The 57,671-nt window shown below is 49.0% G+C and carries 53 protein-coding genes (1 of these 53 running past the window's edge); 50 read left to right on the top strand and 3 right to left on the bottom strand.

Annotation, left to right across the window (positions count from 1 at the left end; translation table 11 throughout):
* The 11 genes from BMX58_RS08575 to BMX58_RS08525 form a co-directional block, all read left to right on the top strand.
* A protein-coding gene (locus tag BMX58_RS08575; protein ID WP_068623781.1) for a V-type ATP synthase subunit D crosses the window boundary here: on the top strand, positions 1–308 show its final stretch. It extends 328 nt beyond the left edge of the window; 308 of the gene's 636 nt are visible here — the last part of the coding sequence; the start codon falls outside the window, past its left edge; the stop codon is at positions 306–308.
* A gap of 347 nt (positions 309–655) precedes the next feature.
* The gene (gene gmk, locus BMX58_RS08570) at positions 656–1,267 is read left to right on the top strand and encodes a guanylate kinase (RefSeq protein WP_068623783.1); all 612 of its coding nucleotides are present in this window, start codon (positions 656–658) and stop codon (positions 1,265–1,267) included.
* Between the two features lie 6 nt (positions 1,268–1,273).
* A complete protein-coding gene (gene rpoZ / locus BMX58_RS08565) occupies positions 1,274–1,489 on the top strand; it encodes a DNA-directed RNA polymerase subunit omega (RefSeq protein ID WP_068623785.1) in 216 nt (71 codons plus the stop codon).
* 123 nt (positions 1,490–1,612) lie between these two features.
* Positions 1,613–4,033 carry a primosomal protein N' gene (gene priA, locus BMX58_RS08560; protein WP_068623787.1) on the top strand — a complete coding sequence of 807 codons (2,421 nt, stop codon included), beginning with the start codon at positions 1,613–1,615 and terminating at the stop codon, positions 4,031–4,033.
* A 14-nt stretch (positions 4,034–4,047) separates the two neighbouring features.
* On the top strand, positions 4,048–5,001 hold the full coding sequence (gene fmt, locus BMX58_RS08555; protein ID WP_068623788.1) for a methionyl-tRNA formyltransferase: 954 nt from the start codon (positions 4,048–4,050) through the stop codon (positions 4,999–5,001).
* On the top strand, positions 4,991–6,349 hold the full coding sequence (gene rsmB, locus BMX58_RS08550; protein ID WP_068623790.1) for a 16S rRNA (cytosine(967)-C(5))-methyltransferase RsmB: 1,359 nt from the start codon (positions 4,991–4,993) through the stop codon (positions 6,347–6,349). The genes fmt and rsmB overlap by 11 nt, the downstream gene beginning before the upstream one ends.
* Before the next feature lie 27 nt (positions 6,350–6,376).
* Positions 6,377–7,144, top strand: a complete 768-nt coding sequence (locus tag BMX58_RS08545; RefSeq protein WP_068623793.1) for a Stp1/IreP family PP2C-type Ser/Thr phosphatase — start codon at positions 6,377–6,379, stop codon at positions 7,142–7,144.
* Positions 7,123–9,153: a Stk1 family PASTA domain-containing Ser/Thr kinase gene (gene pknB, locus BMX58_RS08540; protein ID WP_068623795.1), complete on the top strand. Its 2,031-nt coding sequence runs from the start codon at positions 7,123–7,125 to the stop codon at positions 9,151–9,153. Before BMX58_RS08545 ends, pknB begins: the two co-directional genes overlap by 22 nt.
* A 106-nt stretch (positions 9,154–9,259) precedes the next feature.
* Positions 9,260–10,165 carry a ribosome small subunit-dependent GTPase A gene (rsgA, locus tag BMX58_RS08535; protein WP_068623797.1) on the top strand — a complete coding sequence of 302 codons (906 nt, stop codon included), beginning with the start codon at positions 9,260–9,262 and terminating at the stop codon, positions 10,163–10,165.
* Positions 10,166–10,178: 13 nt separating this feature from the next.
* Entirely contained in the window at positions 10,179–10,838 is a 660-nt protein-coding gene (gene rpe / locus BMX58_RS08530; protein ID WP_068623880.1) for a ribulose-phosphate 3-epimerase, read from the top strand.
* A complete protein-coding gene (locus BMX58_RS08525) occupies positions 10,828–11,490 on the top strand; it encodes a thiamine diphosphokinase (protein WP_068623799.1) in 663 nt (220 codons plus the stop codon). Before rpe ends, BMX58_RS08525 begins: the two co-directional genes overlap by 11 nt.
* A gap of 111 nt (positions 11,491–11,601) precedes the next feature.
* Here the strand turns inward: BMX58_RS08525 and rpmB are convergent, their stop codons facing one another.
* Complete coding sequence (rpmB, locus tag BMX58_RS08520) at positions 11,602–11,790, bottom strand: 50S ribosomal protein L28 (protein WP_068562155.1); 189 nt, start codon at positions 11,788–11,790, stop codon at positions 11,602–11,604.
* Positions 11,791–12,133: 343 nt separating this feature from the next.
* On the opposite strand from rpmB, the gene BMX58_RS08515 reads away from it, so the two are divergent.
* The 38 genes from BMX58_RS08515 (at position 12,134) to BMX58_RS08325 (ending at position 53,112) form a co-directional block, all read left to right on the top strand.
* Positions 12,134–12,496 (top strand): Asp23/Gls24 family envelope stress response protein, encoded by a 363-nt coding sequence (locus BMX58_RS08515; RefSeq protein ID WP_068623801.1) that lies wholly within the window; start codon positions 12,134–12,136, stop codon positions 12,494–12,496.
* Positions 12,497–12,540: 44 nt separating this feature from the next.
* The gene (locus BMX58_RS08510) at positions 12,541–14,211 is read left to right on the top strand and encodes a DAK2 domain-containing protein (RefSeq protein ID WP_068623803.1); all 1,671 of its coding nucleotides are present in this window, start codon (positions 12,541–12,543) and stop codon (positions 14,209–14,211) included.
* Between the two features lie 71 nt (positions 14,212–14,282).
* Positions 14,283–16,403 (top strand): ATP-dependent DNA helicase RecG, encoded by a 2,121-nt coding sequence (gene recG, locus BMX58_RS08505; RefSeq protein ID WP_275425226.1) that lies wholly within the window; start codon positions 14,283–14,285, stop codon positions 16,401–16,403.
* 27 nt (positions 16,404–16,430) lie between these two features.
* A complete protein-coding gene (gene plsX, locus BMX58_RS08500; RefSeq protein WP_068623807.1) occupies positions 16,431–17,471 on the top strand; it encodes a phosphate acyltransferase PlsX in 1,041 nt (346 codons plus the stop codon).
* 111 nt (positions 17,472–17,582) lie between these two features.
* Positions 17,583–17,822, top strand: a complete 240-nt coding sequence (acpP, locus tag BMX58_RS08495) for an acyl carrier protein (RefSeq protein ID WP_068623810.1) — start codon at positions 17,583–17,585, stop codon at positions 17,820–17,822.
* 209 nt (positions 17,823–18,031) lie between these two features.
* Positions 18,032–19,045 carry an ABC transporter ATP-binding protein gene (locus BMX58_RS08490; RefSeq protein ID WP_068623812.1) on the top strand — a complete coding sequence of 338 codons (1,014 nt, stop codon included), beginning with the start codon at positions 18,032–18,034 and terminating at the stop codon, positions 19,043–19,045.
* Position 19,046: 1 nt separating this feature from the next.
* A complete protein-coding gene (locus tag BMX58_RS08485; protein WP_068623813.1) occupies positions 19,047–19,988 on the top strand; it encodes an ATP-binding cassette domain-containing protein in 942 nt (313 codons plus the stop codon).
* Between the two features lie 2 nt (positions 19,989–19,990).
* On the top strand, positions 19,991–20,908 hold the full coding sequence (locus BMX58_RS08480; RefSeq protein WP_068623816.1) for an ABC transporter permease: 918 nt from the start codon (positions 19,991–19,993) through the stop codon (positions 20,906–20,908).
* Between the two features lie 116 nt (positions 20,909–21,024).
* On the top strand, positions 21,025–21,900 hold the full coding sequence (locus BMX58_RS08475) for an ABC transporter permease (RefSeq protein ID WP_420855203.1): 876 nt from the start codon (positions 21,025–21,027) through the stop codon (positions 21,898–21,900).
* Positions 21,901–21,915: 15 nt separating this feature from the next.
* Positions 21,916–23,688: an oligopeptide ABC transporter substrate-binding protein gene (locus BMX58_RS08470; protein WP_068623818.1), complete on the top strand. Its 1,773-nt coding sequence runs from the start codon at positions 21,916–21,918 to the stop codon at positions 23,686–23,688.
* 201 nt (positions 23,689–23,889) lie between these two features.
* Positions 23,890–24,579 (top strand): ribonuclease III, encoded by a 690-nt coding sequence (gene rnc, locus BMX58_RS08465; RefSeq protein ID WP_068623819.1) that lies wholly within the window; start codon positions 23,890–23,892, stop codon positions 24,577–24,579.
* Between the two features lie 31 nt (positions 24,580–24,610).
* The gene (smc, locus tag BMX58_RS08460) at positions 24,611–28,171 is read left to right on the top strand and encodes a chromosome segregation protein SMC (protein WP_068623822.1); all 3,561 of its coding nucleotides are present in this window, start codon (positions 24,611–24,613) and stop codon (positions 28,169–28,171) included.
* A gap of 14 nt (positions 28,172–28,185) precedes the next feature.
* Complete coding sequence (gene yidA, locus BMX58_RS08455) at positions 28,186–28,998, top strand: sugar-phosphatase (RefSeq protein ID WP_068623825.1); 813 nt, start codon at positions 28,186–28,188, stop codon at positions 28,996–28,998.
* A 32-nt stretch (positions 28,999–29,030) separates the two neighbouring features.
* Positions 29,031–30,044, top strand: a complete 1,014-nt coding sequence (gene ftsY, locus BMX58_RS08450) for a signal recognition particle-docking protein FtsY (RefSeq protein ID WP_068623827.1) — start codon at positions 29,031–29,033, stop codon at positions 30,042–30,044.
* 222 nt (positions 30,045–30,266) lie between these two features.
* Positions 30,267–30,614: a putative DNA-binding protein gene (locus tag BMX58_RS08445; protein WP_068623829.1), complete on the top strand. Its 348-nt coding sequence runs from the start codon at positions 30,267–30,269 to the stop codon at positions 30,612–30,614.
* 20 nt (positions 30,615–30,634) lie between these two features.
* The gene (gene ffh, locus BMX58_RS08440) at positions 30,635–32,047 is read left to right on the top strand and encodes a signal recognition particle protein (protein WP_068623831.1); all 1,413 of its coding nucleotides are present in this window, start codon (positions 30,635–30,637) and stop codon (positions 32,045–32,047) included.
* 93 nt (positions 32,048–32,140) lie between these two features.
* Positions 32,141–32,413, top strand: coding sequence for a 30S ribosomal protein S16 (rpsP, locus tag BMX58_RS08435; protein WP_068623833.1), 273 nt, complete (start codon positions 32,141–32,143; stop codon positions 32,411–32,413).
* 12 nt (positions 32,414–32,425) lie between these two features.
* A complete protein-coding gene (locus BMX58_RS08430) occupies positions 32,426–32,671 on the top strand; it encodes a KH domain-containing protein (protein WP_068623835.1) in 246 nt (81 codons plus the stop codon).
* 159 nt (positions 32,672–32,830) lie between these two features.
* Positions 32,831–33,346 carry a ribosome maturation factor RimM gene (gene rimM, locus BMX58_RS08425; protein ID WP_068623836.1) on the top strand — a complete coding sequence of 172 codons (516 nt, stop codon included), beginning with the start codon at positions 32,831–32,833 and terminating at the stop codon, positions 33,344–33,346.
* On the top strand, positions 33,346–34,098 hold the full coding sequence (gene trmD / locus BMX58_RS08420) for a tRNA (guanosine(37)-N1)-methyltransferase TrmD (RefSeq protein ID WP_068623838.1): 753 nt from the start codon (positions 33,346–33,348) through the stop codon (positions 34,096–34,098). The genes rimM and trmD overlap by 1 nt, the downstream gene beginning before the upstream one ends.
* Before the next feature lie 160 nt (positions 34,099–34,258).
* Positions 34,259–34,612: a 50S ribosomal protein L19 gene (rplS, locus tag BMX58_RS08415; RefSeq protein ID WP_068623840.1), complete on the top strand. Its 354-nt coding sequence runs from the start codon at positions 34,259–34,261 to the stop codon at positions 34,610–34,612.
* Between the two features lie 125 nt (positions 34,613–34,737).
* Positions 34,738–35,172 carry a hypothetical protein gene (locus tag BMX58_RS08410; RefSeq protein WP_239420582.1) on the top strand — a complete coding sequence of 145 codons (435 nt, stop codon included), beginning with the start codon at positions 34,738–34,740 and terminating at the stop codon, positions 35,170–35,172.
* Between the two features lie 40 nt (positions 35,173–35,212).
* A complete protein-coding gene (locus tag BMX58_RS08405; RefSeq protein WP_068623845.1) occupies positions 35,213–36,031 on the top strand; it encodes a Cof-type HAD-IIB family hydrolase in 819 nt (272 codons plus the stop codon).
* A gap of 89 nt (positions 36,032–36,120) precedes the next feature.
* Positions 36,121–36,879 carry a prolyl oligopeptidase family serine peptidase gene (locus BMX58_RS08400; protein ID WP_068623847.1) on the top strand — a complete coding sequence of 253 codons (759 nt, stop codon included), beginning with the start codon at positions 36,121–36,123 and terminating at the stop codon, positions 36,877–36,879.
* Positions 36,880–36,943: 64 nt separating this feature from the next.
* On the top strand, positions 36,944–37,288 hold the full coding sequence (locus BMX58_RS08395; protein ID WP_068623849.1) for a metal-sulfur cluster assembly factor: 345 nt from the start codon (positions 36,944–36,946) through the stop codon (positions 37,286–37,288).
* A 129-nt stretch (positions 37,289–37,417) separates the two neighbouring features.
* Positions 37,418–40,039, top strand: coding sequence for an ATP-dependent chaperone ClpB (gene clpB / locus BMX58_RS08390; protein WP_068623851.1), 2,622 nt, complete (start codon positions 37,418–37,420; stop codon positions 40,037–40,039).
* 142 nt (positions 40,040–40,181) lie between these two features.
* Complete coding sequence (locus BMX58_RS08385) at positions 40,182–40,784, top strand: NfeD family protein (RefSeq protein ID WP_084253978.1); 603 nt, start codon at positions 40,182–40,184, stop codon at positions 40,782–40,784.
* On the top strand, positions 40,781–41,767 hold the full coding sequence (gene floA, locus BMX58_RS08380) for a flotillin-like protein FloA (protein WP_068623852.1): 987 nt from the start codon (positions 40,781–40,783) through the stop codon (positions 41,765–41,767). The genes BMX58_RS08385 and floA overlap by 4 nt, the downstream gene beginning before the upstream one ends.
* Positions 41,764–42,417, top strand: coding sequence for a hypothetical protein (locus BMX58_RS08375; RefSeq protein ID WP_068623854.1), 654 nt, complete (start codon positions 41,764–41,766; stop codon positions 42,415–42,417). The genes floA and BMX58_RS08375 overlap by 4 nt, the downstream gene beginning before the upstream one ends.
* Before the next feature lie 154 nt (positions 42,418–42,571).
* Complete coding sequence (gene tgt, locus BMX58_RS08370; RefSeq protein ID WP_068623886.1) at positions 42,572–43,717, top strand: tRNA guanosine(34) transglycosylase Tgt; 1,146 nt, start codon at positions 42,572–42,574, stop codon at positions 43,715–43,717.
* Positions 43,718–43,792: 75 nt separating this feature from the next.
* Positions 43,793–44,137: a preprotein translocase subunit YajC gene (gene yajC / locus BMX58_RS08365; protein ID WP_068623856.1), complete on the top strand. Its 345-nt coding sequence runs from the start codon at positions 43,793–43,795 to the stop codon at positions 44,135–44,137.
* A 37-nt stretch (positions 44,138–44,174) separates the two neighbouring features.
* On the top strand, positions 44,175–44,456 hold the full coding sequence (locus BMX58_RS08360) for a post-transcriptional regulator (protein ID WP_239420583.1): 282 nt from the start codon (positions 44,175–44,177) through the stop codon (positions 44,454–44,456).
* 543 nt (positions 44,457–44,999) lie between these two features.
* Positions 45,000–47,603: a bifunctional acetaldehyde-CoA/alcohol dehydrogenase gene (adhE, locus tag BMX58_RS08355; protein ID WP_068623861.1), complete on the top strand. Its 2,604-nt coding sequence runs from the start codon at positions 45,000–45,002 to the stop codon at positions 47,601–47,603.
* A gap of 246 nt (positions 47,604–47,849) precedes the next feature.
* A complete protein-coding gene (locus BMX58_RS08350) occupies positions 47,850–48,494 on the top strand; it encodes a metal-dependent transcriptional regulator (RefSeq protein WP_068623863.1) in 645 nt (214 codons plus the stop codon).
* A gap of 25 nt (positions 48,495–48,519) precedes the next feature.
* Positions 48,520–49,650 (top strand): DNA polymerase IV, encoded by a 1,131-nt coding sequence (gene dinB, locus BMX58_RS08345; protein WP_068623866.1) that lies wholly within the window; start codon positions 48,520–48,522, stop codon positions 49,648–49,650.
* A gap of 44 nt (positions 49,651–49,694) precedes the next feature.
* Complete coding sequence (locus tag BMX58_RS08340) at positions 49,695–50,516, top strand: ZIP family metal transporter (RefSeq protein ID WP_068623868.1); 822 nt, start codon at positions 49,695–49,697, stop codon at positions 50,514–50,516.
* Positions 50,517–50,815: 299 nt separating this feature from the next.
* Positions 50,816–52,138 (top strand): DRTGG domain-containing protein, encoded by a 1,323-nt coding sequence (locus BMX58_RS08330; protein ID WP_068623872.1) that lies wholly within the window; start codon positions 50,816–50,818, stop codon positions 52,136–52,138.
* Positions 52,139–52,149: 11 nt separating this feature from the next.
* Positions 52,150–53,112: a DHH family phosphoesterase gene (locus BMX58_RS08325; RefSeq protein ID WP_093088826.1), complete on the top strand. Its 963-nt coding sequence runs from the start codon at positions 52,150–52,152 to the stop codon at positions 53,110–53,112.
* A gap of 172 nt (positions 53,113–53,284) precedes the next feature.
* Here BMX58_RS08325 and zwf read toward each other — a convergent pair whose 3' ends face one another.
* On the bottom strand, positions 53,285–54,805 hold the full coding sequence (zwf, locus tag BMX58_RS08320) for a glucose-6-phosphate dehydrogenase (RefSeq protein WP_068623874.1): 1,521 nt from the start codon (positions 54,803–54,805) through the stop codon (positions 53,285–53,287).
* Positions 54,806–55,069: 264 nt separating this feature from the next.
* Here zwf and BMX58_RS08315 point away from each other — a divergent pair, with 264 nt between their 5' ends.
* Positions 55,070–56,386, top strand: a complete 1,317-nt coding sequence (locus BMX58_RS08315) for a DEAD/DEAH box helicase (protein ID WP_239420584.1) — start codon at positions 55,070–55,072, stop codon at positions 56,384–56,386.
* Positions 56,387–56,491: 105 nt separating this feature from the next.
* Here the strand turns inward: BMX58_RS08315 and BMX58_RS08310 are convergent, their stop codons facing one another.
* The gene (locus tag BMX58_RS08310) at positions 56,492–57,262 is read right to left on the bottom strand and encodes a DUF1189 family protein (protein ID WP_068623878.1); all 771 of its coding nucleotides are present in this window, start codon (positions 57,260–57,262) and stop codon (positions 56,492–56,494) included.
* Positions 57,263–57,671: the final 409 nt, after the last annotated feature.

The raw sequence follows: 57,671 nt of genomic DNA, 5'->3' as shown, positions 1-57,671 counted from the left end.
TTGTTGACCAGGACGAAAAATCCTCGGACTTGCAGTACGGCTATGTGAACTCCAACGGTGAATTGGATGATGCAATCAAAAAGATTGAAGACATCCTTCCGAAACTGCTCAAGCTATCGGAAATCGAAAAAACCTGCCAACTGCTTGCCGATGAGATCGAAAAGACCAGAAGGCGTGTGAATGCCTTGGAGTACAATATGATTCCGCAGCTGCAGGAGACGATCCGTTATATTCAGATGAAACTCGAAGAAAACGAGCGTTCCAGCATTGTCCGGATGATGAAAGTCAAAGACATGGGCGTTTCATGATGCAGGAAAGAGGCCGGGACAAAATCCCGGCCTCTTTCCTGTATCCGAACATAGTTTACGTAAGCGCGGAACAGAACGCAGCCCTTGGCTCCACTTCACGAACAATGCTCGGATGGCTTACAGCCAGCCTGCGCTTGTCCGCTCCAGTGGTCCGGGGCTAAACGCGTTCTGTTCCGCTCTTTTTCTGTTCATGCGCTTGCTGAAAACGGTAACTAGAAAAATGTTGGCGGAAGACTCCGGTAAAGGTTTAATCCTTGCTGAAATTGTGTTAAACTATGGAATAATAAACAGAAAGCCGCAAGAGGCTGCACGATGCTGTAAAAATATAATTGGATGGTGGGCATTAAATGACAGAAAAAGGATTGTTGATTGTCTTATCCGGACCTTCGGGAGTAGGCAAAGGGACTGTGAGACAAGCAATTTTTTCTCGTGGTGAACGGGAGTTCATATATTCAATTTCCGCAACGACCCGCAAAGCGCGCGAAGGGGAAGTGGATGGCAAAGATTACTTCTTCAAGGAAAGAGAAGAGTTCGAGAGAATGATCGCCAATAATGAACTGTTGGAATATACCGAATATGTTGGGAATTACTACGGGACGCCAATCGACTATGTAAGAAGAACATTGGAAACAGGACAAGATATTTTTTTGGAGATCGAAGTTCAAGGCGCCATGCAAGTGAAGGAACGGATGCCGGAAGGGATTTTCATCTTCCTGACGCCGCCTGATATGACGGAATTGGAGTCGCGGATCGTAAACCGCGGGACGGACGAGTCGCCGATCATCAAGCAAAGAATGGAAAAGGCTATTGAAGAGCTCAGTTTGATGCGGTATTATGATTATGCGGTAGAAAACGACACAGTAGAGAATGCAGTGCAGAAAGTGCTTGGCATCATCCAAAGCGAACACTTGAAAGTTTCACGGATTCTGGACACTATCTGTGCCGATGAAAGGGAGTAAAATGATATGATGTTATATCCTTCGATCGACAAATTGTTGGAGCAAGTGGATTCAAAATATTCGATGGTCATTCTTTCCAGCAAAAGAGCACATGAGCTGCATGAGCGCTCAGAGCCTCTATTGGACACCTACCATTCATTCAAGAATGTCGGGCGTGCGTTGGAAGAAGTAGTTGCGGGCGAATTGGAAATCGATCCGGACTCCATCATCCCTGATAGATAACAGAATAGGAATGAATACGGACTACTGTTTTTGAACTTCAAAATCAGTAGTTTTATTTTTTGATGCCAAAAGTCCGACAAGACATTGCCGGCAACATTTAGTAAAATAGTGGGTAGATTATGAATGGGAGGGGTTTATTTGCAAATTGCCAAAGTTATCGTGGACATACCTGCAATGCAGACCAATCGTCCCTTCGATTATGCGATTCCTCCGGCGATGGAGCATAAGCTGGGAAAAGGGATGCGTGTTGAAGTGCCTTTCAACAATCGCGTCATCCAAGGGTTCATCACGGAAATTTCCGATCATTCCGATTTTGAAGGGGAACTCAAGGAAATTATCCAACCGTTGGACATCGAACCGGCACTGACCGAAGAACTGCTTTTGCTGGGCGAGGAAATGGCAGAGACCGTCTATGCTTACCGGATCCATTGCTACCAGACCATGTTGCCGACTATGCTGAAGGCGAAGTATGAAAAAGAAGTAGAGGTCGTTGACGAGCTGGATGAGGAAACCTTCTACGGGATTTTTCAAGGGAAAAACAAAATGACTTGGGAAACCGCTGTCGACCGCGGTCTTTTGCCGCAGCTGATCGAATTGAAGCAAGCCGGCAAAATAGAGGTCAACTACATCCTGAAAAACCAGGCAAAAGCCAAAACCGTGCAAGTCTATTATTCCGATCTGGATATGGAAAGGCTGGAGGATGCCTACCGCAGTCTGAAAAAAACAGCAAAACAGCAGCAAGCGCTGTTGGCGGCAATCATGGCCATGAACGGAACCCCTTTGACTTCCAAGGAATACAAGGATCAATTCGATGTCGGCTCTGCCGCAATCCGGGCAGGGGTGGAGAAGGGGTGGCTCAAAACGGCGGACAGAGAAATTCTGCGCGACCCCTTCAAAGACCGCCTGTTCAAAAAAACCGAAGCCCTGCCGCTTTCGGCTGAACAGAGGGCAGCCTTCCAGACGATGCATGCAAGCATCCGGGATGAACGGCATGAGGTGTTCCTTTTGCAAGGCGTAACAGGGAGCGGGAAAACGGAAGTCTATCTTCAGCTGATCGCTGAAGTGATCAAAAAAGGCAAGACTGCTTTGATGCTTGTTCCTGAAATCGCGCTGACGCCGCAGATGGTCAACCACTTCAAGAGCCGCTTCGGAAACCGCGTAGCAGTGATGCACAGTGCGCTTTCTTCAGGGGAGAAATACGACGAATGGCGCAAAATCCATCGCGGCGAAGCAGATGTCGTAGTCGGGGCGCGTTCTTCCATTTTTGCGCCGGTGGAAAATCTCGGCATCATCATCATGGATGAAGAACACGAGAGTACCTACAAGCAGGATGAAAATCCGAAGTATCATGCCCGGAATATCGCAATCTGGCGCGGTCAGCACCACCATTGCCCTGTTATCTTGGGGAGCGCGACGCCTTCGCTGGAGTCGCGGGCAAGGGCGCAGAAAAAAGTCTACACTTTGGTCGAACTGAAGGCACGGTTCAATCAACGCGCCTTGCCCCAAGTTCAGATTGTTGACATGCGCGATGAATTCAAAGCGAACAACCGCAGCAGCTTTTCCATGGCGCTGCAGGAAAAGATTACCGATCGGTTGCAGAAAAAACAGCAGATAGTGCTGATGTTGAACAAAAGAGGCTATTCCTCTTTCATCATGTGCCGGGATTGCGGCTTTGTCCTTGAATGCCCGAATTGCGACATCAGTCTGACTTTGCATATGGACAGCAAAACGATGAAGTGCCATTACTGCGGCCATGAGGAAGCGATCCCGAATATTTGCCCGAAATGCAAAGGGCATAATTTCCGCTATTACGGGACCGGAACCCAAAAAATCGAAGAAGAGCTGCAGTCGCTCTTTCCGGAAGCGCGCATTTTGCGCATGGATGTGGACACCACCCGCAAAAAAGGCGGCCATGAGGCAATCCTGTCGGCATTCGGCAGGAGCGAGGCCGATATCTTGCTTGGCACGCAGATGATCGCGAAAGGCTTGGATTTTCCCAACATCACCTTGGTCGGCGTCATCAACGCGGACACTTCCTTGGGCCTGCCGGATTTCCGGTCATCGGAAAGGACATTCCAGCTGCTGACGCAAGTCAGCGGCCGTGCCGGCCGCGCCGAATTACCCGGGGAAGTGGTCGTGCAATCCTACAATCCGGATCACTATGCCATCCTTTTCGCCCAGCAACACAATTACGAAGGTTTTTACCGGACCGAGATGTCGCTTCGGCATAAAGCTGGTTATCCCCCCTATTTCTATACGGCGCTCATCACCGTCAGCAACCCTGATGAAAAAAAGGCGCAGAAGAAAATTTATGAGATCCATGAGATCCTCAAGCATAAGCTTGAGCCCAGCACCATACTGCTGGGGCCATCGAAAGGTTCCATCGCAAGGGTGAACAATCGTTATTATTTCCAGATATTGGTCAAATACAAACAAGAAACAAAACTACATCCGACTTTAAAACAAATATTGGATGAGTCACAAAAAGAAAATGCACGGGGTCTCTACATTTCGATCGATTCGGAGCCCGTCAATTTCTTCTAGGAGGTAAGCAGACGATGAAAAAAATCATATTTATGGGGACACCTGACTTTTCGGTGCCCATTTTGGAAGCCTTATTGCTGCATCACTATGAGGTGATTGCTGTCGTGACACAACCGGATCGCCCGGTGGGCAGAAAAAAAACGTTGACCCCCTCGCCGGTCAAGGAAGCCGCGCTCAAACACGGTTTGCCGATCTATCAGCCGGAAAAGATTGCCGGTTCCACGGAAATGGAGGAACTGATAGCGCTGAAGCCGGATCTGATCATCACAGCAGCCTATGGCCAGTTCTTGCCGAGCAAGCTGCTGAATGCCCCTCGCTTCCGTTCCATCAACGTGCACGCGTCCTTGTTGCCGAAATATCGCGGCGGCGCACCGGTTCATTACGCAATCATCAATGGCGATAAAGAAACCGGCGTCTCGATCATGTACATGGAGAAAAAAATGGATGCCGGAGCTGTCTTGGCCCAGAAATCCATCCCGATCACCGAGGCTGATGATGTCGGGACGATGTTCTCGAAGCTGAGCGAACTGGGCAGAGACCTGCTGATCGAAACGCTGCCTGATTTTTTCCAAGGGAAATTGGTTGCGGAAGAACAAAATGAATCCGAAGCCACCTTTTCGCCGAACATCAAGCGCGAAGAAGAGCGCATCGACTGGAGCAAAACAGCTGCGCAAATAGCCTGGCAAGTCCGCGGCATGCGTCCATGGCCAGTGGCGCATACACTTCTGGATGGCCAAAGGATCAAAGTCTGGGCGGGACAGGCTGTCCAAGCAACCACGGCGGATGAACCCGGGACGGTTATCGCAACGGACAAAGAAGCCCTGTATGTGGCATGCGGGGAAGGGACCGTCTTCAAGATGACGGAACTGCAGCCAGCCGGGAAAAAACGCATGCTTGCGGCGGATTATTTGCGCGGCAGTGCCTGCGATATTCAGGAAGGCACAAGGTTCGAAACGAATGGACAATAAACACAAAATCAGGCATACGGTCCGCTATTTGGCCGTCGATATACTCGAAAGCGTAGAAAATGAAGGCGCCTATTCCAATTTGTTGCTGAACAAAGTCATCCAATCCGAAAAGTTGTCGCCGAAAGATGCCGGCTTGTTGACGGAAATCGTCTATGGCGTCATCCAACGGAAAATGACATTGGATTTTGGCCTTTCCGCGTACGTCAAAGATCCGAAAAAACAGCCATCGTGGGTGACCAATCTCTTGCGGGTCTCCGCTTATCAGCTGGTCCACCTGACCAAGGTTCCAGATCATGCTGTCCTTTTTGAAGCGGCAGAGATCGCCAAGGCCAAAGGCCATGCGGGTGTGGCCAGCTATGTGAACGGCGTGCTGCGCAATGTGCAGCGGAATGGATTGCGCGATTGGAAAACGATCAGCAACGCCAAGAAACGCATCAGCATCGGCGCCAGCATGCCGAAATGGCTTGTCGCCTATTTCATTGAACAGATCGGTATCGATGAAACCGAAAAACTGGCCTTTTCCTTGTTGGAGGATCCTTTCGTGTCGGTGAGGCTGCAGTCCAACGCACTATCAAGGGACGAGGTTATGGGGCTGCTGCAGGAAAGCGGCTATGATGTGATGCCGAGCCCGATTTCAGCGGTGGGCATCCGGGTCCGCGGCGGGAAAATCGTTGACTCACCGCTGTTTCAAAATGGTACTCTGACGATCCAGGACGAATCGAGTCAGTTGGTCGCACCGGTCGGCGGCCTGAAAAAGGACTTCCTGGTTCTGGACAGCTGTGCGGCACCAGGCGGGAAGACGACGCATATGGCCAGTTATCTTTCGGCTGCGGAAAACGGCAAGGTCATTGCTTTGGACATGTACGAGCACAAAATCAGCCTGATCGAGCAAAATGCAGCGCGTCTGCATGTATCCGACCGCATCGAAACGATGGTGATGGATGCGAAAGAAGCAGGCAAGGCTTTTCCGCCGGAATCATTTGATGCCATCTTCGTCGATGCTCCTTGTTCGGGATTGGGCTTGATGCGCCGAAAACCGGAAATCAAATATGTGAAAAATGCGCAGGATTTTCTGGACTTGCATCAAGAACAACTGCTGATTCTCGACTCCGTCAGTCCATTGCTAAAAAAAGGTGGACGTTTGGTATACAGTACATGTACACTTACTAAAGAAGAGAATCAAATGACTGTCCGTACATTCATCGAAAATCATGCCGAATTTGCAATCGTCCCGGTACATTCCGATTCTTTGGATAAAAAATCTTTCACTCCCGAGGGTTTTGTGCAAATTTATCCGCATGATTACGGAACTGATGGCTTCTTCATCAGCTGTATGGAAAAGAGCTAAACGATAAGAAAGAATTGAGGGGAAAGAATGCAGATAGCCTTCAAAAGTGATAGAGGCAAAAACAGATCGATCAATCAAGACTACGTGAGTTATTTCGTGAATGAGGCCCGGCAACCGCTCATGGTCGTATGCGACGGGATGGGTGGCCACAAAGCCGGCGATGTCGCCAGCGAAATGGGGGTATCCCATCTGGGGGCTGCCTGGAAAGGATCCTCTTTCACGAACAGCGAAGAACTCTCCCGTTGGCTGATCGCCAACATTCAGCGCGTCAATGATCTGGTCTTTCAAAAATCGCTGGATTACAGTGACCTGGATGGGATGGGGACGACTTTGGTGGCGGCAGCCGTCGTCGGCAAGGAAGTCGTTTTTGCCAACATCGGCGACAGCCGAGCCTATGTCTACAGGAATTATAAACTCCGCCAAATCACCGAAGATCATTCTTTGGTGAATGAATTCATCAAATCCGGGGAAATAACCCCTGAAGAAGCCCAACATCATCCGCGCAAAAACATCTTGACGCGTTCATTGGGCGTATCCAAGAAACTGGATATCGACATCATGGCCATGCCGCTATTGCAAGGGGATCTGCTTTTGCTCTGCTCCGACGGCTTGACCAATATGATGGTGGATGAAGAAATCGCCCAACTGCTGAAGGAATGGCTGCCATTGGAAGAAAAAGCCGCTGCCTTGGTTGATCGGGCGAATGCGGCTGGCGGTCTCGACAACATTACGGTCCTTTTGGCTGATTTTGCGCATAGAGAGGGGGAACCGCTGTGGAAGCAGGAAAGAAGTTAGGCGGCCGCTACAAAATTGTCCGGCATATCGGAAGCGGCGGCATGGCCAATGTTTATCTGGGCCATGATCTGATTTTGGATCGACCGGTCGCCATCAAGGTGTTGCGTTTTGATTTCCGCGACAACAAGGACGCCTTGCGCCGATTTCAACGGGAAGCCCTCTCAGCCACACAGCTGATCCACCCGAATATCGTGGGTGTGTACGATGTGGATGAAGAAGACGGTTTGCAGTACATCGTGATGGAATTCATCGATGGTACGGATCTGAAAAAATACATCGATCTGCAGGGCAGGGTTTCGCCGGAGAAGACAATCCATATCATGCATCAGGTTTTATCAGCTGTGGCACTGGCCCACAAAAACCGGATCATCCACCGCGACATCAAACCGCAGAACATCCTGATCGATAATCAGGATCGCATCAAAATCACTGATTTCGGTATTGCGGTTGCGCTGTCGGAAACATCGATCACCCAGACGAATACCCTGTTGGGCTCCGTGCATTACTTGTCACCGGAACAAGCCAGGGGCAGCATGGCCACTTCCAAATCGGACATCTATGCTCTAGGTGTCGTGCTTTATGAACTGCTCAGCGGATCCGTTCCTTTTGATGGAGAGTCGGCTGTCAGCGTCGCCCTGAAGCATTTTCAGGAACCGATGCCTTCCATCCGGGCGATCCATCCGGAGATTCCTCAAAGTCTGGAAAACGTCATTCTGAAGGCCACTGCGAAAGAACCGACGGACCGTTACGCCACCTGCGAGGACATGATGGCGGATCTGGATACTTGTTTGAATCCGGAACGCTTGGGGGAAGCGCCGTTTGCACCAGTGTCATTGCTGCAGGAAACCAAAGTGCTCACGCCGCTTTCCGTTGAGGTTGTGGCCAAAGAGGATATCAGCAAAACGATCGTTTCGCCGCCACCGATCGCGGAAACCGAACCGGTCCAGGAATACGAGTCAGGGCGGGAGACTGTCGTTGGCCAAAAAAAACGGAAAAAGTGGGCATTCGTTCTCCTTTTCTTGTTGCTGATCGGTCTGATAGCCAGTTTCTTCCTCTTTTTTTACAATAACCAGGATGCCGATGCGTTGACCGTTCCGGATGTGTCCAATATGGATCAGGCCAGTGCGCTCCGGGCACTGGAAGATGCCGGTCTGGTTTTGGGGGATGTATCGGAAGAATACAGTGATGAAATCGCAGCAGACCTCGTCATTGAAACATCCCCAAAAATCGGTGCTTCCGTAAAAACAGGTGATGAAGTCGACCTCGTCATCAGCCTGGGCGAGGAATTGTTCACGCTCCTCGACTATGAGGGCAAAGAATATGAGAGTGTTCTGGATGAATTGCGCAAAGAAGGATTTACGATCGAGCGGACGCATGAATTCAGCAGCGAAGTCGCGGAGGGCAATATCATCAGCCAGAGCATCGAGCCTGGTGCGCAAGTGAAGCCAAGCGAAACGACGTTGTCCTTTCTGGTGAGCGACGGGAATGAATCCTACACGATGCGCGATCTATCGGGCTATACCCGAAAAAGTGTCGAAGATTATGCGAGCCAATACGGACTAGCGTTGACAGTCACTGAGGCTCACTCGGATGCAATCGCCGAAGGTTTGGTCATAAGCCAAAGCCTTGCCGGAGGATCTGCCTTCGTAGCCGGAGATGCCTTGAATGTCGTGATTTCGATCGGTCCTGAAAAGCCGCAAGTCGTCACCTTCAGCCGCACCATCACGATTCCTTATCTTGCTGCAGCCGCATCGGACTCCGCTTCCGAGGGCAACAACGGTCAAGACAAAGAAACCACGAGCGCCAGCAGTGCATCGAATAAGCCCAACCACATCGTCATTTACATGCAGGACGAAGACCATGCCATGGGAGATGTATTCCGAGAGTTCGACATATCGGCGGATGAAGTTGTGACATTGAATTTTCGCATTCTGGAAGGCGGCTCTGCTTCCTACCGGATCGAAAGGGATGGCGAAGTCATCAGCGAAGCATCTGGACTTACACAATAGAAATGGACAGGCGATAAAAAATGACAAACATCAAATTGGTTTGTCATTTTTTTGTAGAACAGTGTAGAATAGAGGGAAAGAAGAGAACGAGGAGGCGTTGTCGATTTTGCAAAAAGGACAAGTCAGGAAAGCGATAAGCGGATTTTATTATGTATATGCGGATGGCCAAACGTATCAGACCAGAGGAAGAGGGAACTTCCGGGTAAAAAACATGGCTCCGCTTATCGGGGATTTTGTCGATTTCGAGAGTGACAATTTGACGGAAGGCGTTCTGTTGGATATCTATCCCAGAAAAAATGAATTGATTCGCCCGACTGTAGCGAATGTCGATTGGGGCGTCATTGTGATGTCGGCGATCGAACCGGATTTTTCTTCCTATTTGGTGGACCGCTTCCTGGTCTATCTGGAAGCCAAAAACATCAGACCCATCATCTATGTCACGAAAATTGATTTGTTGGATGGAACGGCCAAGGAGGAAATGCTCCATTTCAAAACCTACTACGAATCAATCGGCTATACGATGATTTTGTCGGACTATCCAGAAAGCTCCACTTCCCTGAAAAAGTTGGTTGCATCCATAGGCAAAGGGATGGCTGTGTTCATGGGCCAATCCGGTGCCGGGAAGTCCACTTTGCTGAATCAGCTGATGCCGGAGCTGGGCCTGGAAACGGGAGAAATCTCAACTTCATTGGGAAGAGGCCGCCACACGACCCGCCATGTCGAGCTGCACCCAGTCGGGGAAGCGCTGATTGCGGACACCCCAGGATTCAGCACGATCGACTTGGTCGAAATCGAAGCGGTCGAACTGCCTTCCCTTTTCCCTGATTTTGTGGCGCTGCGTGACCAATGCCGATTCGGCGGGTGCATGCACATCAATGAGCCGAACTGCAGGATAAAAGAAGCGGTCGCCTCCGGAGAAATTGCTCCGTACAGATACGAACATTATCTGCAGTTCCATGATGAAATCGTCGGGCGCAAACCGGTATACCAAAAAAATAAAAATAAGAGATAAGGTGCGTGTGAACATGAAAATTGCTCCATCCATATTGAGTGCTGATTTTGCGAATTTAGAAAGAGACGTCAAGCTAGTTGAGCAAGCGGGTGCCGATTATATCCATATTGATGCCATGGACGGCCAATTCGTCGCCAATCTGACGCTGGGCCCGAACGTTGTGCAAGCAATCCGTCCGCACACCAAGTTGCCGCTGGATTGTCATTTGATGGTGAATACGCCTGAAAAATTGATCCCGGCCTTTGCGAAAGCCGGCGCCGATATCATCACGATCCATGCAGAAGCGACCGCCCACATCCACGGCGCGATCCAGATGATCAAAAACGAGAACATCGCAGCCGGCGTCGTCATCAATCCGGGCACCAGCGTGGAAACCATCAAACCCGTATTGGGCGATGTCGATATGGTGCTCGTCATGACAGTCAACCCCGGTTTCGGCGGCCAGAGCTTCATCGAGAGTACCTTGGTCAAAATCCGGGAATTGGCTACATTGCGCGAAAAGCATGGGTACCGCTACGAAATCGAGGTTGATGGCGGCGTCACCCATGAAACGATCGTGAAATGCCTTGAAGCGGGCGCAGATGTATTTGTTGCCGGTTCTTATATTTATGATGATGAAAATCCGGCAGCGGCCATCAGCCGGCTGAAGGATGCTTGCCGTAATGCCGTCTGAGAAGGTTGTGATCGTGGTGGGCGGCGATCAGACCGGTGTCGCCGCCCTGGTTCGCCGTTATGCAGCCAGCCATCGGTTGGTCGGAGCAGACCGTGGAGCGTTGACGCTTGCCGGCCTGTTCGCAAACTTCGATGCGGCCATCGGCGATTTTGATTCCGTCACCCCGCAAGAAATGGAGAACATCAAAAAGAAATGCCGTGACTGCCGTATCCTCCCGGCCCAAAAAGACGAGACGGACACGGAAGCGGCCATTGCTTATGCGATCGAATCGTTCCAACCGGATGAAATCATTCTTCTGGGCGCCTTCGGAGGCCGATTGGATCATCTGATGAGCAATCTGTGGTTGGCGTTCCATCCGTTGGTGAAAGGGATGGCGGGCAAAATCAGCCTGATGGATCAGCAGAACACCTTGCGTTTCTATTTGCCCGGCAGTTATGTTCTGGAAAAGGAAGCGGAAAAAAAATATTTGTCTTTCATCGGCATGACGCCCGTCAAAAGCCTGACTCTGACGGGAGTTGCCTATCCTTTGGTTGAAAAGGATTACGCTTATCCGATCGCTTTAATCAGCAATGAATTCAACGGTACCGAGATGCATTTCTCTTTTGAGTCAGGCCTACTCGCGGTCATCCAAAGTTCGGATAAGCAAAAATAAGGAAAAAGGAAAGAGGCTGCGATTTTTCGCAGCCTCTTTCCTTATTTCTGGGCAGGCAATAAAAAAAGATGAGCTGGAATCATGGCATGGTCCCTGGGCTCATCTATATTTTTATACTCTTTCAACTTTACCAGATTTCAAAGCTCGAGCCGAAACCCATACTTTTTTAGGTTTTCCATCGACTAAGATACGAACTTTTTGTAAGTTTGGTTTGAAAGTACGTTTTGTGTAGTTCATAGCGTGGGAACGGTTATTACCTGAACGGCTTTTACGTCCTGTTACGAAACATTCTTTTGACATTTTCTTTCCTCCTTTGCTGTTACAGAAGCAAAGCTTCTTTCCAATTCATACACTTGATTAATTTATCATAATTCAAAAGTGAATGCAACTGTTTTAAAGGAAAAATACTTGACAGCCGATTTTTTTATCAGGTCTTCATCAAATATAGGCCTCAGAGCCTGCACAAAGAAAGACGGGAGCAGGAGATGAGAAAACACTGAAAATACTCCGAAAACAGTCAGAAATGCCGCAAATCGACCGGAAATGAGAATTTATGTCGCAAAAAGTTATTTCTTTTGTATAAAATATGCTATCATAATTTATAATTAACGATTGTGTGCACACATTAAGGAGGCTATTATCAATGGCAGTTAAAATCCAAACCCAGTATGGCATGGTTGATTTATCGAACGACGTGATCGCTACAGTGGTGGGCGGTGCCGCAACAGACAACTATGGTGTTGTCGGTATGGCCAGCAAAAATCAAATCAGAGATAACATCAGTGAAATACTGAAAAAAGAGAACTACTCGCGCGGTGTCGTGATTCGCCAGGAAGAAAATGGAGTAGCTGTTGATGTCTATATCATTGTGCTCTACGGAACGAAAATTTCCGAAATCTGCCGAAATGTCCAAACACAAGTCAAATATAATCTTGAAATGATGTTGGGCTTTTCTGCAAATACAGTAAATGTGTTTGTCCAAGGCGTAAGAGTATTAAAGGACTGAAAATTACAGATCACCACGTTTTGTGGTGAAGGAGGATTATAAAGGTGAAGAAAACTGAATTAACAGCGGAAGACTTCAAAGCGATGGTGGAAGTCGGCGCCGAACGTCTGAGCGAGAACGCGGAATATGTGAATTCCTTGAATGTGTTCCCCGTTCCGGACGGAGATACGGGCACGAACATGAATCTTTCGTTCACGTCCGGCGCCGAACGCGTCAGGCTATCGGATGCGACAAAAATTGATCAGTTGGGATCGGACTTGGCTAAAGGATTGTTGATGGGCGCCAGGGGTAATTCCGGCGTTATTTTATCCCAACTGTTCCGCGGCTTTTCAAAGGCGATCGAAGGCAAGACAACCTTGACTACGGCCGATTTTGCTGAAGCCTTTTCCCACGGAGTCGAGACAGCCTACAAGGCGGTTATGAAACCTGTGGAGGGCACCATCCTGACAGTTGCCCGCGAATCCGCCAAAGCGGCCGTTAAAAAGGCAGAACACACGGATGACGTCATCGAATTGATGGGAACGGTGCTCAAAGTGGCGCAGTTGGCACTGGAAAAGACACCAGACTTGCTGCCTGTCCTGAAAGAAGTCGGCGTCGTCGACAGTGGCGGTCAAGGTTTGGTTTATATCTACGAAGGTTTCATGGAATCATTGACCGGAGAGAAAGTCCCATCAGCCCACAAGGCGATCGCACAAGCTGATGTCACCGAAATCGCTCACCATGAAAATTATCATAATGTTTCCCATTCGATTGCGTCGGAAGACATCGAATTCGGATACTGCACAGAAATCATGGTCAAACTGGGCGAAGGCAAAACCGTGACGGACACCTTTGATTACGACACTTTCCGGAATCATCTGAACGCTATCGGGGATTCCTTGCTGGTTGTAGCGGATGACGAAATCGTGAAAGTCCACGTCCATACCGAATACCCGGGTGAAGTGATGAACTACGGCCAAAAATTTGGCTCTTTGATGAAAATCAAGGTTGACAATATGCGCATGCAACATGATGCGGTGCTGGAAAAAGCTGATGCACCTGTCCAAAAGCGCGAAAAGGTCCCTTACGGGGTGATAGCCGTTGCTGCAGGCGAGGGCGTACATGCGCTGTTCAAGAGTATGGGCGTCTCCACGATCATCAATGGCGGACAAACAATGAATCCGAGCACGGAAGACATCCTTAAAGCGATCGAAAGCACAAACGCTGAGAAGACGATCATTTTGCCGAACAACAAAAATATTTTCATGGCGGCAGAACAGGCTGCTGAAGTAGCCGATGCAGAGGTCGCAGTGGTGGCTTCGAAGACGATTTCGCAGGGCCTGACAGCCATGCTTGCGTTCAACGAAGCGGAGGATCTGGAAACGAACAAAGCCAATATGACTGCTGAACTCGAAAATGTGGTCAGCGGACAAATCACGAATGCAGTCCGCGATACTGTCATCGACGGATTGGCCATCACCAAAGACGACTACATGGGAATCGTCGACGGAAAAATCGTAATTGCCGAAAAGGACCGGAAAAGCGCAGCCGTCGAAACCCTTAAAAAAATGATCACGGATGACAGCGAAATTGTCACGATCATCTTCGGCGAAGACAGCGATGAGAAGGAGAGCAAAGAGATCGCCGCAATCATCGAATCCGAATACGATTTCCTGGAAGTGGAAGTTCAAGAAGGAAATCAACCGGTATACAGTTACCTTCTTTCTGTAGAATAATCAAAAAAAGCTGAACGAGCTTCTCTGTTCGGCTTTTCTTGTTCAAAAAGAGACCATGACGCGCGGAAGAAATTCAGGAGGCGGCAAATAAGGGGAAAAGAGCGCACGCTCAGAAGAAAGGAGCAGCAAAGATGGGAGCAACAGAAAACAGGCACTTGGATATCTATGATTCCGTCGAAGTGCTGCCCCATGTAGGGCCCAAAAGGATCGAAGCCCTGCATTCGTTGGGCATTGATACGATCTATGATCTGATCACCCATTTTCCGTTCCGTTACGAGGACATAAAAGTCAAAACGCTGGATGAAATCGAAGATTCGGATAAAGTCACATTGAAGGGACAAGTCGTGACGGCGCCGGTCGTGCATCATTACGGCTACAAAAAAAGCCGGCTATCCTTCAAGTTGGCCATTGAAGACGCCATCATTTCGGTGACCTTCTTCAACCAGCCTTACCTCAAGCAGAAGATTTTGCTCGAGGATGAGGTCGCGATCTTCGGCAAGTGGGAACGCGCCCGCCAAAGTTTGGCAGGGATGAAGATTCTGGGAAGCTCGAACGGCCAAGATGAGTTCGCCGCCATCTATCACGTCAACAAGACCATCAAACAACAGACAATCCTCAATCTGATCCGGCAGGCGATCGAACTGTATGCGCCGGCCATTCCCGAGATTCTCCCGCAGCACTTGACGCAGACCTATCATCTGATGAGCCATAGGGAAGCGATCCGGGCGATGCATTTCCCCAAAAGTGATGAAGAATCGGAGCAAGCCAGACGGCAAATCATCTACCAGGAGTTTTTTCTTTATCAAGTGCGGCTGCAATTGCTACAGCTGAACCGCAAAACGAGCAACAAAGGCATTCCGGTTCTGTATGATGTGGATAAGCTGAAAGGATTCATAGCGACTCTGCCGTTCGAACTTACGGATGGGCAAAAGAAGGTCGTCAACGAAATCTGCCGGGATCTGCGCAAACCTTATGAAATGAACCGTCTTTTGCAAGGGGATGTCGGCAGCGGCAAGACGATCGTTGCGGTCATTGCCTTGGTCGCGACTGTCCTGGGCGGGTATCAAGGCGCGTTCATGGTGCCTACCGAAATCTTGGCGGAACAGCATTACCGCACCCTGAAGAGCCTGTTCGAATACACGGATATTTCGGTTGCGCTGCTTACCGGCAGCACCAAGGCGAAGGAACGCAAAGATTTATTGAAGCAGCTCGCTGAAGGGCGGCTGCATATCCTGATCGGTACGCATGCCCTGATTCAGGAAGACGTCGTTTTTTCCGATTTGGGCTTGGTCATCACCGATGAACAGCACCGGTTCGGTGTGCAGCAAAGACACAAACTGAATGAAAAAGGCAACAATCCGAATGTTCTGTATATGACCGCCACCCCTATCCCAAGGACGCTGGCGATAACCACGATGGGGGAAATGGATGTTTCGGTGCTGGACCAGATGCCGGACGGGAGAAAGCCGATCAAAACCATCTGGAACAAATCGGACAAGCTCGAAAATGTACTTGAGTTCATCCGGAAACAGATGGATAATGGACAACAGGCATACATCATCACCCCGCTGATCGAGAAGTCCGAATCGCTGGACGTCAAGAATGCGGAAGATGTGCATCAAGCTGTTTCGGCCTACTACAAAGGCAAATACCAAGTGGGTCTGTTGCACGGACGCCTCAAATCCGAAGAAAAGGATCAGATCATGCGCCGGTTCCAAGACAATGAGCTGCAGGTTTTGGTATCGACGACAGTCATCGAAGTCGGCCTGAACGTGCCGAATGCAACCGTAATGGTCATCCAAGATGCCGACCGGTTTGGGCTTTCCCAACTCCATCAGCTGCGCGGCCGCGTGGGACGAGGGGACAAAGAATCCTACTGCGTGCTGCTTGCCGATCCGAAAACCGATAACGGCAAGGAACGCATGCGCATCATGGTTGAGTCGACTGACGGGTTTTACCTCAGTCAGCGGGATCTGGAGCTGCGCGGACCGGGTGACCTTTTCGGCAACAAACAATCCGGATTGCCCGACTTCAAGTCCGGGGATATTGTGCGGGATGCCGTCGTTCTGGATATTGCCCACAATGACGCTATCCAGATCACACGCGAAAAGGATTTCGGCAGCAACCCTGCCTACGCAAGTTTGAGGGAGGCCGTCGAACGCGAAAAAGAAAAGATCAAGAGATTGCAGTGAAACCAAAAAAAGTGAGGGATAACATCTATGAAAATCGCTGTAGATGCGATGGGTGGGGATTTTGCTCCCCAAGCAATAGTGGAGGGCATTTTAATGGCCGCCAAGGAGTTCAATGATTTAGAGTTTATGCTTTTCGGAGACGAAGCCAAGATACGCAAAGCCTTAGGGAACCAATATGACGAGGGCGGAAAAATCACTATCGTTCACACGACCGAAAAAATCGAAAGTGATGACGAACCGGTGAAGGCAATCCGCAGGAAAAAACAAGCATCCATGGTGATGGCAGCGCAAGCAGTAAAAAACAAAGAAGCCGATGCCTTGTTTTCCGCAGGCAACACAGGAGCGCTTCTGGCCGCCGGACTATTGATCATCGGCCGGATCAAAGGGATCGACCGGCCCGGATTGATGCCGATCCTTCCCGTCATAGGCAAAGAGAATGAACAGTTTCTATTGATGGATGCGGGCGCAAATGCCGACTGCAAGCCGGAAAACATCCATCAGTTCGGCCTTTTGGGATCCTACTATGCCAAGTTCGTGCAAGGCATCGAGAACCCGAGGGTCGCTTTGCTGAACAACGGTTCTGAAGCGACGAAGGGCAGCGAACTGTCCAAAAAAGCCTATCGATTGCTTGATGAGGATCCGGAGCTCAACTTCACCGGCAACATTGAAGCACGGGAGATCCTGCTCGGAGATGCGGACGTCGTCGTCACCGATGGTTTTACGGGGAATGCCGTCCTGAAGACAATGGAAGGAACAGCCATGTCTTTGCTGAAGCTGATCAAAAATCAATTGGTTTCAGGCGGGCTGAAAACAAAAATTGGCGGCATGCTGATCAAGGATTCCTTTTCGCAAATCAAAGATACGATGGATTATTCGAAGCACGGCGGGGCTGTACTGTTCGGATTGCGGGCACCGGTAGTCAAGACGCACGGATCCGCGGATAAAATCGCTGTCTATCACACGGTGAAGCAAATCCGCAAAATCATCAGCTCCCATGTCATCGATGATGTGGTGAAGCACTTTGATGACATGAATACTCAGTCTGCCGACCAATCAGAGCAAAAATAAAAAAATATAGACAAAAGATTAGGGTATGGGTAAAATAGATGTGAGCCTTTACAAAATATTTCCACTAAATGTGATGTAATTGGTCATGGAACGATAATGGAGGTGTGACGCTTGGCAGATGCAACAACTTTTGAGCGAGTAGCCAAGATGATTATTGAAAGATTCGGTGTCGATGAAGCGAAGGTTACGAGAGAGTTGACATTCCAAAAAGACCTTGGGGCGGACTCATTGGATATTGTTGAACTCGTTATGGAACTGGAAGATGTTTTTGCTGTACAGATTTCCGATGAAGATGCTGAGAAGATAATCACAGTAGGGGATGCAGTCGACTACATCGATTCTCAAAGATAAGAATCGCAATAATTTAACGACAGAAGCAACGTTGACGGTTTTCAAATGCCAATGTTGCTTTTTTTTCAGGCCATCCGACCCGTTTATGGCAGAAATATGAAAAGCATTAGAAATGAATGAAATAGCGGTTGTTTTTGCAGATGCTAAACCGTATAATATTAGGAGATATTTCGTCAAGTTTGTTATATAACATGAGAGGAGGCGACATGATGGGACTTGGAAGACCCTTGCTGGAGATAAACGCATTGCATACTGCTTTCCGGATGCAGGATCGCTATTTTGACGCAGTGGATGATGTTTCGTTCAGCCTGGAAAAAAATGAAATACTGGCCATTGTCGGAGAGTCCGGCTGCGGGAAAAGCACCCTCGCAACAACGATTGTGGGACTCCACAATAAAGCGAACACCCGGATTTCGGGGGAAATCATCTATCAGAACCTGAATCTTATCGACCTGAATGAAACGCTTTATAACCGCATCAGGGGGAATGATATCGGGATGATCTTTCAAGATCCCTTCTCCGCATTGAATCCGCTGATGACGGTAGGCGATCAGATAGAAGAAGTGCTGCTTTACCATTCCAAGATGACAAAAGAGGAACGCGGCCTGCGTGTGCGCGAGTTGCTGCTGCAAGTCAAGGTTGAGGATCCGGAAGGGACAGCCACACGCTACCCGCATGAGCTGACCAGGGAAGTGCTCCAACGGGTCGGAATTGCGGTTGCGATTGCCTGTGATCCGCCGATCATCATTGCGGATGAACCGACGACCTCGTTGGATGCCACTGTCCAAGCCCAAATTTTGGACTTGTTGAGCGAACTGAGGGAGGCCACCGGCGCCGGCATCATTTTGATCACGCATGATTTGGGTGTCGTCGCCGAAGTCGCTGATAGAGTTGCCGTCATGTATGCGGGCCAGATTGTCGAAACGGCCGGTGTTGTGGACCTGTTCACGGATCCCAAGCATCCTTACACCCGTTCCTTGCTGCGTTCTATGCCGCAGGCGAATGGGCCGTTCGAATCGGCTTCCAGAGAACTTTACGTGATTCAAGGGGATGTCCCTTCCCTGCAGCAATTGCCTAAACAGGGCTGTCGTTTTGCCGGACGGATTCCCTGGATCCCCTTTTCCGCGCACGAAGAGTCACCCAAAATGCACGAAATTTCGAAAGGGCATTTTGTCAGGTGCACATGCCATGAGTCTTTCCGTTTCGAAGGGGAGAGTGAATAAGATGGCTTCATTGGAAATTAAAGATTTGAAAGTCCACTATCCGATCGAAGGCGGCTTCTTAGCCGGCAAAAAGAGCCATGCAGCCGTTGACGGCATCAGCCTCTTCCTCGAAGAAGGAAAAAATTACGGTTTGGTGGGCGAATCCGGATCCGGAAAATCTACTGCCGGAAGAGCGATTGTCGGCTTGGAGCGGATCACTGCCGGCCGAATTTTTTATGAAGGCGCTGATGTCACCGCCACGATCGGCAAGCGGAAAGCGGCCCACAAACGCAATGTCCAGATGATTTTCCAGGATTCGAGCGCCAGCCTGAATCCGAAAAAACAAATCGGACAGATCGTTTCCGAACCATTGCATAATTTTGAGAAGCTTTCCCGCCAGGAAGAAAAAAAACGGGTGCTGGAATTGCTGGAAATGGTCGGCTTGCAGGAAGATGCACTGCGGAAGTACCCTCATGAATTCAACGGCGGACAAAGGCAGCGTATCGCTTTGGCCAGGGCGGTTGCGCTGCGTCCGAAATTTGTAGTTGCTGATGAACCGGTTTCGGTGTTGGATCTTTCCGTTCAGGCGCAAGTGCTGAACTATATGAAACGCATCCAGGAAGAGTACAAACTCAGCTATTTGTTCATTTCCCACGACCTCGGCGTCGTGAAACAGATATGCGATGAATTGGCGATTATGTATCGGGGGAGATTCGTGGAGTACGGTGACAGGCAGGACATCTATCTCAATCCGCAGCACATCTACACAAAAAGGCTCCTTTCCGCAATACCGAACGTGGATCCGACGAAGCGGGACTGGCACAAACGCTTGCGGCGGGAAATAGAATCAGAATACAAACAAAGTATGGAAAGTTTTCTGGCAACGGACGGGCGAGTGGGGGATCTGATCCCGCTGTCGGAAACGCACCGAATTGCCGGTGAACCACCGAAAGGAGAGCGGTAGCGATGTGGAATAGGATTTTGAGACGCTTGCTCTATATCGTTCCGCAACTGTTGGCGTTCAGCCTGGTTGTGTTTGCGCTGGCGCAATGGATGCCGGGTGACCCTCTGAAAGGGTCGCTCATGAATCCGGATAGCCCTTGGTACATGCGGTATCTGCAGTGGCTCGCAAATCTGTTCAGAGGCGATTTCGGGCTCAGTTACACTTACCGGATGCCTGTAGCTGTCCTGATTGGTGCCAGGCTCGCAAACACGCTCTGGTTAGCCGGGGCCGCGCTGTTGTTGACCTATCTGATCGCTGTGCCGCTTGGCGTTTATGCAGGGCGTTTTGATGGCTCTTTAGGAGATAGAGTCATTCGGTTTTTGAACAGCATCAGTTCGGCGTTGCCGATATTCATTGGTGCTCTGCTGCTGGTTTGGCTTTTTGGATTTCAGATGGCACTTTTCCCGACGCGCGGGATGCCTCTGTTGCCGGAATCGCAGACTTTGCTTGCCTCCCTTTTGAATAGGCTCCACCACTTGGCTTTGCCTGCTCTGGCCTTTGCTCTTTCGGCATCTGCCAGCACCATCCAGCGCCTGAGGTCCGGCATTATCGAGGCAAAGCGAGAAGATTACGTGCTGACAGCCCGTTCAAAAGGTGTTCCGGAGAGCATGGTGTACCGGAAGCACATCTTCAGGAATTCCAGCCTGCCGATAACGGCTCTGCTGGGCTATGACGTCACCGGCCTGATAGGCGGAAGCATTTTCGTCGAATACGTCTTTTCCTACCCGGGGATCGGCCGCTTGCTCATCAGTTCTTTGGAAACCCGGGATTTCAGTGTCATCATTGCCCTGTTGCTGATCTACGGGCTGGCTGCTTTGATCGGAACAGTAGTATCCGACATCGTTCTGACCATCGTGGATCCACGCGTCAGGATGAGGTAGAAAGAGAAAGGGGGGATAGGTTGAATACGGAGGAAGAAAAGAAAGCAGGGAGAATGGAAGAGCTGAAGACGGAAATTGCCTCCATTGCGGTAAGCGAGAACCGGTTAAGCCATGTTGTGAATGAGGAAACAAAAACAGTCGTCGATTTTCGCGGCATGCTTGAAGAATTCCGGAAAGACAGATTAGCGGTCGTGGCCTTGTTGACGCTCGTTTTTCTCTTGTTGTTCGTCTTTGTCGGGGCCCTTTTTTTTGACGAAACCCAAGTGATGCAGGTAGACTTGCTGAACCGATATGCCTCGCCGGGAAAAAATCATCTGTTGGGAACGGATGAAGCGGGGCGGGATGTGCTGGGCCAGTTGTTGTTGGGAGCCCGCACCTCGCTGGTGGCGGGAACCGCAGTGACGATCCTGACCGGAGCCATAGGAATCGGGTTAGGTGTGCTTTCAGGTTTTTACGGCGGCCTGCTGGATGGCTTGCTTATGCGCTTCAATGAATCCATCATGGTTCTTCCGGTAAGCGTACTGGTCCTTGTGCTCGTGTCCATTGTGTCGGAGTACAATCTTTTTGTGTTCATATTGCTTATGAGCGCATTCAATTGGCCGGGGAAATCGAAAGTATTCCGCAACCGGACGCGTTCAGAAGCCAGTCGCGATTATGTGCGGGCATCCAAAATAGCCGGGACGAACGATATACTGATCATGTTCCGGGAAATCCTGCCCAACCTAAGTTCACTCGTCATCATCAATACGACTATGTCCTTGGCAAGAAATATCGGGATGGAGACGGGGTTGAGTTTTCTGGGTTTTGGACTGCCGCCCACCGTGCCGAGCGTAGGCAATTTACTGCGTTATGCGATTGCTCCCATTGTCTTCGAGAACTATGCATGGGTATGGTTACCAGCGTCCGCGCTTATCTTTCTGCTGTTGTTGTGCATCATTTATGTCGGACAGGCATTACGGCGTGCGGCTGATGCTAGACAAACGCAAGGATAATAAGGAGGATGAGTTATGCTGAATAAACTGATTTTTCCGTTTTTGTTGGCTGCGCTTTTGGCCGGTTGCGGAAACAATGATGTTGTGTCGGAAACCGAAAGGAACTTGCCGGATTCATCCGCCGTCATCCAGAAATTCGACACGGTCATGAACAGCGATGCGCCTGCCATCCGTGGCGGCATGCTGAAATACGCTTTAGTGGCCGAATCTTCCTTCCAGGGCATCTTCAGCCCGGTTTTTTCTGAAGATGCCTATGACGAGGAACTCATGGGCTTTTCGCATGAATCCATTTTTGCGTATGACGAGGAGTTTCAACTTACGCAGGACGGCATGGCTACCTTTGTGCTCAATGAAAATTTAAAAACAATTTCGATCACCTTGCAGGATAATCTGAAGTGGTCGGACGGAGCGGCGCTTACAGCCGACGATATCCTGTATGCCTATGAGGTGATCGGGCATCCGGATTATGCCGGTTCCCTTTATGGAGAGACCTTTGCCAATGTCATAGGCATGGCCGAATACCACGAAGGCATTGCGGATGCGATCGCCGGTATCGATGTCTTGGACGATACGCATCTTACCATTGCATTCAAAGAACTGAATCCGTCCGTTTTGCAGGCGGGAGGAGCGTTATGGAGCCAACCGTTGCCAAGGCATCAATTGGGAAGCATTCCTGTGTCCGAAATGATGAATGCCCCGCAGCTCCGTGAACAATCCGTAGGCACGGGGCCTTTCCGTGTCAAAACGATCGTTCCGGGAGAGTCGGTCCTTTTTGAGGCCAACGAGTATTATTGGAAAGGCAAGCCGAAATTGGATCATATCCTTGTGGAAGCAGTCAGCCCAGCAACAATCGTATCCGAAATGGAAGCGGGGAATTACGACGTCGCCGTTTTGCCGGCAAGTTCTTACGAAACTTATAAGGATTTCGATAATATCACCCTGTTGGGCAGAGAAGCGTTGGCGACCACCTATATCGGCTTCAAATTGGGCTCCTGGGACGCTGAATCAGGCGCCAACAGTCTGGATCCGAACAATAAAATGGCGGATGCGGCGTTGCGGAGAGCGATGGCGTATGCGCTTGACAACGAAAGCATCGCAGCACTCATTTTTGATGGGCTGCAGCAGTCGGCAAACGGCATGATTCCGCCAGCGTTTGAAGGATTCGGTGATGCTGAGGCAGCCGGTTTCAGTTATGATCCCGCAAAAGCCGCAGCGTTGCTGGATGAGGCCGGCTACATCGATCAGGATGGCGATGGTTATCGGGAAACACCGGACGGAAAGCTGCTCGCGATCAGTTTTGCGGCTGTTGCGGGGGGCGATGCGGCTGATACAGTTGCAGCGTATTATATCCAGCAATGGAAAGCGGTGGGGCTGGATGTTTCGCTTGCTACAGGAAGACTGATTGAATACCACCGTTTCCAGGACATGCTTGCATCCGACGATCCGGCGATCGACGTCTATCAGGGGACGTGGGCGACAGGGATGGATCCCAATCCAACCGGATTTTTCGGCCGTACCAGCGCCCTGAACTATACGCGGTGGACCAACGAAAAGAATGATTCCTTGTTGGATCAGATCAATGCTGCGGTATCCATGGAAGAAAATAAGCGGACGGGAATCTATCGCGAATGGCAAAAATTGCTGATTGAGGAAGCCCCTGTCATCCCTACGCTGTGGCGTACGCAGATTTTTGCCGTCAATAATCGGGTCAAGAATTTCAATATCCGCTATGGCGCAACCAGAGGGTGGGAGACCATCGAACTGACTTCGGAAGAGCCTGTTCGCTGATGTTTGTCAAGTTCATGGCCAAAATTAATTGAGGAGGAGGCCCGGAGTGATGTCCGGGCCTCTTTCCCGTGAGCAAAGGCAGTCTGTTCGGGAACTAAATTTGCGTGCTAATGGCACCTATTTGTCGTATAATGAAAAAGGACTCTATTTTTCAAAACAGCCTGGAAATAAAGAGTCCATTCAAGGAAAGGAGGGAACGAATTGGAAAAAATAGTCAAGCAGATAGCAAAAGACTTCTCGATCGTTTTCAATGATGAGCACCTTTTGCATGAAGCATTTACCCATTCATCTTATGTGAATGAGCATCGTCATCTGGAAATACAGGATAATGAACGACTGGAGTTCTTGGGGGATGCGGTCCTGGAAGTCATCATCTCCGATTATTTGTTTCATACCTATGATACGTGGCATGAAGGCAAAATGACCCGTCTGCGGGCGCAGATCGTCTGCGAACCCAGCTTGTCCGCCTTTGCAAAGGACTGTCATTTCGACAGCTATATCCGGTTGGGCAAAGGGGAAGAGAATATGGGCGGAAGGCAACGTCCGGCTTTGTTGTGCGATGTCTTCGAAGCTTTCATCGGAGCCGTCTATCTCGACCAAGGCATCGAAGCCGCCAGGAAATTCATCGAGCAAGTCATGATCGCGAAATTAAAAGAGGATGCTTTTTCACATGTGATGGATCACAAAACCCACCTTCAGGAAGAACTGCAAAAAAACGGGGATGTGGACATCCAATATATTCTCCTGAATGAAGACGGACCTGCGCATGCCAAATTGTTTGATGTGGAAGTGCGGGCATTCGGAAAAGTGCTGGGCCAAGGGCAAGGGCCGAGCAAAAAAGCAGCCGAACAAAAAGCGGCACAAAACGCTTTGGAATCTTTACAAAAATGAAAAGCAAGTTTCACCGGAAAGGATGTTATCTTTGCATCTTGAAAGAATAGAAATGTCAGGCTTCAAATCATTCGCCGACAAAACCGTAATCGAGTTTGATGAAGGTGTGACAGCGGTGGTAGGACCGAACGGAAGCGGCAAGAGCAATCTCTCGGAAGCTGTCCGTTGGGTATTGGGCGAACAATCCGCCAAAAATCTGCGGGGGAAAAAAATGGACGATATCGTTTTCGCCGGATCGCAGACACGCAAACCCGTCAATATTGCGGAAGTGACCCTGATCCTGAACAACGAGGACGGATTCCTGCCGCTGGAGTTCAGCGAAGTGAGCATCACCAGAAGATACAACCGCAATGGCGACAGTGACTGTTTCATCAACAAGAAGCCATGCAGGCTCAAGGACATAACGGAACTGCTGATGGATTCGGGCATCGGGAAAGACTCTTTCTCGATGATTTCGCAGGGGAAAGTGGAACAAATTTTCCAGAACAAACCTGAGGACAGAAGGGTCATCCTGGAGGAGGCTGCGGGCGTAGCGAGATACAAAAACCGCAAAACGAGCGCCGAGCGGAAGCTTTCCCAAACGGAAGAACACCTGAACCGAATCGAGGATATCCTGCATGAAATCAACAGCCAACTGGCTCCGCTGGAAATCCAACGCAAAACGGCATTGAATTATCAGGAGAAAAAGGCGTGGCTGAGCGAAATCGAGATCGCTCTGACAGCTTCCGAAATCGAGCGGTTGAATACGCAGTGGCAAGCCAGCAAACGGGAACTCGTCGAGTACGACCGGAAAATCAGCAGGGAAGAGCAGTCCCTTGAGGATACCCAATCGGGCTTGCGCGAACTGAAGCTCAAGCTGGACGCTTGCGATGAGCAACTTGAAGCACTGCAGAGCGGCTATGTGACGATCATCCAGAAGTTGGAGCAGCTGGAAGGGCAGAAGCAGGTTTTCCAGCAACGAGCGTTGTTCTCTTCAAAAAATCAGGAAGAGCAAGCGCAGCTTATCGTTGAAAAAGAGGCGCTCATCAAAATGGAAAAAGCCAATCTGGCCGCTTTGCGGATGGAGCTTGCAGCAAAAGCGGACGCCAGGAAAGAACTTGCGGCTAAAAGGGAAAGCTTAGCCGAAAAAGAAGCCCAGTTGGCGCAAAACCGGACAGAACTTGTCCAACAGCTCCGCAACGACTATATCGACAGGCTGCAGGAACAATCCAGCAACCGGAACACCACGGTCCATCTTGAAAAGGAAATGACGCTCGCAACGGAACAAGAACATCGACTCCTTTCCAAAAGCGACGAACTCAGGAAAAATCTGCGGCAATTGAAAGCGAAACAGGAAACGCTGGAAGAAGAACATCGCCGGTTTGTCGCAGACAACGCCGATTTGGAATCGGAATTGCAGGAGTGCAAACAGAATCATTTCCAACTTGTCTCCAAACTCCAACAACTGAACGCGGAGCTGGATACCGTCACCCGGAATCTGCAGCAAGCGGAAGCCCGGCGTGAAAGCCAGCAAGAGCTGGATGACAGTTATGCCAGCTATTATCAGGGCGTAAAGGAAATGCTGCGCAGGCGCGAAAGCGTTCCGGGAATCCGCGGGCCTGTCGCAGAGTTGATCCAAGTTCCCGAAAAATACACTTTGGCGATGGAAATCGCTCTGGGGGCTACGATGCAGCATATCGTCGTCGCTGATGAACGCACAGCCTCCCAGTGCATCAGTATCCTGAAAGCCCAGCACTTGGGGCGCGCGACTTTCCTTCCGATGACGGTGATCCAGGGCAAGTCGTTGCCTGCCTCTGTTCGGGCCGCGCTGGAAGCCAGTCCCGGCTATCTGGGCATCGCGAATGAGCTGATCGGCCATGAGGAAATATACAGCGCGATCGTCAGTAATTTGCTTGGCACAACGGTTGTAGCCTCGAATCTGCAGGAAGGACTGCAGATTTCCAAAAAATTGCAGAGCCGCTACCGCATCGTAACGCTGGAAGGGGATGTGATTCATGCCGGCGGATCGATGACCGGTGGTGCGACAAGGCGTCAGCAAGAGGCTTCCTTGTTGGCCCGCAAAAATAATCTGAAGAAGTTGACCGATTACGTGCAACAAATGTCCATCCAGTACAATCAACTGAAACGGGAGCATGAAAAATGGTCGCTGCAGCAACAGAGTCTCCAAGAAGAGCTGGATGTCATGCGCCAAAAAGCCAACATCAAACAGTTCGAACTGAAGCAACGGGAAGCATCCCTGCAACAAGTGACAGCCGAAATCACGGTTAAAGAAAAGGAATCGGCTGCCCACGAATACGAAAAGCGCATGTTTTACGAAGAGAAATCGGAAAGGCAAACGCAATTGGCGCAAGCCCAACAAAATTTGCTTGTCCTCGACAGCGAAATCGAACAACTCCAAAAGGATATAGCGGAATCCAGCCTCAATGAGGAAGAACGTTTGAAATTGCTGCAGGCTGTTCAAGCAGATCGGCAACAGGCAGATCAGGAACTTGCGGTCCTGCAAGAGCAAGAGAAGCAAATCAGGCGGGACGTGAAACTTTCAACCGAGCGCATCCAAACGGAACAAGAGGCGATCTTGGCGCTGAAAGGCAAACAGGATCAAGTCGCGAAACTGGCCGATACCGAAACAATGACAATCCAAGAAATCGAAGCGCAGCTGAAGGCCGCTTATGCGGAAAAAAATAGCTGCGATGCCGACCTGAAGCAGCTGCGCGAGCAAAAAAAGCAAATGGAACAAAATCGCGCTGTCCAGGAAACCGAACAGAACGAAAGAAACAAACGGCTCCAGAAATTATGGAGCGAGCATGCCAAACTGGAAACGAACGCCGGGCGTCATGAAATCGCCATCGACCACCATCTCGCACATTTGAGCGAGGAGTACGGCCTCAGCTTCGAAGCGGCTAAAGCAGCACATCAGCTGGAGCAAGAACCCGAAGAGGCAGCACGGCAAGTCAAAAAGCTGAAGAAAGAGATCGAAGATTTGGGGCCGATCAATCTGGGCGCCATCGAGGAATATGAACGCATTTCTGAGCGATTCACTTTCCTTTCGGAGCAACAGACAGATCTTTTGTCCGCCAGAGGCAACCTGCTGAATACGATGAACGAAATGGATGACGAGGTCCGGTCGCGTTTCAAAGAGACTTTCGTTCAGATCAAAAAACAATTTGAAAAAACCTTCCCGAAACTGTTCGGCGGCGGCAAAGCGACATTGGAGCTGACTGATCCGAATGACCTGTTGGAGACCGGCATCGAAATCGTGGCGCAGCCACCCGGGAAAAAACTTCAGCAGCTCAGCTTGCTTTCCGGCGGGGAAAAAGCCTTCACTGCGATTGCGCTTTTGTTTGCCATCATTGAGGTCAAACCGGTGCCGTTCTGCATCCTGGATGAAGTCGAAGCTGCATTGGATGAAGCGAATGTTTCCCGCTTCGGAAAATATCTTGCGGCCTCTACAGGCTTGACGCAATTCATCGTCATCACCCATCGCAAGGGCACGATGGAAGAAGCGGATGCACTATACGGCGTGACCATGCAGGATTCCGGTGTGTCCCGCCTGGCATCGGTCAAATTTGAAGATTACGAAGAAATAGGTTAAGGGGATGAGGAAGAATGATTAAACTGATAGCACTCGACTTGGATGGCACACTGCTGGATCCTGAAAAAAAAATCAGCGACGCGAACAAACAGGCAATCAAACGGGCACGGGAAGCCGGCGTGAAGGTCGTTCTCTGCACCGGGCGCCCGCTGATGGGCATCAAGGCGTATGTGGATGAGCTGGATCTGCTGCACGCAGAAGATTACTCCATCACCTATAACGGAGGATTGGTCCAAAAAAACAAAACGGCTGAAATCATCTCCCAGAAGGTGCTGAATTACGGCCAAGTAGCGGAGCTTTATGATCTGAGCAGGGAGCTGAATATCCCAATGAACATGCTGGATCTGGAATTTGTTTACGAACCGGAGTATCCGGAAGGCAAGGAGTCCCTTTATAAGAGCTTGCAGAGTTCGAGCTTGCCGTTCGTCGCGAAAAAGATCGAAGATTTCCAGGAGAATCACGCATTCAATAAGGTAGTCTTTTGCATCGCACCTGCAGTTCTGGATGAAGCGATCACAAAAATACCAGGGGATTTCTACAGCAAATATTCGATGATGAAATCGCGCCCGCTCCTGTTCGAAGTCATGCATCCGGAAGTCGACAAGGGCAACGGCATCGCGGCTTTATGCGCGCATCTGGGGATCACTGCCGATGAAGTCATGGCTTGCGGGGATGAAGAGAATGATTTGGCGATGCTGGATTATGCAGGAGTGAGCGTCGCGATGGGGAATGCTCCCGAAAAAATCAAGGAACGGGCGAGTTTTGTCACTAAGACAAACGGGGAAGACGGCGTCGCGCACGCAATCGAAACACTGGTGTTTGCGTAAGAGCCCGCCTCAAATAGAAAGGAAGTGTCCAGATGGGATTGTTTGATCGAATTAAACGTGCATTCACAGGCGAGGATGTCGTCCAGACGCCGGTGACTGAAGAAAGTAAGATTGTCATCGAGAAATACGACAAAGGCATGGAGAAAACGCGCAAAAGCTTTTCGGAGAAGATGAATGAACTTTTCGCCGGTTTTAGGGAGGTGGACGAGGAATTCTTCGATGACTTGGAGGAAACGCTGATTTCCGCCGATGTCGGATTTGATATGACCTTGGCGCTTTCGGATGTGCTGCGCGATGAGGTCAAGATGAAGAACGTCCGCACAGGGGAACAGGTGAAGAATGTCATCATCGAAAAACTGGTCGAAATCTATGAAAAAGGGCAGACCGAACTGCCGACCATCAGAACCAACGAAAACGGGCCAACCGTCATCCTGTTCGTGGGTGTGAACGGGGTGGGCAAAACGACAACCATCGGCAAGTATGCCTACCGATTGAAGAACCAAGGCAAAAAAGTTTTGTTGGCGGCCGGTGACACTTTCAGGGCCGGCGCGATCGAACAGTTGGAAGTATGGGGCGAGCGCGTCGGTGTTCCGGTCGTGACGAGCGATGCCAAAAGCGATCCCGCTTCTGTCGTCTACGATGCCTTGAAGCAAGCCAAAGAAGAGAACTATGAATATCTGCTGATCGACACTGCAGGACGGCTGCAGAACAAAGTGAACCTGATGAAGGAATTGGAGAAGATCAATCGGATCATCGCAAGGGAAATCCCGGGCGGAGCAACTGAAACGTTGTTGGTGCTCGATGCCACGACGGGACAGAATGCATTGATCCAAGCGAAGCAATTCAAGGAGACGACGGATGTCACCGGCCTGATCCTGACGAAATTGGACGGGACGGCGAAAGGCGGCGTCATTCTGGCGATCCGCCAGGAATTGGATATACCGGTAAAATTCGTCGGCTTGGGCGAAGGTTTGGACGATCTGCAGGTGTTCGATCCGGAACAATACATCTACGGATTGGTAAGGGATTTGCTCGAGAAGAAATAAGGAAGCGCGAAATGCCGGAAAATGAAGCACATCGCACTGCAAAAAGCGCCATAAGCTTGGTCAGGCCGACAATCCCCAACCGATTGCCGGCCTGACCTTACTTTTTGTTGCGGGAACAAAGCCCTGGCGCAAATTATGGTTGACTAAGCTTTGCAAAATAGGTAATCTAATGAAGTGTAAAGATTTTTTCTTGACAATCTGTACGAGAAGGAAGGTATTCTGATGGAACTAGAAAAAACCAATAACATGAATACTCTTTATGAATTCTATAATGTCCTGTTGACGAACAAACAGAAAGGTTATCTTTCCTTGTATTATGGGGATGACTACTCTTTGGGCGAAATCGCTGAAGAATTCGATGTCAGCCGGCAGGCAGTGTACGATAACATCAAGCGCACCGAAAAGATTCTGATGGATTATGAGCAGAAGTTGAAATTGGCGCAAAACTATAGTCTCCGCAATAAAAAGTTGGACGAATTGGCGAACTATGCCGAAGAAAAATATCCCGAAGACAAATCTTTGCAGAGGCTGATTTCCAATCTGGAAGAACTGGATGAGAGAGATGATTAAAAAGTAAGGAAGTGGCAATTATGGCATTTGAAGGGTTATCCGAGCGTCTCCAAGGCGCGATGACCAAAATCGGCAAAAAAGGCAAAATCACCGAAGCCGATCTGAAGGAAATGATGCGTGAAGTACGTTTGGCTTTGCTGGAAGCTGACGTGAATTTTAAAGTCGTAAAAGAATTCGTCAAAAAGGTGAATGAACGCGCGTTGGGTTCGGACGTGCTTGAGTCGCTTTCACCGACACAACAAGTCGTAAAAATCGTCAACGAAGAGTTGACCGAATTGATGGGCGGGCAGCAGGAGCCATTCCAGTTCTCCGCCAAGCCACCGACTGTCGTCATGATGGTCGGTCTGCAAGGGGCTGGTAAGACAACCACTGCCGGAAAACTTGCCAATTACATGAAGAAAAAAGAGAACAAACGCCCGATGTTGGTAGCTGCCGACGTTTATCGCCCGGCAGCCATCAACCAGTTGCAGACCTTGGGCAAGCAATTGGATTTCCCGGTCTACGCTTTGGGCACGGAAGCGAATCCGGTGGACATCGCGAAGCAGGCTGTTGAAGAAGCCAAACTCGCTGGCCGCGATCTGGTCATCATCGATACGGCGGGACGACTGCATGTGGATGAGGTGCTGATGACGGAGTTGAAGAACATCAAGGCTGCCGTCAATCCTACCGAAATCCTGTTCACGGTCGATGCGATGACCGGGCAGGACGCCGTCAACGTCGCGCAATCCTTCAATGAACAGCTTGGCATAACCGGTGTCATCCTGACCAAACTGGATGGGGACACCCGCGGCGGAGCGGCGCTATCCATCCGTTCCGTAACCGGAAAGCCGATCAAATTCACGGGTCAAGGCGAAAAATTGGAAGATTTTGAGCCGTTCTATCCGGACCGCATGGCTTCCAGGATACTGGGCATGGGCGATCTGATGACGCTGATCGAACGCGCGCAACAAGACTTTGATGAAGCCAAGGCCGCGGAGATGGCCGCAAAAATACGCGAGAACACATTCAATTTCAATGACTTCATTGAGCAGATGGACCAGGTCACCAACATGGGGCCGCTTGAAGACCTCCTAAAAATGATTCCGGGCATGAGCAACCTTCCAGGGCTGGATCAGATAAAGATCGATCCCAAAGATATGGCCCACATGAAGGCAATCGTGCTTTCGATGACGCCTGCTGAACGCGAAAACCCGGAGCTTCTGTCGCAGAGCCGACGGAAACGGATCGCAAAAGGATCGGCAAGATCGTTGGCGGAAGTCAATCGTCTGATCAAGCAATTCAACGAGTCCAGGGATATGATGAACAAGATGTCCAAAGGCAATTTTGCAGGGATGGAAGGTTTGCTTGGGCAAGGGCCGAAAGGCAAAATGGGCAAATTGGCGATGCAGCAAATGGCCAGACGGATGAACAAAAAGAAGAAAAAGAAAAAATAATTGGGCAGTGTAAAGAAAAAATACTTTACAACTAAAATGAAAACTGGTAATATATAAAAATGTGAGATACAGATATATGGAGGTGTAATATAAATGGCAGTTAAAATTCGTTTAAAACGTATGGGTTCTAAAAGAAACCCGTTTTACCGTGTCGTTGTAGCTGATTCACGTTCTCCACGTGATGGACGTTTCATCGAAAAAGTAGGTACATACAATCCAGTTGTTGAACCAGCTGAAGTTAAATTTGACGAAGAATTGGTTTTGAAATGGCTAGCTGATGGTGCGCAACCATCTGACACAGTTCGTAACTTACTTTCTCAACAAGGTATCATGAAAAAATTCCACGACTCTAAGTTAGCTAAATAAAGGGTGGTTTAAATGCCTGAAATTTCAGATTTAATCCTGACAATTGTCAAACCTTTGATCGTCCATGATGAGAAGATGTCCATCGAAATCAAAGAGACAAGTGAGTTCATGGAATATCATTTGCATCTTGATGCCGAAGATGTCGGTCGTGTGATCGGGAAACAGGGACGCGTCGCCAGAGCGATCCGTACAATTGTATACAGCGTCAGAACCAAAGGCACAAAACGTGTCCGCCTTGTGATCGAAGGGGCCGAATAATCCGCTTCAACAGCGGATCCGGTCGTTTCTTCCGGTGGATGCCTAACTTAATAGTGAATAAATAGAAGCGGATGATGATACAATTGTAGCAATTATCCCTTCTATTTTATTATGCAGAGGAATTGCAGGCGCAGTGTTCTCAGTAAGGAGAGGTGAAAAATGGAAAAGTTTTATGATGTCGGAAAAGTTGTGAATACCCAAGGGCTCAAAGGCGAAGTGCGCGTCATTTCCAGCACGGATTTTGCGGATGAACGCTACAAAAAGGGAGCAACGCTCTATTTGTTCCGCGAAAACTGCGAGCCGATCGCACTAAAGGTTGCCAGCCATCGCGTGCACAAAAATTTCAATTTGCTGACCTTCGAAGGATACAACCGGATCGAAGAGGTGGAGCCTTTCAAAGGGGGCACCTTGAAAGTTTCGGAAGAACAGCTGGAGGATCTTTCGGAGAATGAGTTTTACTATCACGAAATCATCGGCTTGTCCGTCGTCAGCGATACAGGCGAAAAATTGGGGACCATCAAAGAGATTTTGCCGCTCGGGGCAAATGATGTTTGGGTTGTTTCCAGACCAGGCCAAAAAGATCTATTGATTCCGTATATCGCTTCTGTTGTGGAAAAGGTCTCGTTGGAAGACAAACAGGTGACGATCCACGTGCTAGAAGGACTGATGGACTGATGAAGATAGATGTATTGACATTGTTTCCGGCGATGTTCGAAGGGCCGATGTCCGAATCGATCATCGGAAAAGCGATCGAAAGTGGCCGCGTTTCGATCACGTGCACAAATTTCCGCGATTATTCCGAAAACAAGCATAATTCCGTCGATGATTATCCTTTCGGCGGTGGGGCGGGCATGTTGCTGCGCGCGCAGCCGATTGTTGACGCATTGAAGGACATCGAGGTCCATTCGCCCGAAACGAAAAAAAGGATCGTCCTTTTGGATCCATCCGGAAAAACCTTCAATCAGGGGTTGGCGGAAGAATTTGCCGAGGAAGAACACCTTATTTTCATCTGCGGCCACTATGAAGGTTTCGATGAACGCATCAAACAGCATGTGACGGACGAGATATCGATCGGGGATTACGTCCTGACGGGAGGAGAATTGGGAGCGATGGTCATGATCGACGCGACCGTGCGGCTCCTGCCCGCCGTATTGGGCAACGATCAGTCGAACAAGACCGATTCTTTCTCCACCGGTTTGCTGGAACATCCGCAGTACACGAGACCGCGCGATTTCCGCGGGGATGTCGTCCCTGAAGTGCTGTTCAGCGGCAACCATCAGAAAATCGCTGAGTGGCAAGAAAAGGAATCTTTGCGAAAAACTTGGCTGAGACGCCCGGAAATGCTGGAAAAGATCACTTTATCAAAGAAACAGCAAAAGTGGCTGGCTGAGATACAGCAGGAAGAGCAAGCGGCCGATCAGGCATGAATGCACGTCCGAAAACAAAAGCCATGTAAACGAAAAATACTTTACACATCAAAGCTATTGTGTTAGAATTTTACAGGTGAGCAGGGAGACTGCTCGATAAAACGATATTCCGCTGTGCAGCGCGATTGTGCATGAATGTCGGTTGGAAGGAGAAAAAAACATGAGTCAATTACCATTGATTGAAGCAATTACACAAGGACAATTACGTAGTGATATTCCTGCATTCCGTCCTGGAGACACTGTTCGCGTTCACGCTCGCGTTGTCGAAGGAACAAGAGAACGTATCCAATTATTCGAAGGCGTAGTCATCAAACGCCGCGGATTCGGAATCAGCGAAACTTATACAGTGCGTAAAATTTCCAACGGTATCGGTGTGGAACGTACATTCCCATTGCATACTCCACGTGTAGCTCTAATCGAAGTTGTTCGCTTCGGTAAAGTGCGTCGTGCAAAACTTTACTACTTGCGCGCATTACACGGAAAAGCTGCCCGTATCAAAGAAAGACGTCGTTAATATTCCGCATGTCAATGGAAAGGTCTGGACTTCGGTTCCGGACCTTTTTTGTATACTGCGATCAGCGATCTTCTTGGCAGAAGTGTGCTATACTTGTAGCACCATACATGAAAAGAGTGATAGTTTTGACGATATTAGCAGCACTGGATCAACAATTCCAAGAAAAAGGCATGCCACTGAAAAGCCATCCGATCCAAAATGGCCAGTTTTTGTACCAGGGCAAATTCAATCTTGATAAAGAGCGTTCTTTGCCGTTTGGCGTGGTCATCGCCAAAGATGAGGCGGAAAGCGATTTTCAGATCAGCTACAGGAAACTGGCTTACTTGAACAACTATGCGGATAAAACGGACTTGCTGGAACTGATCAATGAACTGAACCAAACAAAGACTTTTTATTATACACTGTGCCTGGCGGGCGATGGGGAAATTTTCCTTCGTCTGTTGGGCCGCACGACAACAGATGTCAAACCGCTATATGAAATGCTGGTGATCGGATCGAACATCGCAAAGGTCATGACAGCAGAATTGAAGAGCAAGTTTCCGTCGTTGGGAAGCGAATGAACGTTGAACCGCACGGAAGGCGGAGAATGCAGGAGGAACCATGAAACAAAAATTAATCGCTTTGGATTTAGACGGGACTACACTCAACAACCAGTCGTTGTTGAGCGATCGGACCAAAAACGTGCTGGCAACATTGCAAAAGGACAATCATCTGGTCATGATCGCGACCGGACGCCCTTACAGGAACAGCAAAGAATTCTATGAAACGCTCAGGATGACAACGCCCTTGGTGAACTTCAATGGTGCGTTATGCCATAATCCCTCTGACAGCAATTGGAGCAATTACTACCATAAGACGCTGAATAAAGATTTTGCGATGGACCTGATCGAACAACGTGAAGAATTGGGAATCGATTTTATCTGCGTGGAAGGCAAAGAAAAGCTTTTCGCTTCGACCGCAACACTGCCGGCTAACGAATATTTCCCGAAAAATTTGATGGCCACGCAAATCACTTCGAAGGATACCTTGTCTGAAAATCCGACATCCATGAATATATTTTCGGAGGGACACAATTTGGAGGCCATCCGTGATCGGATTTTGGCGCGCTACGGCAAAACCATCGAAATCCGCACATGGGGCGGAACGATGCCGTGCCTGGAGATCGTGTCCGCCGGCGTCCAGAAAGCGCTCGGCGTTGAAGTGGTCGCGAATCATTACGGCATCAAGCGGGAGGATATCCTTGCGTTCGGCGACGAGGATAACGACATGGAAATGATCCGCTACGCCGGGCATGGTGTCGTCATGCAGAACGGGATTTCGGCATTAAAGCATATTGCCGACGATGTAACGATGCATACGAACCATGAGGACGGCCTGGCGATCTATCTGGAAAATTATTTTCGCCTGCAGCAGCCGTAGCGGGATCGGTTTGCCATGGATCGGGAATGGGCAAACGATCGGATAAAGATCGGCCTGCCTTCAATCAGAGCTGAAAAAGAGGGATCAATGTGATTTTAATCGAAAGAAAAATCATTCACCATATACCAATACTGGAAATCGTTGAAGAAGACAAGAAGGGTGAGGCCGTCCCGTTGGCGCTCTTTTATCACGGCATCATGAACCAAAAAGAGAGAGGCCTGGAACCGGGGTATGCTTTGGCGAAAAAGGGCATGAGGGTCGTCATCCCCGACGCCTATCGCCATGGGGAACGCAAAGAAGAGGCTTATGAGGGGGAACCTGCGGCAGAATTCTGGTCGGTGGTCCTGCAGAACATCAAGGAACTTCCTTCCCTGGTGGAGGCGTACGTTGATTCCGGTCTGGCAAAAAAAGATCAGGTATCAGTTACTGGGCTGTCGATGGGAGGCATCACGACCTGCATCGCTTTAACGCAATATCCATGGATCCATTCGGCCGCCTGCCTGATGGGAAGCCCGGATCCGATCGGCTTGTCCCATTGGGCATTGAAATCCCGATGGGTGGAAGGCCTGCCGCCGATCGACGCCGAGAAGGTCACAGCGTTGATGGCGCCTTTTGAAAGCTTGAGTCTCAAAGAACAACCGGAATCCCTCGCGGACAAACCGTTCTACATTTGGCATGGTACAGCCGACGAAAGTGTTCCGTTTGACCAGATGGCGCAGTTCGTCAGCGACATCCGGAAGGAAGCTTATGCCGAAAAGATTTGCTTCCGGTCTACGGAAGGCGCTGGACACAGGGTGCCTTACGCCATTTTTGAGGAGATGGCTGTATTTTTAGGAAGCGGATATTAACATTGAATTTTCATGCACAAACTGTTATCATCGTATTAATCCAGAAAAGTTAGAGGTGTTGGCAATGACTGAAGAGATAAATCCCCAATATTCGCAAGAAGAATTGGAAAGCATAAAAGAACGCGTGCTGGCGGCGCTTGAGCAAGTGATAGACCCGGAATTAGGAATAGATATCGTCAATTTAGGTCTGATCTATGAGGTGGAGCTGGAACAGGACGGATTCTGCCTGATCAAAATGACGCTCACTACGATGGGGTGCCCATTGGCGGATGTCATCACGGATGAGATCCATCGGGCTTTGAAAGCCGTTCCTGAAGTGACGGAAGCCCAAGTGAAGCTGGTTTGGTACCCGGCTTGGACGACGGACAGAATGTCGCGCTATGCGCGGATCGCGCTGGGGATCCGCTGAGGAGAAGAGCAACAAAGGCAAACACCTTTGTTGCTCTTTTTTCGTTGTTATCATTTGACCAATTTTGACCATAGTCGTATACTTGTGTTATGGAGCATAACAACAGCAGATTTTTGAGGAGGTCCCCGCATGGAAATGGGAAAAATGACGACGGCACTGCAGGAGGCGATTGCGGAAGCGCAGCGTGTCGCCGTTGTGCGCAAGCATCAGGCAGTCGATATTGCGCATCTATGGAAAGTATTTTTGCAGCCGGACAGTTTTGGGCGTAATTTTTATACGGATTCAGGGGTCGCGGCAGCTGATTTTGAAGCAGCTGTTGATAAGGAGCTGGACCGCTTAGCGGTTATTGAAGGCACTTCCGTTCAGTATGGTCAGACGTTCAGCCAGAACCTTTACAACTTGCTGCTGGAAGCGGATCGCAAACGTCTGGACCAGCAAGATGATTTCTTAGCCACCGATACGGTGCTGCTGAGTTTGATGACGCTGAAAAACCATCCGCTGACAAAATATCTGGAAAAACAGGGCTTGAGCGAAAAAATGTTCGCCGAAAAAATAAAGGAAATGAGAGGGGGAGACCGTGTGACTTCGCAAAACCAGGAAGAGCAATATGAAGCATTGGAGAAGTACGGTGTAGATCTCGTGCAAGCTGTGAGGAGCGGAAAACAAGATCCGGTCATCGGCCGGGACGAAGAGATCAGGGATGTGATCCGCATTTTGTCGCGCAAAACCAAAAACAATCCGATCCTGATCGGCGAACCGGGCGTCGGCAAGACCGCAATCGTGGAAGGGTTGGCCCAGCGGATCGTGAAAAAAGACGTGCCGGACAACCTGAAGGACAAAACGATCTTTTCGCTGGATATGGGTTCGCTGATTGCGGGAGCCAAATACCGCGGAGAATTCGAGGAACGCCTGAAAGCGGTGCTGAAGGAAGTGAAGAAAAGCGACGGGCGCATCATCCTTTTCATCGATGAAATCCATACGATCGTCGGGGCGGGGAAAACCGAGGGGAGCATGGATGCCGGCAATCTGCTGAAGCCGATGTTGGCCAGAGGCGAATTGCACTGCATCGGAGCGACCACATTGGATGAATACCGCCAGAATCTGGAGAAGGACAAGGCTTTGGAACGGAGATTCCAGAAAGTGCTGGTGAAGGAACCTACAGTTGCCGATACAATCAGCATCTTGAGGGGATTGAAGGAAAGGTATGAAATCCACCACAGCGTCAATATCCATGACAATGCCCTCGTTGCGGCAGCGACCCTGTCCGACCGCTACATCACCGACAGGTTCCTGCCGGATAAAGCCATCGATCTTGTCGATGAAGCCTGCGCGAACATAAAGGTGGAAATGAATTCGATGCCGACTGAGTTGGATCAGGTGAGCCGCAAGCTGATGCAGCTTGAAATCGAAGAGGCCGCCCTGAAAAAAGAAACCGATGATCAGAGCAGGAAGAGATTGGCCGCCCTGCAGATCGAACTGGCAGATTTGCGTGAGGAAGCCAATGAACTGCGCATGAAATGGGGCAACGAAAAAGAAGAGGTCGAAAGGCTGCGCGCCAAACGCGAAAATCTGGAAGAGGCACGCAGACAACTGGAGGATGCAGAAGCCAATTATGACCTGGAACGGGCTGCAGTTCTGCGCCATGGCAGCATCCCGCAGATGGAAAAGGAATTGGCGGCCCTCGAAAAAGAGAACGCGGACCGGAGGGATAAGGCCGGCAACCTTGTGCAGGAGTCCGTCACGGAAAATGAAATCGCCGCAGTCGTGGGGCGCATGACAGGCATCCCGGTAACGAAACTGGTCGAGGGCGAAAGGGATAAACTCCTGAAGCTGGAGGAGACGCTGCACAAGCGCGTCATCGGCCAGGAAGAGGCTGTGGAGAGCGTCACGAATGCCGTTCTGCGGTCGCGTGCAGGCCTGCAATCACCCAACCGGCCCATCGGTTCTTTCTTGTTCTTGGGGCCGACAGGAGTAGGGAAAACGGAATTGGCCAAAGCGTTGGCAGAAAACTTGTTTGATTCCGATGAGCACATGGTCCGCATCGATATGAGCGAATACATGGAAAAATTTTCCGTTTCACGCCTGATCGGGGCGCCCCCTGGATATGTAGGCTACGAAGAAGGCGGCCAATTGACGGAAGCGGTCCGCCGCAGTCCGTATACGATCATTCTCTTGGATGAGATCGAGAAAGCCCACCCGGACGTCTTCAATATTCTGCTGCAGGTATTGGATGATGGACGCTTGACCGATTCGAAGGGGCGCGTGGTCGATTTCAAAAACACCGTCCTGATCATGACCAGCAACATCGGGTCGCAACTGCTTCTCGAAGGTGTCCAACCGGACGGAACCATCCCGGAAGCAGTCGCGAATGAAGTCACAAGAGCCCTGAAGGGAACATTCAAGCCGGAATTTTTGAATCGGATCGACGACACCATCCTCTTTACGCCATTAAGCAAAACGGATGTCAAAAAAATCATCGTCAAAATGGTCGAGGATCTATCCGGCCGGTTGGTGGACAAACAGATCCAGCTTGCTGTTTCCGACGAGGTGACATCTTGGATAGCGGAGAATGCTTACGATCCGATTTACGGAGCTAGGCCCCTCAGAAGGTTCATCTCAGCGGAAATCGAGAATCCTTTGGCGCGGGCCATCATAAAAGGCGATATCCATGAAAATCAAGCTGTGACAGTGGAACTGGCGGGGAATCAGGTCGCTTTCCGGACTGCTGACCTCGATGGATTCCAACGATGAACTAACAAGTCTCTTGGCAGAAAGGAAGTCCTGAAAGGGATTTCCTTTTGTTATTTCTGGATGTGCGGTAAAATGATAATATAAATTTTCTTATTTTTCATTGGTTGACTTCATTGGTTCAAAGCGAAAGGAGGCGTTCATTTTGCTTTTTTTGGTCATCGGATCTTTGTGTCTGGTTTTCATGCTGTTCACTTCGAGGTATTACTTGTTCGGGGGCGCGGCCATCCTGAGTTTTTTGCTGTACTTCCTGTATTTCGGGAGCGGGAATTGGCTGACGCTGCTGTTGTTCCTGTTCGGGATCCTGTTGTTGGTGGCGGAGTTGTTCATACCGGACTTCGGACTGGTGGGGGTCGCGGGGTTCTTGCTGATTGCGGCCGGACTGTTTTTGAACAATGAGCACATTTTCGAAAGTGTGCTGGACGTCAGTTTGGCGATCATCATTTCGGGCATAACGACATCGGTTCTGCTGAAAAAAGGCTATAAATTTCTGCCGGGCCGCAGCAAATTGATTCTGGACACATCCCTGAATCGCGAGCGTGGATATTCTTCCAGCAACGATTATTCCGCATATTTGGGAATGATCGGCACAGCCAAGACAACCTTGCGGCCCGCCGGAAAAGCGGCTATCGGAGGTGTGGTGCTCGACGTAGTCAGTGACGGAAAAATCATATTTGAAGGGAAACAGGTTCAGGTCGTACAGGTTGAAGGGGTCAAAATTACTGTTAAGGAGTTGGATGGAGAATGACAGAAGGATTGATAGGACTTATCTTGATTGCCGTGTTTGTTTTATTGTTTTTGTCTTTGTTTTTCCGCTTTGTGCCGGTCGGGCTATGGATCACGGCCTATTTTTCGGGAGTAAAGGTCAAAATTTCGAATCTGGTCGGCATGCGTTTGCGCCGGGTAGTCCCCTATATGATCGTGCAGCCGATGATCAAAGCCACCAAAGCTGGGCTGGAAATTGACATAAACGAGTTGGAGGCACATCATCTTGCCGGTGGTGATGTCAATATGGTCATCGATGCGCTGATTGCGGCCCAACGTGCAAATATCGATTTGGGTTTTGAAAAAGCGGCAGCCATCGACCTTGCCGGGCGCAATGTGCTTGAAGCGGTTAAAATGAGCGTCAATCCGAAAGTCATCGAAACTCCGATCATTGCAGGTGTGGCCATGAACGGGATAGAAGTGAAAGCGAAAGCGAAGGTGACCGTGCGCGCCAATATTGAGCGCCTAGTCGGGGGCGCAGGCGAAGAAACGATCATCGCCCGCGTCGGCGAAGGAATCGTCACGACGGTGGGGTCTGCGGTTATGCACACCTCCGTTTTGGAAAACCCGGATTCCATTTCCCAGACGATCCTGAAAAAAGGGCTGGATTCCGGGACCGCCTTCGAGATACTGTCCATCGATATTGCCGATGTTGATGTCGGCCGGAATGTAGGCGCAAAACTGCAAGCCGAACAGGCGGAAGCGGATAAGCGGGTTGCGCAAGCGAAAGCGGAGGAGCGCCGGGCCTTTGCGGTCGCCGAGGAACAGGAGATGATCGCTTCAGTGCAAAGGATGCGTGCGAAAGTGGTCGAATCCGAAGCGCAAGTGCCTTTGGCCATGGCTGAAGCGCTGCGCAGCGGCAACCTGGGCGTGATGGATTATTACAAAATGAAAAACATCATAGCGGATACCGAAATGAGGAGCAGCATTTCCGAGTTTCCGGCAGATAGAAGCGATCCCGAATGACGAACTTGGCCATTTTATTGCCGATCATTTTGCCGATCCTGTTCCTCGTGTTTTTCCTCTCCGTGCTTCTTTCGATCGTCCGGAGGCTGAACCGTCTGTCGGATAGTGGCAGAAAGCAAGCGAACACATCCCGAGCAGGTTCTTTGCAGCGAACAAACCTCATGACGTTGGATAGTGACGTAAACGGAAATGCTAGCCGGATGGTCCAAAAATTGGCAACAATGAAGCCTGAACAGCTGTACGGCTTTTTCCAGGAGCGCCTGCCCGAAAAATATCTGGGGGAAGTAAGCCGGATCCTGACCGACCGGAATTGGCGAAGGGAAATCCTGCTGTTCGTCAACCGTGAAAATTTATGGCAGCCATTGTTGCGGACGACTCCGTCAAACAAAGACAGCATCCAAGCCTACGAGAATCATTCGGACGAAGGCGATGATGAACCATTCTTCGCGGAAGCGGATACCGATTCTGTGGAGGGGCTGGCGGAAGACTTTAAATTATTGTCCGATGATAAAAAAGAATTGAAGACGGCCAAAAGAATGGAAAAAAGCTCTGCGCAAATCCGGAAAAAACATACCGCCGGCCAAAAAGCTTTGGTGAAAGCCTTTATTGCCAAAGAAATCCTGGAAAGGCCGGATTTTGACCGAAAATAGGCACTGAAGGGACAGGTGTTCGCATTTCCATCGGAATAAGGGGAAAAATGCAATCCTCCGCATAAGGGTTGCATTTTTCATAGGGAATACAAGAAAATCGCGTGCGACTGTGGTATACTGGTTGCCGGATATCTATAAGAAAGAAGTGAATGCATTGACTGAACCAGCGATTCGTTATCGCCTTATCAAAAAAGAAAAACATACAGGTGCCCGATTGGGGGAAATCATCACCCCTCACGGCACTTTTCAGACCCCCATGTTCATGCCCGTAGGCACTTTGGCCACGGTGAAGACGATGTCTCCTGAAGAATTGAAGGCGATGGGATCTCAGATCATTCTGAGCAATACCTATCACCTGTGGCTCAGACCGGGATCTAATCTGGTCGAGGAAGCAGGCGGCCTGCACAAATTCATGAATTGGGACAGAGGGATCTTGACCGATTCAGGCGGCTTCCAGGTCTTTTCGTTGAGCGAAAACAGACAAATCACCGAAGCAGGCGTGCATTTCCGGAATCACTTGAACGGTTCGAAGATGTTCCTGTCGCCCGAAAAAGCGATCCACATCGAAAATCAACTGGGTGCCGATATCATCATGAGTTTTGACGAATGCCCTCCTTACAGCGAAAGTTATGATTACATCAAGGCTTCCGTCGAAAGAACGACCAGATGGGCAGAGCGCGGCTTGGAGGCTCATAAAAAACCTGATCAACAAGGGTTGTTCGGCATCATCCAGGGGGCCGGTTATAAAGATTTAAGGCTGCAGAGCGCCAAGGAATTGATTTCGTTGGATTTCCCGGGCTATTCGATCGGCGGGCTATCAGTGGGCGAGACGAAGGAAGAAATGAATGGTGTGCTTGACTATCTGACGCCTGTCATGCCCGAAAACAAGCCGAGGTATCTGATGGGAGTTGGTGCTCCGGATTCGCTCATCGACGGCGTCATCCGCGGAATCGATATGTTCGACTGCGTATTGCCGACCCGGATAGCCAGGAACGGCACCTGCATGACCAGCAGCGGCCGTTTGGTCATCAAAAATGCGAAATATGAACGCGATTTCCGGCCTTTGGATGAAAAGTGCGATTGCTACACATGCAAGAACTATACGCGCGCATACATTCGCCATTTGTTCAAAGCGGATGAGACATTCGGATTGCGTTTGACGACCTATCACAACCTCCATTTCTTGATAAACTTGATGAACGGTGTGCGTCAGGCCATTATGGATGACAATCTGTTGGAATTCAGAGAAGCATTTATGGAAGAGTACGGCTTCAACGTTGAAAATCCAAAGAAGTTTTAGGTTTTGGTGGTAGTACAACTTAAAATTTGGTAAAGTGGATGATAGATAAAAAATACCGCAGATGGAGGAAAATTTATGGATACAGTAATCATGATCGCCTTTTATGGGGTGCTGTTCGGTGTAATGTATTTCATCTTGATCAGACCACAAAAGAAACAAGCGCAAAAAACGCAAGATATGCTCAGCCAAATCAAACCAGGGGATAAAGTAGTCACGATCGGCGGTTTGCATGGGATTGTCGAAGAGATCAATTCCGATGACAACACGGTCGTATTGGATTGCGAAGGGATCTTTTTGACTTTTGAAAAGCGCGCAATTTCACGTATTTCAAAGGTTGCGACTATCACAACCGATGAAGCAATAGTGGAAGACTTCACAGCAGAGGAAGCCGAGAAAACGCAAGAAGACACCAACGAATAATAAAATGTTTCGGTTCAGCAGAAAGGAGGGACAGCACTTGCCGGAAATATCAGAGCAGCAATACAGCCAGTTGGAGCCGTGGTTCAAGTTGAAAGCAACTGAATTCAATCAATTAGGCTACGAAAATATCCAAGCCGATGATATCTATCGCTATTTCAAGGAATTCTCCTGGAAGCATGCTGTCCCTAAGCATTATTACCAACAAATCCGAGATATCATGAAGACGACCGTAAACCATTATTTCGATTTTGTTGCTTTGGAAGCACAGGTCTATAAAGTGTCTTCGTTGGATGAAATAAATTTTGATGACTTCCTATGAATCGCCACTCGCAGAAAGCACAGTACTCCAGGGTATTGTGCTTTTTGCGTACCGGGCGGCTGAATGTTGGCCGACTGAAAAGGCGCAAGCGTGTTTCTGTTTTAAACCGGGACGAAAATAGGCCAAACAAATGCGGGCGGAAAAATTTTTTCCGTCATTTTGAAATATTTGAGCGCTTCTGGCATTTCCAAACGAAAAGTAAGCGGATTTATACAACGACAACTGCAGAAGGATCCGGAAAATACGTCATCGGGACGCTAAACGTCCATGTGTTTTTCTGCAAAAAAAATATTTGAAAAAAAATTCCGGTAGAATCAGTTTTTAATAATGATAAAAATTTCACAATCGAAACGGCGGGAAATCAGTTAGTTCCAGAAATTATTTGTGAAAACATATGGTATAGACGACTCCTTGTGAACGCGCTTACAGAAGCAATGCTGAGATAAAGTGAAAAAAATCACATTTCCTCGCTTTACAAACGAAATTCCATGAAATATAATAAGCATGTGAAAAGGATAACATATATTTTTAGGAGGATCTCACATGAGTAAAGAAAAAGTAGTTTTAGAGGAGCAAAAACCCATGATGACTGCAAAAGAAGAAATCAGCAACTACACTGCAAAAGCCCAAAAAGCTTTGACTCTGTTTGAAGATTATACCCAAGAACAAGTCGACCACATCGTCCACGAAATGGCATTAGCTGCAATGGAGCAACATATGCCACTTGCAAAAATGGCAGTTGAAGAAACTGGCCGTGGCGTTTACGAAGATAAATGTATCAAAAACATGTATGCCGCTGAAAACATTTGGCACTCAATCAGAAAAAATAAAACAGTAGGCATCATCGAAGACAATAAAGTTGATCAAATTATGAAAGTTGCCGCTCCTGTAGGTGTTGTTGCCGGTATCATCCCGACAACCAACCCAACTTCGACAACAATCTTCAAAGCGATGATCTGTATGAAAACAAGAAACCCGATCATCTTCTCTTTCCACCCAAGCGCAGAAAAATGTTCAGCTGCAACTGCACAAGTCGTTTACGACGCTGCAATCAAAGCGGGCGCACCGGCTGACTGCATCCAATGGGTAGAAGGCGTATCAATGGAAAAAACAGCAGAATTGATCAACCATCCGGAAGTTGCTGTCGTATTGGCTACAGGTGGAGCTGCAATGGTTAAAGCTGCTTATTCTACAGGTAAACCAGCATTAGGCGTTGGACCTGGTAACGTTCCAGCTTACATCGAAAAATCAGCAAACATCAAACGTGCTGTAAACGACATCATCGTTTCCAAAACATTCGACAACGGTATGATCTGTGCTTCAGAACAAGCCGCAATCGTCGACAGCGAAATCTACGATGAAGTCAAAAAAGAATTCCAACTGCACAACGTATACTTCGCTAAACCTGAAGAAATCCAACAATTGGAAGACGTCGTAATGAATGATACCAAAACTGGCGTGAGACCGAATGTTGTCGGTATGCACGCTCGTAAAATTGCTGAAATGGCTGGGTTGAACGTTCCTGCAAACACTAAATTGTTGATCGCTGAATTACCGGGCGTCGGAGCAGAATACCCAATGTCAAGAGAGAAATTATCTCCAGTATTGGCTATGATGAAATCAGACAGTACAGAGCATGGTATCCAAATGTGCAAACAAATGCTTGATTTGGGTGGCTTAGGTCACTCGGCTGCACTGCATACTCGCCGCAATGACTTGATCGAGCGATTCGGAAAAGAAATGAAAGCTTGCCGCGTTCTTATCAACTCTCCATCTTCTCAAGCTGGTATCGGTGACCTATACAACAATAATATCGCTTCATTAACTTTGGGTTGCGGATCTTACGGCAGAAACTCTGTTTCTCATAACGTTTCTGCATTAGATTTATTGAACGTGAAAACTGTTGCTAAAAGGAGAAATAATATGCAGTGGATTAAATTGCCAGAGAAGGTTTACTTCGAAGAAAATTCAGTTAGATACTTACGTGACATGAAAGATGTCGAAAGAGTCTTCATCGTCTGCGACGACGGCATGGTCAAATTCGGCTATGTGGATGTAGTCATCGAACAATTGAAACAACGCAACAACAAAGTATCTTACGCCATCTTCTCGGATGTTGAACCTAACCCGACAACAAACACTGTAAATCGTGGTACTGAAAAAATGCGCGACTTCAAACCGGATACAATCATCGCAATCGGCGGGGGTTCTCCTATGGATGCTGCCAAGGCTATGTGGTTGTTCTATGAGCACCCAGAAAGCGACTTCTTCGGCGCTAAACAAAAATTCTTGGATATCCGCAAACGTACTTACAAGATCAAGGATATGGAAAAAGCGAAACTTGTCTGCATCCCGACTACATCAGGTACTGGTTCGGAAGTAACGCCATTCGCGGTTATCACAGACAGCGAAACACACATCAAATACCCATTGGCTGATTACGCATTGACTCCGGATATTGCCATCGTGGATCCACAATTCGTATACAGTGTTCCTAAATCTGTAACTGCAGATACTGGTATGGACGTATTGACGCATGCCATCGAATCTTTTGTTTCCGTATTGGCAAACGACTACACTAAAGGTTTGAGTTTACAAGCAATCAAATTGGTATTCGAAAACTTGAGAAATTCATACAATTACGGCGACCAAGAATCACGCGAAAAAATGCACAATGCTTCTACTATGGCTGGTATGGCCTTCGCGAATGCATTCCTGGGTATTTCCCACTCGATCGCACACAAAATCGGCGGTCAATGGGATCTGATCCACGGCCGTACGAACGCTATCCTGTTGCCGCACATCATCCGCTACAATGCGATCGATCCGCAAAAACATGCGTTGTGGGCTAAATACGAGTACTTCCGTGCAGATGAAGACTACGCTGAAATCGCTCGCTACCTGGGCTTCAAAGGCAACACGACTGCAGAATTGGTCGAAGCTTTGGCGACAGAAATCACTAAATTAGGACAAGACATCGGCATCAAGATGAACTTCCGCGATCAAGGAATCACTGAAGAAATGCTTGAACGCGATGCAGACAAATTAGCTGAATTGGCATTCGAAGACCAATGTACAACTGCTAACCCTAAACAACCATTAATCTCAGAATTGAAAGAAATCATCTACGCAGCCTACAAAGGTTAATTGTAGATAAAGAAAAGCCGGGACGCGCTCCCGGCTTTTTTTTGCGGTTTCTGACAACTTGGGCCCGGTCAGCCATCGTGCATAAAATTCTTGGTCATTTTGTCGTCAACTGACCTTTCGTTTCTTTTTGGCGAGAGGTTACAATCAAGAATGAAAGGATTATTGCAGCTTTTAGGTTTGCAATCGAATGGGCGTGCTGTATAATGTGAATTATAGTTTAGGTTAACCTAAAAAGGGAGGGAGCTCATGACCCCGCAAAAGGAAGATTATCTGAAAGCCATCATGGAATTGGGTGGCGATAAACAGCTTGTCAATAACAAGCAGATTGGGCAGGCTTTGTCCGTATCTGCCGCTTCCGTGACCGAAATGTCCGCAAAACTGCTCAAGGACGGTCTGATCAGCCACATCCCTTATCAAGGGGTGCAGATTACGGAAAAAGGCCAATTGGTCGCGAATAAGCTGATCCGCAAACATCGCCTCTGGGAAGTGTTCCTCTCGGAAAAGTTGGATTTCAACTGGGATGAGGTGCACGATGAGGCAGAGCTGCTGGAGCATGTTTCCTCAGACAAATTGATCGACAGCCTGGATGCCTATTTAGGTTTTCCTAAATATGATCCGCATGGGGGTGTGATACCCGACAAAGATGGGCGGATCGAAGTTTCCGACAGCAGACCGCTGATCGAACTCGAAGCCGGAAGCCGCTTTGTCATCAGGGAAGTCGATGACGATCAGGAATTTCTGGCGTATCTGCTCGGCAAGGGAGTGAAGTTAAGCGTTCCTTATCTGTTGATGGAGGTGGAGCCTTATGAAGGTCCGTTAACCTTTGAGACGCATGATCACCAGTCCTACCAGATCAGCTTCAAAGCGGCCGGCAAAATCTATGTGCAATGAGGCGGCATCAGGCAAGGAGGAAAGTATGCAGATTGGGATCTTGACCTTTAAGGAACCCGAAAATGACAGAAGCAGAAAAATTATTCATGTGGATATGGACGCCTTCTACGCTTCGATTGAGGAAAGGGATCATCCGGAGCATCGGGGCAAACCGATCGTTATTGCCCACCATCCTAAAGATACGGGGCGCAAGGGAGTTGTGACCACGGCCAATTACGCCGCCAGAGAATTTGGGATCCATTCGGCAATGAGTGCGCAAAAAGCGTTCGAACTCTGCCCGGAAGCTGTTTTCATCGCTCCGAGAATGGGTCATTACAAGGCAATTTCACGCCAGATCAGGGAGATATTCGCCCGTTACACGGATCTGATCGAGCCGTTGTCGTTGGATGAGGCTTACTTGGACGTCACCAGAAATAAGCAGAATTTGCCCAGTGCGAGTGTGATAGCCCGAAGAATCCAGCATGAGATCTGGCATGAAACCGGTCTGACCTGTTCGGCAGGCGTTTCCTTCAATAAGTTCATCGCTAAGATCGCTTCCGATTTCAAGAAACCGTCCGGCTTAACGGTGATCACACCAAACGACGCTGTCTGCTTTTTGCATGCCTTGCCCATTGAAAAATTCTATGGGGTAGGCAAGAAAACGGTGGAAAAAATGAAACTGCTGGGCATCCATTCGGGAGAAGATCTTTTTCTCTTTGATCAGAGCAAATTGATTTCGCAATTCGGCAAGCACGGTTATGTTCTTTATCAGCGGGTCAGGGGGATTGACAATCGGCCTGTTGAGCCCGAGAGGGATAGGAAATCGATCGGGAAGGAGCACACCTTTCCTCGTTTTTTGGGTGATGAGGAGCAGGTGCGGTTGGAATTGAAGCGGATCGCTCTCGACGTTCAGCAAACACTCCGAACCAACAAGTTGCACGGGCGCACACTTGTCTTAAAGATTCGCTACGCCGATTTTGAAACCATCACAAGAAGGATGACCCGTGTCGATCATTTTGCCAAGGCGGAGGACATTTTCCGCCATGCCTGGGAAGTGTGGTCCGATCACGGCGCGATAGAGCGGCAGGTGCGGTTGTTGGGGATCACCATAACCCAGCTTGATCCGATCCATTACGAGAACATTCAGTTGCCATTGTGGGACACGATGCACCTGTAGAAGAAATCATTCATTCACTCATTGAAAAAGGGGAGATAAAGATCATGTTAGAGTCATTCAGTCAGTTAAATCCTGTTATGCAAGCATTCATAGCGGGATTGTTCACTTGGGGTTGCACCATCGTCGGTGCTTCATTTGTGTTTTTCTTCAAGTCCGTCAACCGAAAAGTGCTTGATGTCATGAGCGGTTTTGCTGCAGGCGTCATGATTGCGGCCTCATTCTGGTCACTGTTGGCTCCGTCCATTTCCCATGCCGAGGAGAACGGCTACGGCGTCTGGGCATGGGTACCCGCCTCAATCGGTTTTTTGTTGGGGGGTGTCTTCCTGCGCATGACCGATAAAATCGTTCCCCATCTGCACTTGGGGGAACCGATGGAGAACCGGGAAGGACCGCAAACGCAAGCATCGCGCAATCTGTTGTTGTTCCTTGCGATCACAATCCATAACATTCCCGAAGGCTTAGCAGTCGGTGTCGGTTTTGGCGCGGTCGCGGCAGGCCTGTCCCAGGACAATACGTTATTGAGTGCCGTCGGTCTGGCGATCGGTATCGGCATCCAGAACATACCTGAAGGATCAGCCTTATCCATGCCGATCCGGGCTGATGGGAACAGCAGACTGAAGGCGTTCAATTACGGACAGCTGTCAGCGATCGTGGAGCCGGTCGCTGCTGTCATCGGAGCGGCTGCCGTCATATCCATGAGCGCAATCTTGCCTTATGCTTTGGCATTTGCAGCCGGAGCCATGATTTTTGTTGTCGTAGAAGAATTGATACCGGAGTCGCAAACGAACGGCAACAGTGATATTGCCACAATGGGCCTGATGTTCGGCTTCACTGTCATGATGGTTCTTGATGTTGCTTTGGGATGACGGACAAACTGTTGGAAGGCCTTCTCAGCGGAAGGCCTTTTCCTGTATAAAAAAAGTCGCAAATCCCTGTCCTGGCGCTCATTCAGTTTTACTAATGAACTGTTTCATGATACGATGGTTACTGTATGATACAGCGTTCTTGGGACCCCGGGCAGCTGTGCCGATCCAATACAATACTTTTCCGCTGATCAAGCAAAAGCCGGATGATTTGATAGCGCATCCGGACGATGGGTTAGCTCTCATCATGCGGTCAGAGGATTCTAGATTACCGATGTAAACAGAAAGCAAGGGAGCAGACTATGGCAACAAAACACGAACAGATCATTCAATACATCGAAACGATGCCGGTAGGCGAAAAACTTTCCGTCCGTACTATCGCCAAAAATTTGAACATGTCCGAAGGGACAGCCTACCGGGCCATCAAAGATGCCGAGAACATCGGACTGGTTTCAACCATCGAGCGTGTGGGCACCATCCGCATCGAACGCAAGTCGAAAGAGAACATCGAAACGCTGACTTTCGGGCAGATCTGCAAAATCATCGATGGGGATATTTTGGGCGGGAAGAAAGGCCTGGATAAGACTTTAAGCAAATTCATCATCGGCGCCATGCAACGCGAAGCCATGGAGCGGTACATTTCACCCGGCTCGCTCATGATTGTGGGGAACCGGAATGATATCCAGGAATTCGCGTTGGAGAAGGGTGCGGCGGTCTTGATCACGGGGGGATTCGATACCGACGAAACGATTATCCGTTTGGCGGATGAAGTCGAAATGCCCATTTTGCGCACGACCTATGACACCTTTACCGTCGCGACGATGATCAACCGGGCAATGACGGATCAACTGATCAAAAAGGAAATTATGTTGGTGGAAGACATCTACACTCCAATCGAGGAAACGAAATTTCTCTCATTGGATGATACGGTTTTCCAATACCGCAACCTGAACACCGTAACCACACATTCCCGGTTTCCGATCGTGAACCACAATATGCGCCTTGTGGGCATCATCACCGCGAAGGACATCCTGGGAAAAGCGGATACGATTTCGCTTGAGCGGGTCATGACGCGCGATCCGATAGTGGCAAAAACGCATATGAGCGTAGCGAGCGTGGCGCACCGGATGATCTGGGACGGCTTGGAAGTCATGCCGGTAGTGAAAGACAATCTGCAGCTGCTTGGGATCATTTCACGCCAGGATGTCATGAAGGCAATGCAGCTGGCCCAGCGTCAGCCTCAAGTCGGCAACACGATCGAGGACCAAGTCGTGGAGAACTTATCCTTGACGGGCTTGGAAGAAGGCGACAACTTGCCTGCTTACCGCTTCCGGATTACGCCGCAAATGACGAACAGTCTCGGGACAGTGTCCTTCGGCGTTTTGAGCGAAGTGTTGGCGAGTACGACCAAGAAAATTCTGTACACTTTGCAGAAACGGAATGCAGTGATCGAACAGATGGATATCTATCAATTGAAGATGATCCAGATAGACAGCGTCATCGAGATACGGTCTAAAATATTGGAGTTGGGCAGACGGTCATCCAAATTGGATGTCGAAGTTTATTTGGAAAATTCACTGGTCAGCAAAGCAATCGTCATTTGCCAACTGATGGAAAAATCCTAGGAGGGAAGCAAGTGGAAAATCCTATTTATGCAGCTATCATCAGCAAGATTCAAGCTTACGGCACCATCATCATCCATCGCCACCTGCGCCCGGATCCGGATGCCTTGGGGTCGCAGAATGGCCTCGCCAGCTTGATCAGGCAAGCTTATCCCGAGAAAAAGGTTTTTGTTGTCGGAGAAGATGTGGACAGCCTTGCCTACCTTGGCAGGATGGATACCATTTCTGACGAAATCTATGAGGGCGCGTTGGTGATTGTAACGGATACCGCAAATCAGCCAAGGATCAGCGACAAACGTTTCGGCAATGGCGATTACTTGATCAAAATCGATCATCACCCGAATGAAGACCTGTACGGGGACATTTGCCTTGTGGAGACGCAAGCAAGCAGTTGCAGCGAAATCATCGCAAAAATTTCCTTTTCAGCAGGGGGCAGGCTGCCGATGAACGATGCAGCGGCGCGATTGCTGTACGCCGGCATCGTCGGCGATACGGGCAGATTCCTCTATCCGGCCGCCACTGCCGAAACTATGGAAATAGCCTCCAAGCTGATGCGGTTTGATTTTTCGGCTTCCGACATCAGCCAAATGATGAACACGAATTCTTTGAAAACGGCCAATCTGTCCGGGTTCGTGCTCCAGAGTCTGACGATCAATGATGTCGGCGTCGCCAGCATCATCCTCTCCCAGGAAATTCTTGGGAAATTCGGTGCGGTCGACAGCGACACTGCTCCGGTGGTTCCTTTGCCGGGCACCGTCGAGGGTGTGCTTTGTTGGGGGATTTTTGTGGAGCAAACGAACGGTACCTATCGGTGCAGACTGCGTTCAAAAGGCCCGATCATCAACGAAGTCGCCAAACGGCATGGCGGGGGCGGACATCCGTTGGCGAGCGGAGCGAACGCCAAGGATGAAGCGGAAATCAATGACATCATTTTGGAACTGGAAGAGTTGGCGATCGAATGGCAGAACACGCACTGACGGACACGGGCAATCGGTCCGGCCAAAATGCGGCAAGCGACAACGTGGTGTTGCTTGCCGCATTTTTCCGATATATATGTAAAAAAGAGGCCGGGGAGAAATCCCGGCCTCTTTCCTGCATCCGAACATAGTGTGCGTAAACGCGCTCTGTCCCGCTCTCTCGTTCATTCAATCAATCATTGTCTTGCTTGTGTTTGTAACTTTGGCTCCAATTGAACTCGGTCCAATGGAATCCGTCTTTCTCGAGCAAAGCATCACTTTCTTTAGGCCCCATCGAGTGGCTTTCGTAGGCGAAAAGGCTATCCGAGCAATCTTCCTGGGCATCCCAAACTTTGCGGATTTTATCAACGAAATGCCAAGACTGCGCGACTTCATCCCAATGGGAGAAATTAGTCGGATCGCCGTTCAGGCAGTCCAGCAACAGGCGCTCATAGGCTTCGGGGCTGTTTGCTTGCGTTTCCTCATCGTAGATGTGGTGCATCCGGATATTCTTCATTTCGGTTCCTTGCCCGACCCGTTTGGCGTTCAGGCGCAATGAAAATCCTTCCAGTGGAGAAACGTGAATCGTCAGCACATTCGGTTCAGCGATTTCGTCGACGCCTTCCGTAGGGAAGATGTTCATGGAAACGTGTTTGAACTGGATATGGATGTAGGTCTCTTTGGAAGCCATCTGCTTGCCGGTACGGATGTAGAAAGGAACGCCTTTCCAACGGAAATTATCCACTAAGATTTTTCCGGCAACGAAAGTCTCGGTCGAAGAAGCTGGATCGACGTTCGGTTCAGCCCGATAAGCCTGCAAACCTTCGGCTGGGTTTCCGGCGTATTGTGCCCGGATGAAGTTGCGGTTGACCTCTTCAGCTGAATCGTAGAGCCGCAGGGAACGCAACGCCTTTATTTTCTCGGAACGGACATCTTCTCCTTGCAAGGACAACGGCGGTTCCATGACCAGCAAAGCGACAATCTGAAGGATATGGTTTTGCACCATATCGCGCAAAGCCCCATTGTTGTCGTAATAAGCGCCGCGATCCTCAACGCCGACAGTTTCGGATAGCGTGATTTGGACGTTGTCGATGTATTTGTTGTTCCAAAGCGATTCGAAAATCATATTTGAAAAGCGCACCGCAGAAATGTTTTGCACCATTTCCTTGCCCAAATAATGGTCGATGCGGAAAATTTGACTTTCATCGAATGATTTACGCAGCTTTGTGTTCAAGGCATCCGCAGACTCGAAATCTCGCCCGAAAGGTTTTTCGATGATTAAACGGTTGAAACCATTTTCCGTGATCAATTTTTGTTCCTTCAGCTTTTCGGCAATGATGCCGAAGAACTCCGGGGACATGGCCAAATAGAAGATGCGGTTGCCGGAAAGCGTATATTTCGCATCCAACGTTTCAGACAAATCTTTCAGCTTGATATAATGCTCTGAGTCATTGACATTATGGGAAATGTAGTAGAAGTGGGATGCGAAGGCGGCAGCATCATCCTTGTCTTCTGTAAGGCCCTTGATGGAATCCAGCACGACGCTGCGGAAATGTTCATCGGACCACTCTCGTCTCGCCGTTCCGATAACGGCAAAATTATCTTTGATGAATCCTTTTTTGTATAAGCGAAATAATGACGGATACAGTTTACGGTGAGCCAAATCACCAGTTGCTCCAAAAATAGTGAACAGAGCAGTATTTTGGGTAATCATTACATGCCCCCCTTTTTATTATGATGAGATTTCATTCATTATATCATTATACTATTATCATTTACCGTTGGCAATGAAAGAAAGAATCAGATTTTTAGCGCCAGGCTGTTTTTTTGAATTGGATAGTCTGGTTGCGTAAGTATATTGCTGTTAAATTTATGTGCTGTTGTTTCACTTTCTTATTTGAAATTAAGGTTTAAATTTTGTGCATGTGTTATAATGGGAAGGCAGAAAATTCGCAGAAGAAAAACAAGAGGTGAAAACGTGGAATTTAAAGACTTTCAATTGAAGCTATTTTTGCTGGAAGCAGTCAGCGAATTGAATTTCAAAGAACCGACCGATATCCAAAAACAAATCATTCCGATCATCCGGACAGGCAAGAGCGTAGTCGGCCAATCGCAGACAGGAACAGGGAAAAGCCATAGCTTCTTGCTGCCTTTGATTGATGGCATCGATCCATCAAAAAACGAAGTGCAGGTTGTCATCACTTCCCCAAGCCGTGAACTGGCCGAGCAACTTTACCAGACAGCCATTCAACTGGTTTCGCATGCCCCCGAGGAAATCCGTATCGTCAATTACGTAGGCGGCACCGACAAAAAGCGCCAAATCGCAAAATTGGTCAACAACCAGCCGCATATCGTGATCGGGACTCCCGGCAGGATCCTGGATCTGATCAATGAGCAGGCGCTTAAGGTCCACACCGCTTCAAAAATGGTCATTGATGAAGCGGACATGACTTTGGATTTGGGCTTCCTGTTTGATGTCGACCAGATCGCCGGCCGTTTGCCTGAGAATCTCCAGATGCTGGTGTTTTCCGCCACAATTCCGGAAAAATTGAAGCATTTCCTGAAAAAATATGTCGATAATCCTGTTGTCGTTCAGCTGAAACCGGAACATATCATTGCACCCGCAATCGATAATCTGTTGCTGTCCACAAAAGGGCAAGCCAAAATTGATGTGCTGTATCAAGTATTGACGATGGGCGAGCCTTATTTGGCCTTGATTTTTGCCAATACGAAACAAAATGTCGAGGAAATCGCGGACGGATTGAGACAACGCGGCATCCAGCCTGCAGTACTGCACGGCGACGTGCCTGCCCGCGAACGCAAACGCATTATGCGAAGAGTCCATAATCTGGAGTATCAATTCATGGTGGCCACCGATTTGGCGGCACGCGGTATCGATATCGAAGGCGTTTCGCACGTCATCAATTATGAATTGCCGAAGGATATGGAATTCTTCGTACACCGTACGGGCAGAACGGGACGCAGCAACCTGAAAGGGACTGCGATCACTCTGTACGCGCCGGGTGAAGAGAAAGCCATCGATGAACTTGAGAAATACGGGGTTGTTTTCAAGCCGGTCGCTATCGAAAAAGATCAGTTGGTTGAAACCTATGAGCGAAAACGCCGTGAACTGAGAAGCGCTCCCAGTCCATTGGAACCGGATCACCGGATCCGCGGCATGGTGAACAAGGCGAAGAAAAAAGTGAAGCCTGGCTACAAACGCAGACTGAAAGAAGACATCGCCAGCCAACAGAAACGCAAAAAAAGAGCGAACAAAACCCGCAAAAACGGGTAACCAATGCAAAACTAAGAGACCGCAGCAAGATGATCTTTAGATCATCTGCTGCGGTCTCTTTTTTGGGCAGGTAGCAAACTCCGTCGAAAGGCCTAGCCTTGTACGCTAATCTTTCAGGGCTTTTTGGATATAGAAAATACCGATAAGGGCGATTGCTTCGTCTTGGATAGCAGGATAGAGACTGAAACCGTTCAGCAGGCTGAAAAAAAGCACCGGAACTGTCGAGGCTACCATTGCCATCCTGAAAATTGCCGGAAATGGGGCTTTTTTCCCCATAAAGCCAGCGATTGCGTGGGAGAACAGGGCGCTGATCAGCAGCGTCAAAAGCAAACTCAACAAAGCAATCAAAAGGCTGAACACAAACATGATCATGCCGGAGAAAAGATGATCGCTAGAAAAATTGCGCAGCAATTTTTTGAACGATTCGTCCGTTACTGACTCCGCTTGCCGATAAGGCAACCTGAAGGGGACGTCTTGGGCGTAAAGGGTGAAAGCATCCTTTGAGAACACAAGGCTCATGATCAGGTCAGGCGAAGTCATTTCTTTTTCGACTTCACGTTGGGTGTAAACTCCCTGACTGTCGAAAGCCAACATAACGGTGTCGGTTTTGTGCAGGAAGCCTTTTTCCGCGACGTTTTCCGGAAACAGTTCCCCATCTGCGATCGTGAATGCGGGTATTTTATCGGCTACTGCCCCCGCGTCCGCCGAAAACTTCTGCAACGTTGCGTATCCTTCGATAAAAATCGGGACGCTGATGGCAAACGAAAGCAGGAAGAAAAGCAAAAAGGCGGATCCTTTTTTTATAGCGCCGGCAAGCAGCAATTTTTTCGGTTCCATAAAACTGTCTTTGATCAAACTGACGATTGGGATTGTCATCACCGCTTTCTTCTGAATACTTATCCAGTCTATCTAAAATGGATTGATTTAGCAATCATTAATTGGGTTAGTTGCAATAGTAAATTCCAGTTTGCAAAACTAAATTCCGCACTCGAGCCGATGAAAAGAGAAATAGACAAAAAATGAATGTCAAAAAGGTCAATTTGTATATTTTAGAGTGATCAATGTATCGAATTCGGTCTGTTTTTGGGCATGACAAACCGAAGGTGAAGATTCTGCGTTTTTTCGCAAGAGTAAATTCCACCCCTAAAAGATATTTTATTGTGGACAATGTTCTGCTGCTTTTTTCGGTTAGAACGGGATTCCTTCATCTTCAAAGCTGTTGGTTTTGCTCAATGCACCTTCTGAGAGGCGTGAGACTGTGGCTTCGAGCTCGGCCACAGTCTGG

It is taken from the genome of Trichococcus ilyis (assembly GCF_900109135.1).
Lineage (GTDB): Bacteria > Bacillota > Bacilli > Lactobacillales > Aerococcaceae > Trichococcus > Trichococcus ilyis.
This window is presented reverse-complemented; position numbering and strand designations above follow the sequence as displayed.

What these genes read in the sequence shown, in the direction of transcription:
- BMX58_RS08310 (WP_068623878.1), bottom strand. Translation starts at nt 57,262, where the DNA reads ATGACAATCCCAATCGTCAGTTTGATCAAAGACAGTTTTATGGAACCG.
- BMX58_RS08430 (WP_068623835.1), top strand. Translation starts at nt 32,426, where the DNA reads ATGCCTGAAATTTCAGATTTAATCCTGACAATTGTCAAACCTTTGATC.
- yajC (WP_068623856.1), top strand. Translation starts at nt 43,793, where the DNA reads ATGGATACAGTAATCATGATCGCCTTTTATGGGGTGCTGTTCGGTGTA.
- BMX58_RS08545 (WP_068623793.1), top strand. Translation starts at nt 6,377, where the DNA reads ATGCAGATAGCCTTCAAAAGTGATAGAGGCAAAAACAGATCGATCAAT.
- zwf (WP_068623874.1), bottom strand. Translation starts at nt 54,805, where the DNA reads ATGATTACCCAAAATACTGCTCTGTTCACTATTTTTGGAGCAACTGGT.
- BMX58_RS08330 (WP_068623872.1), top strand. Translation starts at nt 50,816, where the DNA reads ATGGCAACAAAACACGAACAGATCATTCAATACATCGAAACGATGCCG.
- BMX58_RS08350 (WP_068623863.1), top strand. Translation starts at nt 47,850, where the DNA reads ATGACCCCGCAAAAGGAAGATTATCTGAAAGCCATCATGGAATTGGGT.
- rpmB (WP_068562155.1), bottom strand. Translation starts at nt 11,790, where the DNA reads ATGTCAAAAGAATGTTTCGTAACAGGACGTAAAAGCCGTTCAGGTAAT.
- gmk (WP_068623783.1), top strand. Translation starts at nt 656, where the DNA reads ATGACAGAAAAAGGATTGTTGATTGTCTTATCCGGACCTTCGGGAGTA.
- clpB (WP_068623851.1), top strand. Translation starts at nt 37,418, where the DNA reads ATGGAAATGGGAAAAATGACGACGGCACTGCAGGAGGCGATTGCGGAA.
- rsmB (WP_068623790.1), top strand. Translation starts at nt 4,991, where the DNA reads ATGGACAATAAACACAAAATCAGGCATACGGTCCGCTATTTGGCCGTC.
- BMX58_RS08515 (WP_068623801.1), top strand. Translation starts at nt 12,134, where the DNA reads ATGGCAGTTAAAATCCAAACCCAGTATGGCATGGTTGATTTATCGAAC.
- ffh (WP_068623831.1), top strand. Translation starts at nt 30,635, where the DNA reads ATGGCATTTGAAGGGTTATCCGAGCGTCTCCAAGGCGCGATGACCAAA.
- trmD (WP_068623838.1), top strand. Translation starts at nt 33,346, where the DNA reads ATGAAGATAGATGTATTGACATTGTTTCCGGCGATGTTCGAAGGGCCG.
- BMX58_RS08480 (WP_068623816.1), top strand. Translation starts at nt 19,991, where the DNA reads ATGTGGAATAGGATTTTGAGACGCTTGCTCTATATCGTTCCGCAACTG.
- BMX58_RS08470 (WP_068623818.1), top strand. Translation starts at nt 21,916, where the DNA reads ATGCTGAATAAACTGATTTTTCCGTTTTTGTTGGCTGCGCTTTTGGCC.
- rpe (WP_068623880.1), top strand. Translation starts at nt 10,179, where the DNA reads ATGAAAATTGCTCCATCCATATTGAGTGCTGATTTTGCGAATTTAGAA.
- BMX58_RS08405 (WP_068623845.1), top strand. Translation starts at nt 35,213, where the DNA reads ATGAAACAAAAATTAATCGCTTTGGATTTAGACGGGACTACACTCAAC.
- BMX58_RS08490 (WP_068623812.1), top strand. Translation starts at nt 18,032, where the DNA reads ATGGGACTTGGAAGACCCTTGCTGGAGATAAACGCATTGCATACTGCT.
- BMX58_RS08395 (WP_068623849.1), top strand. Translation starts at nt 36,944, where the DNA reads ATGACTGAAGAGATAAATCCCCAATATTCGCAAGAAGAATTGGAAAGC.
- rimM (WP_068623836.1), top strand. Translation starts at nt 32,831, where the DNA reads ATGGAAAAGTTTTATGATGTCGGAAAAGTTGTGAATACCCAAGGGCTC.
- BMX58_RS08485 (WP_068623813.1), top strand. Translation starts at nt 19,047, where the DNA reads ATGGCTTCATTGGAAATTAAAGATTTGAAAGTCCACTATCCGATCGAA.
- BMX58_RS08445 (WP_068623829.1), top strand. Translation starts at nt 30,267, where the DNA reads ATGGAACTAGAAAAAACCAATAACATGAATACTCTTTATGAATTCTAT.
- rpsP (WP_068623833.1), top strand. Translation starts at nt 32,141, where the DNA reads ATGGCAGTTAAAATTCGTTTAAAACGTATGGGTTCTAAAAGAAACCCG.
- dinB (WP_068623866.1), top strand. Translation starts at nt 48,520, where the DNA reads ATGCAGATTGGGATCTTGACCTTTAAGGAACCCGAAAATGACAGAAGC.
- BMX58_RS08375 (WP_068623854.1), top strand. Translation starts at nt 41,764, where the DNA reads ATGACGAACTTGGCCATTTTATTGCCGATCATTTTGCCGATCCTGTTC.
- adhE (WP_068623861.1), top strand. Translation starts at nt 45,000, where the DNA reads ATGAGTAAAGAAAAAGTAGTTTTAGAGGAGCAAAAACCCATGATGACT.
- rplS (WP_068623840.1), top strand. Translation starts at nt 34,259, where the DNA reads ATGAGTCAATTACCATTGATTGAAGCAATTACACAAGGACAATTACGT.
- BMX58_RS08340 (WP_068623868.1), top strand. Translation starts at nt 49,695, where the DNA reads ATGTTAGAGTCATTCAGTCAGTTAAATCCTGTTATGCAAGCATTCATA.
- rpoZ (WP_068623785.1), top strand. Translation starts at nt 1,274, where the DNA reads ATGATGTTATATCCTTCGATCGACAAATTGTTGGAGCAAGTGGATTCA.
- ftsY (WP_068623827.1), top strand. Translation starts at nt 29,031, where the DNA reads ATGGGATTGTTTGATCGAATTAAACGTGCATTCACAGGCGAGGATGTC.
- priA (WP_068623787.1), top strand. Translation starts at nt 1,613, where the DNA reads ATGGGAGGGGTTTATTTGCAAATTGCCAAAGTTATCGTGGACATACCT.
- fmt (WP_068623788.1), top strand. Translation starts at nt 4,048, where the DNA reads ATGAAAAAAATCATATTTATGGGGACACCTGACTTTTCGGTGCCCATT.
- yidA (WP_068623825.1), top strand. Translation starts at nt 28,186, where the DNA reads ATGATTAAACTGATAGCACTCGACTTGGATGGCACACTGCTGGATCCT.
- floA (WP_068623852.1), top strand. Translation starts at nt 40,781, where the DNA reads ATGACAGAAGGATTGATAGGACTTATCTTGATTGCCGTGTTTGTTTTA.
- plsX (WP_068623807.1), top strand. Translation starts at nt 16,431, where the DNA reads ATGAAAATCGCTGTAGATGCGATGGGTGGGGATTTTGCTCCCCAAGCA.
- BMX58_RS08525 (WP_068623799.1), top strand. Translation starts at nt 10,828, where the DNA reads ATGCCGTCTGAGAAGGTTGTGATCGTGGTGGGCGGCGATCAGACCGGT.